The following is a 57,671-nucleotide window of genomic DNA, read 5'->3' as shown; positions in this document are numbered from 1 at the left end:
CGGCAATGGTCTCGTCCTCGTTGAGGAGCGGGCGGTACCAGATGCCGGGCTTGATGCCCATGGCCTTGATCTGGTCGGCCAGGGCGCCCATGTCGCCGAACTTCTGGTTGCCACTCCGCCAGGGGCCGCCGTTGTAGTCCTCAAGCCGGTGGTGGTCCTGCCAGCCGTCGTCCACGACCATGGTGGGGCGGTGGGCGTTGCCCTGGGTCAGGTCGGCCAGATACTCGGCATCGGCAAGAATCCGGGAACGGCTGGAGTCCCCGTAGGCGTAGTACCAGTTGTTGCTCCCGTAGACCGGTTCAGGGGGCATGAGGCCCTTGCGGCTGATCCGGGAGCAGAAGTCGCTGGCCACAGCAAAGACCGGACCGCCAGCCCGCTCCTGGAGCGGATATTGCAGGCAGATGATGGTGGCCGCTTCAAGCTCCCGACCGTCCAGCACCAGGCCACTGCCGCCGTTGCGCAGGTCAAGGAAGAGGGTGATGCCGGCCGTATCGACCTGCCAGAAGCAGAAGGCGTTGGCACCGGTGGCCACCCCGTACCCCTCGGCCTGCTCCTGACCTGCCGCCAGGAAGTACCAGGGCATGAACCGGTTGGCGCGCATGGTCTGGAAACCCATGCGGCCGTAGCCACGCTCCCAGGCGTCGCCCAGGTAGAGGTCGTCGGCGGGCATGGGCCTGGTCCAGCGCAGCGCCAGGGACCGGATGGGGGTGGAGCCGGCGGTCAGGCTGACCGTCAGAGTGGATTCGCCCTTGAGGCTGACCCTCGCATCGGGGGCTGTGCCGAAAGGCCTGCCTGCGGGCGCGGTCTCCCTGTCGGCATCGGTGGTCAGCGTGATCCAGTCCGGCTCTCCCAGGCTAAGGCTGGTTGGGTTCATGATTCAGTGCTCCTTCATCCCTGTGGTGTGGCAGATAGCGGCGGGTCAGACCCGGACCAGGTCGATCAGGCGGATGGTCTCGGGCTGGCAGCGGGGTATGCGGATGCCCACGCGCTCCAGATAGGTGCCGGTGACCTCGGCGGTGCCCAGCGGACCCGTCGGATCCAGAGGCTCCAGCGAAGCCCTGGGCTTGGCGGGTCCGGTCCAGGCCAGCCGATACCGGGCCTTGGGGTCCAGGCCGGGAATACGTAGATAAACACCACGATTATGCAGGGATTCGTCCAACTGGACGTGGGCCAGGATGGCACGGCTGCGGTCGGGGGCCACCACGCCATGGGCCAGGACCGAGGGGTCGGCCAGGTCCAGGCGAACCACACGGCCGGAGTGGAGGAAGTCCCGGTTGGCCTTGTACCAGGTAATCCACTCCTTGAGCCGCTCCAGGTCCTCCTCGCTGGCCTGGCGGATGTCCCACTCGATGCCCATGGACCCGAAGACGGCCGTCGCCGCCCGGAAATCCAGGCCGTAGGTTCTGCCGGTCTGCTGGGAGGAGGGCTGGGAGATATGGGCGCCGATGTACTCGGGGGCCACGGTCTGCTCGGTCCAGCGCTGAATCAGCTGCCTGCTCAGGGCATCGGTCATGTCGGAGTTCCAGAAGCGGCGGACCTTCTCGATCACGCCCAGGTCGATGCGGCCGCCGCCCGAGGCGCAGGACTCCCACTCCACCTTGGGGAAGCGAGCGCGGAGGGCGTCCAGCAGGCGATAGTAGGCCAGGGTCTGCTCGTGGATGGCCGGCGCGCCACCGTGGGCCTGGGAACCGGCCTCAAGCAGGTCGCGGTTGTGGTCCCACTTGACGTAGTCGATGCGGCAGGACTCCAGGACTCGGGTCATGGCCTCCAGCACGTGGTTGAAGGCCTGGGGATTGGTCAGGTCCAGGACCAGCTGGTTGCGCTGCAGCTCCGGGTTTCTGGAGGATGCCCTCATGACCCACTCAGGATGGTCGCGGAAGGCGTCCGAATCAGGATTGATCATCTCCGGCTCGAACCAGAGGCCGAACTGCATCCCCAATTTGTGGACATAATCAACTAAAGGTTTCAGGCCCTGTGGCCAGACCGCCGGGTCCACCCACCAGTCGCCCAGACCGGCCGTGTCGTCCCGGCGCAGGTGGAACCAACCGTCATCCAGAACGAGCCGCTCCACCCCGATGCGTGCGGCCCGGTCGGCCAGGTCGCGCAGGGTGTCGAAATCGTGGTTGAAGGTGATGGCCTCCCAGACGTTCAGGATGACCGGCTGCTCGCGCGGATGCTCGGGCAGGGTGCGCTCCCAGGCGTGCAGGCTGTTCATGATCGGATCCATGCCATGGTCGGAGGCCGTGGCCACGATCCAGGGCGTGCTGTACTCCTGGCCCTGGTCCAGGACCACCTCGCCGGGCAGCAGGAGCTCGCCAGCGCTGACGCCGGCCGGGGTGGCGCTGTTCCGATCCACCCGGAGCACGGTGTTCCCGCTCCAGGCCGGCTGAACACAGAGCACCCTGCCGTGATGGAAGTCGAAGCCGGGGGTGCCCACCATGACCACGGGCCCCTCGAAGCCGGTGCGGCCCCAGCGGAACTCGCGCACCCAGGCCCCGTCGGCCAGGTCATGGCGCTGGGGGCTGCGTTCACGCTCGTGCCTGCCGGCGAAGTCCAGAATTCGGGTCTGCTGGTCGTCCAAGGGCAGGCGGACCTCCAGACCCTCCAGCAGGAAGGGGTCGGCGCCCAGGTTGCGCAGGGTGTGGCGAATACGCAGGGAGCCGCCGGCCATGGCCTCCACCCTGGTCTCCAACCCAAGCTGGGCATCCTCGTCACGGGCCTTGATGGTCAGCGAGTCGGCGGTCTGCTCGGTCTGGCCTTCCACCAGGAAACGGGGCGACCAGGAACGCCCGGCCTGGATGCCTTCGGGGCCTTGGGCGATCCGATGCCCGGTCAGGCCCGGATGCAGGTAGGTGTTCTGTGCATGCTCCAGCAGCAGGGGCGAATGGGTCGAGGCCCAGGCGGGGGTCTGTTCCAAGCCATCCAGGTCGGGGCCTGCATAGAGCCCCCTGATGTCAGGAATATCGGCACCCGGCGTAATGGGCCCCAGGGCAATATAAGTGAATGGCTGATCAGAATGGACCGGCTGTGGAAAGAGCATGAAAAATCCTTTAGTAACTACGGAACAAATGTGCAAAAACAACGATGCTTGATGAACCAGTGAGCCGCCCGCTCCACTGCAGTCAGGCGGCTCCTGATCGATAGACTACTTGACTGCTCCGGCCACCATCCCTGCAATGAAGTACTTTTGCAGGAACATGTAGGCGACCACCATGGGGGCTGCCGCAATCAGGGATGCCGCTGCGGCGACGCCCAGATTGTTGGTATTGGCCGAGAAGAAGGAGGCCACACGAGGGGCGATGGTCTGGGCCGAGGGATCAGTCAGGATGTAGCTTGACAGGGCGTAGTCGTTCCATACTGTCGAGCCGGTCATGATGACCACGGTCGCCGTCACCGGCTTGAGCATGGGCAGGACCAGGCGCATGAAAACCTGGAGTCGGTTGGCTCCGTCCAGCTCGCCGGCCTCGTCGATCGCCGGGGGTATGGCCTTGATGAAGGCCGTGTAGAGGAAGACCGACAGAGGCAGGTTGGTGGCCGTCAGCACCGCGATGATGCCCCAGTAGTTGTTCACCCCGCCGATCTTCACCAGGAAGGAGTAGAGGGGGACCAGAATGCTCAGGGGCGGAATCATCATCATGGAGAGGATGAAGGCCGAGACCAGCTTGTTGAACCGGGTCAGGCGACGAGCCAGGGGGTAGGCCGCAGCCGCTCCCAGGACGCAGACCAGAGCCGTCGTCCCCACGGTCACCACCACGCTGTTGAGCACGGATTTGAGGATGCCGCCCTCATTGACGGCCTCGGTCCAGTTGGACCATGCCATGTCATGGGTGCGCATGCTCAGAGCCGAGCTCAGATCATCCGAGGGCTTGAGCGAGGTGGTGATCGCCAGGTAGAAGGGCAGGAGCTGGCAGAGGCAGACGATGACCAGGAAGAGGTAGATGGCCCAGCGCCCACGCTGGTATGACCGCTCGGCAGGGGTCATCGCATTCTTGTTCTTGCTAGCCATGTCAGGCCTCCCAATCCAGCTTGGCCAGTCCCTTGTTGACCAGCCAGGTCACGATGGCAATCAGGACGAAGAGGAAGACCCCGATGGCCGAGGCATACCCGGCCGCCTGGTTGTCGAAGTAGATCGTGCCGATATAGGTCGAGATGGAGTTGGTGGCATACCCGGGGCCGCCGCCTGTCAGCACCTTGACCATGTCGTAGAGCTTCAGTCCTCCGATCAGGTTCAGGACCACGCTGGTCGTGAAGGCGGGCGACAGGAGCGGCAGGGTGATGTTCCAGAACTTCTTCCAGCCGGATGCCCCATCGACCTCGGCGGCTTCGACCACCTCCTGGTCCATGGTCTGCAGACCGGCCAGGTAGATGATCATGGAGACGCCGACGAACTGGATGGAGTTCACCAGCACGATGATGCAGACCGAGAACCCGGCATTGTTGAACCAGGCCACCTTGTGCAGACCCAGTGCCGTCATGACGGCGTTCAGCGCTCCCTGCTGGTACTGGAAGACGAAGTAGTACATGATGCCCATGATGACCGGGGCCACCAGGGCGGGCAGGTAGATGATGGCCCTGATCAGGGTGCGCCCCTTGATCTTGGCGTTCAGCAACAGCGCCAGAGCCAAGCCCAGGATCTGCTGGAGCACCGTGCTGCCGATGCCGTAGATGAAGGTGTTGATGACCACCTGCTTGAAGTTGGTGTCAGTCAGCATCTGCTTGTAGTTGGCCAGCCCCACGAAGGACTTGGCGTCGTTGTACCCGTCCCAGTTGGTCAGAGAAAGCCCGATCCCCGACAGGAGCGGATAGATGATGAAGACCACCAGGAGGATGACGGCAGGAAGATAGAAGAGATTGATCGAGGCACCCCTGAAACGGCGACGACGCGGGGAGGGACCCCTGCCGTGGCCAACGGATGCATCCCTGCCATCCCCATGTAACGGTGATCCGGATTGGGTGTCCTGCGAAGGAATCGCCCCTGAGCGACTATCTGTCATGACTCGACTCCTCTTGGTCAGCTAATCAGGAAGACTTCTGGCCATACAGGCTGTTGAAGGAGGTCTTGACCTGATCCGCAGCGGCCTGTGCAGTCAGCTGACCGGTCAGCAGACCGTCGGTCGACTTGGCCAAGGTGTTGTACATGCCGTTGGGCAGGTACTTGCGGTCGAAGAAGGGGACCAGCTTGGTCTTCTTCTCGTTCACCCAGTAGTTGTAGGTCGGCTCGAACTGCCCCAGTGCGGACTTGACGCCGGTCAGGGCCGAATCGTTCATGCTCACGTCGACCAGCTTCTGCAGGTTTTCAGGCTCGGCCATGAAGTCGATGAACTTCAGCGCCGCGTCCTTGTTCTTGCTGGTCTTGGAGACGCCGAAGGTCAGGGTGTCCTCGCCGGTGGAGAAGTAGGGCTTGCCGACCTCGGCGGGAACTGGCATCATGCCCAGCTTGACGTTGGGGTTGTAGGACTGGATCAGCTGGGAGCTGCCGTTGGCGCGGAAGGAGAAGCCGACCTTGTCCTGGGCCATCAGCCTGGAGATGTCATCCTGGGAGGCGGAGGTGTAATCCACATTGAACCAGCCGTCCTTGGCCCACTTGGCCACCCTGGTGGTGTACTTCTCGTAGACCGCGGTGTCGAACTTGCCCTTGGAGAGATCCTTGAGCTGGCTTTCGTCGTACATGCCCGGAAGCATGTAGTCTGCAAGGTCCCCGTTGGGGCCCGCGTCCTTGTTGGAGGAGATGAGCGGAGTGTATCCGGCGGCCTTCAGCTTCGTGCAGGCCTGCTCAAAGGCGTCCCAGGTGTCGATGGACTTGGGATCGATGCCGACCGCATCCAGGACCGTCTGGTTGTACATGATGCCCGACACCTGGATGTCGGCGGGCAGGGCGTAGAACTTGCCGTCCTTGGTCTTGAAGACATCGTTGCCTATCGGCTTGAGCCGCTTGGCCCAGGGCCTATTCTGCAGCGGCTCCAGGAAGTTGCCGTACCGGTCGCGCGACCAGCCGTGGGTGTTCCAGATGTCCGGAGGGTTGTGGCCCGCCAGACGAACCTTGATGTCGTTCTCGTTGTTGTTGGTGCCCGGAACCATCTTGATGGTGATGTCCGGATTCTTGGCCTCGAACTTCTTGCCCAGGCCCTGAAGAGCCTTGAGCTGGGGGGTTCCCGTAGACTGCATGGTCATGAATTCCACGGTCTTCTTGCCCCCGGAGGAGGAAGAGCCGCAGGCAGCCAATGAGGTTATTGCCATAGCGCAGCAGATGCCGACCGCCGCCACCGTCTTGATCCTATTCATCAACCACTCCTTCGTAGGTTGCTTCGTTGCCGAACATGTTCCATGAGAACAGGAACTCATTCGTGTTTCTTAATATACACGAGTAGATTTATCTGTCAAATATCTGACGCCGATTGCCTGAACAGCTGCTTTTGAAGACAAGGGCTTTCGCAACGGCTGGAAATTTGGTGCCATTTCCCTTGCTTTTCCGGCTATAGCCCGGCATGTGCGGACAGGTCAATGGCGGTGTAGAACGGAGTTTGAAAACAATATCAATTCGAGTAGATTCTATATTCCGGGTAGCATGAATTGAGACTGGTGAATAGGCAGATGGGATCGAGCTCTGATGGCTGCAAACGATAAGAAACTCCGACAACGCAGAAGGGCCACACGCACGGATGTGGCCAAGCTGGCCAATGTCTCCACGGCGGTGGTCAGCTACGTCTTCAACAACGGGCCCAGGGCAGTGGCCCCGGACACATCCAAGCGGGTGCGCGAGGCGGCGAAGCTGCTGAACTACCACCCCAACCCCACGGCGCGTGCCCTGCGCACCGGGTATTCCAAGATGCTGGGCGTCATCGTGCCGGATTCGTCCAACCCCTTCAGCGCCGGTATCTACGACGAGCTGCAGACGGTGGCCATGCGGCGGGGGTACTCAGTCCTCTTCATGAACGTGCGCAGCGACCCCGAATTGGAGGAGCAGTCCATCAGGCAGCTGCTGGAGCGCAACGTCGATGCCATTTTCCTCTCATCCTCGCGCAGCTACACACAGCTGAGCATGGCTCATCTTGAGGAGAGCCGCTTCGTCTTCATGGACCAGCCCCACCGGGTGGCCAACGCCAAGAGCGTGTCGACCGATTTCTTCCACTCTGGCCTGACCGCCACCCAGCACCTGATCGAGCACCGGCACTGCAGCGTCGACATGCTCTTTGGCGGCTCCCCCGACGACCGGGGCGACGCGCGAATCCAGGGCTGGTATGCGGCCCACCAGAACGCCAACCTGCCCGCCGGCAGGATCCGCCAGGCCTTCTTCACACGCGAGGGCGGCTATCGCGCCACCTTGGACCTGATCGACAGCGGCAAGCCGCCCCAGGCCATTTTCGCCGGTTCCGACATGGAGGCCATGGGCGCTCTTCGGGCCCTGCATGAGCGCGGGCTGCGCATCCCCGAAGACGTGGCCATCGTCTCCTTCGACGGCACCATCGACTCCCTCTACACCTGGCCTCAGCTGACCACCATGCAGCAGGACACTGCGAAAATCGCCTCCTGCGCCATCAATGCGGCCTTGGAGCCGGACCAGGTTCCCGACGTGCAGATCATCAAGGCGGATCTGGTCGTCCGTCACTCCTGCGGCTGCTGAAGCGACAACTAATTAAGCCATGTGAACCCCGGATAATATCCATAGTTTTTCATCAATGCAATTCGGGGCTTACATCAGAGAAGGCGCTGGCATCATCGCCACAAGGGCATTGACGCCAGCGCCTTGTCAGACTCTGTTCAGGCTCAGACCCAGGGTCAGGCCCCGATCAGATCCAGCATTTCGGGAACGGACTTCTTGCCGAACTCCACGGTCTCCTGGCCGTCCTTGCGGATCACGATGCAAGGGACGCTCATGACCTGGTACTGGTCTTTGAGCTCGGGGAAGTGGGCCAGGTCGTAGGCCTCGGCGCGCACCTTGCCGTTCTGGGCCGCCACCCGCTGTGCGGACAGGACCGTGGTCGGGCACATGGTGCAGGTCAGGGAGACCAGCATCATCACATCCACCTGGTCCTTGATGGCATCGATCCGGTCCGAGGTGGGCTGATCCACCTGCTGCCCGGGGCCCGCCGCATTGTAGAGGGCCAGGACGAAGGAATTGAACTCGTGGCCGCTGGGCACGCCATGGAAGGCCAGCCCGGTCGGCTGGGAGACGCCCTGGTCGTCCACGCGGCAGATGCGCACGCTGGGGCGGGCATCGGGCAGGTCGCCAGCGGGATCGTAATCCTTGCCGTCCTCATCCGTGCGGGAGTCGACCCTGGAGGTCAGCTTGCCGTCGGAGAGCCCGACCAGCTCGTCCACGAAGGCCTCCAGCTCCTTGGAGACCTGGCTGCCGTCCAGGTCCAGGGCCAGCTCCAGCTTTCCGGTCATCTTGCCGAAGACCATGTCCAGCTGCTTGCGGATGTCCGGCCCGAAGAAGCCGGAGGTCTTGGCCGGGGCCTGGTCGTGCTCCTGGGCCACAGGCGCGGGCGAGGTCCCCGAGGCCAGTGCGGAGTTCTCGGCCTGCCGCTCGGAGCGGGCGTAGGGGGAATCGTCGGGCCGCGGCGGCACCAGGCCGGTCTTGTCCGACATATTGGAGGCGTAGCGCTCCAGCTCCACGGCGGCCACAGCCCCATCGGAGGTGGCGGTGATGACCTGGCGCAGGTTCTTGACCCGCAGATCCCCGGCGGCGTAGATGCCGGGCACCGAGGTCTCCAGGTAGCCGTGGGTCAGCACATAGCCGTGGTCGTCCAGATCCACCACGCCCTTGAGCATGCCGGTCTGGGGCACATAGCCGGCGAAGACGAAGACGCCGAAGGTGCCGCCGTCCTGGGGCTTCCAGGTGGTGGTCTGTCCGCTCTTGCGGTCCAGGATGGAGGCCTCGACCAGCCCGCCGGGGCCTGCGGAGACTCCCTTGAGCTCGGTAGAGTAGTGGATTTCGATCTTGTCGTTGTTCCGGGCCTCGTCAGCCACGGCGGCGTCGCAGGTGAAGTCCTCCTCGCGCACCAGCAGAGTCACCTTGGTGGCGTACTTGGTCAAGAAGACCGACTCCTCGGCTGCCGCGAACCCGCCGCCTACCACCAGGACCTCGCGCCCGGTGAAGAACTCGCCGTCACAGGTGGCGCAGTAGGCCACACCGCGGCCCGCGTACTCCTGTTCGCCCTGGAAGCCTATCTTGCGGGGGCTGGCGCCAGTGGCAATCAGGATGCCGAAGGTGCGCAGGTCGCCCCGGGAGGTGTGGACCACCTTGATGTCGCCCTGGGCCTCGATGCCCGTGGCCTCGGCGCTCATGAACTCGGCTCCGAAGTTCTGGGCCTGCTGGCGCATGGTCTCGGTCAGCTTGCGGCCGTCGGTGCTGGCCACGCCCGGGTAGTTGACCACGTCGGCCGTGATGGTGATCTGGCCGCCGAAGTCGTCCTTCTCCAGGATCAGGGTGCGGTACCGCGCCCGTGCCAGGTAGAGTCCTGCGCTCAGGCCTGCAGGGCCGCCGCCGATGACGACCACGTCATAAAGATTCTTGTCTTCCGTCATGAATGCCTCTTCCGAAGGAATGCACGGATGTGCTGGTGTTGGATGCTGGTCGTGAATACAGAAAAGGGAACCCGCCCTGGTCGCTTCCGATCGGCGAGTTCCCGATGTTGGCAGCTGCGGATCAGAGCTGACCGACCAGATCCAGGCTGGGCTCGATGGTGTCCTCGCCGGGCTCCCACTTGGCAGGGCAGACCTGATCGCCGTGCTCATAGACGAACTGGGAGGCCTGGACGCGGCGCAGCAGCTCGTCGGCGTTGCGGCCCACGTTGGAGGAGATGACCTCGTAGGCCACAACCTTGCCCTCAGGGGTCAGAATGAAGTCACCACGCTCGGCCTTGCCCTCGGCCTCGTTGTAGGTCTGCAGATCCTTGGCCAGGGTTGCGGTCGGATCGGCCAGCATGGGGTACTGGACCTTGGCGATCTTCTCGTTGGCCTCATGCCAGGCCTTGTGGACGAACTCGGTGTCGCAGGAGACGGAGTAGATCTCGCAGCCGATCTTCTTGAAGTCCTCATACTTGCCGGCCAGATCCTCCAGCTCGGTGGGGCAGACGAAGCTGAAGTCCGCAGGGTAGAAGAAGAGCAGGGACCAGTGGCCCAGCAGATCCTTCTTGGAGACCGGGAAGGTCTTGTTATCCTGGTAGGCCTGCGTGGTGAACTCAGTCAATTCGTGCTGAAGCTGTGACATGAAAAATCCTTTCGGGAGCGTTGGGAATGCCGGCTTGGAGCCGAACCTGCTTCCGTGTTTCATGCTAGTCAGGTAGCGCTGTATGGGGAAGACGGAGGTTCACCGCTGGGGTGTGACATAGGGCACATGGGGCGTCCATACCCTAGCATTGGAGGCATGGCATTATGGCTGAACATCCTGCTCATTCTCTTCTTCCTCCTGCTTGGTTCCGTCTTCTCGGGGACTGAACTGGCGCTGGTCTCCCTGCGCGGCTCGCAGCTGGAGCAGATGGAGCAGCAGGACGCGCGCGGCGCCCGGGTCGCCCGCATCGCCCGCGACCCCAACACCTTTCTTTCCGCCGTGCAGATCGGCGTGACGCTGACGGGCTTCCTGTCGGCCTCCTTCGGCGCATCATCCATCGCCCCCTACGTGGTGCCCGTCCTGACCGGGTGGGGCGTGCACGAGGGTCTGGCCGGCACCCTGACCACGGTGATTCTGACTCTGATCATCTCCTACTGCTCCATCGTCATCTCCGAGCTGGTGCCCAAGCGGATCGCCATGCAGCGCACCGAGGCCATCGCCCGGGCCGTCGTTCCGGCCATCGACGTCTTCACCACCCTGTGCAGGCCGCTGATCTGGCTGATCGGCAAGAACACCAACCTCATCGTGCGCATCCTGGGCTTCGATCCTCAGCAGACCGACACCGAGGTCAGCGATGACGAGCTGCGGATGCTGGTCTCCTCCAACACCAACCTGAGCAAGGACGAGCGGATGATCCTGGGCGACGTCTTCGATGCCTCCGAGACCAGCGTGGCCGAGGTCATGCGCCCCCGGGCCGACGTGGTCTTCATCGCCGGGGACATGCCGCTGCAGGAGGCGGTCGAATTCGTGCACGACGAGCCCTACTCGCGCTACCCGGTGACCGGCCGCGACTTCGACGACGTGCTGGGCTTCGTCCACGTGCGCGACCTGATGGACGTGCGCAACCCCCATGCCAAGACCGTGGCCGACGTGACCAGGCCCGGCATCGCCCTGCCCGGCACCTCCAAACTGCTGCCCAGCCTGGAGAAGCTGCGCAAGAAGGGCATCCACCTGGCTGTGGTCATCGACGAGTACGGGGGCACCGACGGCATCGTCACCCTGGAGGACATGACCGAGGAGCTGGTGGGCGACATCCGCGACGAGTACGACCTGCCCGAGGAGCAGAATCCGGCCCATCCCCAGGCGACTGCTTTCGTCAACGGGGTTGCCACGGTCGACGGCGGCATGACCATCGAGGACTTCGCCGACCTGACCGGGATTGAGCTGGAGGATGGGCCATACGAGACCCTGGCCGGCTACTTCCTGGCCCAGACCGGACGGATGGGGCAGGTGGGCGATGTGGTCCACTCCGACGACGGGTATGACATGGTGGTGACCAAGGTGGACGGGCGGCGCATCGAGACCATCGAGGTCAGACGGCGGCAGGAGGCCGAAGACCAGGCCGACGATGATGACGAAGCCAGCGAAGACGGGGTGGATGAAGACAGGAAAGATGAAGACAGGTCGAATTCAAAAGCGGGAGCAGACCGAGGATAACCTGACCGGGTCTAATCTGACCGAGACGACGCTACGACCAGAGCCCAGCTGGCAGTCAGCCGGGGACCGTCCCACGCCAGTCAAGAAAAAATGACTATCAGCGTAGCCGATGGTCCGTGAATGATTTCACTGGTTGATTCCCGCAAAATCCAAGCGTTTCCTTGCTTTTTCCTCTAGTCTGGAGATACAAGGTCGGGCTGACCCGACCGCAGGCATAATTTCATATTTAAGGAGCGATTATGGCATTGAACTTTACCGTACCGGGACTCGACGAAGCGACCAGTGAAAAGGTCATCGCCATCCTGCAGAGCCGTCTGAGCCAGGAACAGGAGACTGCCCTGATCCTCAAGCACGCCCATTGGAACATGAAGGGCAAGGAATTCATCGGCATTCATGAGATGATGGACCCCGAGGTTGATTCGGTGCTGAACATGGCCGACGAGACCGCCGAGCGCATCGCCACCCTGGGCGGCTCCCCCGCCGGGCGCCCTGACGACATCATGAAGAACCGCGACTGGGATGGCATCACCATGACCGGCCGCCAGGATGCCCTGGACTACCTGAAGGCCCTGGACACCTACTACACCACCTTCATCAAGCGCGACCGCGAGGCCATCAAGGAGCTGGACGACCTGGACATCGTCAGCTCCAACATTCTGCAGGACCACGTGCAGGAGCTCGAGCACTTCCAGTGGTTCATGCGCAGCCACCTGTTCTGAGTTGCTGAGTTACTCGGTTTCTGAGCTCTGAAAGCTCATCGCCGCCTCCGATAGGCGGTATGCCAGCGGCCCTGCATCGTAAAAGGTGCGGGGCCGCTGGCATAACTCTTTGGACAAGATAGAATTGAGATTTGGGAGACGGCCGGGCGCCGCCTTACGCCGGGAAGACTGGTCGGCCAAAGAAGACCGAACCCTATCCGCCCGACCAGGAGCATCATGCCGCCCACGCCTACATTCCCGACATCTCAAATCAATCCACGTCGTCAGGACCCCGAACCATCAGACCCCCGACTTTCGAATTCGCAGCAGAATTCCAAGCCATCAAATGCCCGACCATCAAATCCACAGCATGGGCAGGGCGGATCTGACAGAGGCCGGCACAATCGACTCCATCTTTCAAATTTTTTCGCAACCTTATCTTCATTGGCAGAAAACGATCGAATCACCGGGCTATTCATGATGGTCTGCGCCCTGGCCGGGCTGATCCTGGCCAATCTGCCAGAGACCGGGCCGGGGCTGAACGCTCTTGCCGCTTGGATTCCTCTGGACCTGCCCGGTGGACTGAACCTGTCCCTGAAGGATTGGATACAGGATGGGCTGTTGACCATATTCTTCCTGACCATGGGCCTTGACCTGCGCCAGGAGGCTGCCACGGGCACTCTGCGCGACCACAGGCAGGTCCTGCTGCCCATGCTGGCCGCCCTGGGCGGTGTGGCCGTTCCGATCCTGATCTACTGCCTGTTCAACCTGGGCTCCCCTGCCGGGTTGCGCGGCTGGGCTGTCCCAACGGCCACCGATGTAGCCTTCTCCCTAGCGGCTCTGCAACTGCTCCTGCCCAAGGCCGGGCCCGCCCTGCAGGCCTTTTTGATGACTCTGGCCATCTTCGACGACCTGATCGGCGTCCTTCTGATCGCCCTGGGCTACTCCAGCTTGGGACAACCGAGCTGGCTGCTTGTCTGCCTGGTCGGCCTAGTGGTCTGGGCCTTGCTGGTCCGAGCGGCGAGCCGTTCCGCTCGGCTCTGGCGACCGTTGATGCCGCTGTTCCTGCTGGGTGCCCTTGTCGGCGGCCTGCTGGCCTGGTACGGCCTCTTCAAGGCTGGAATCCACCCGGTGCTCGCGGGAGTAGCGATGGGCCTATTGACCCCTGTTACCAGGTCGAAGGCATCTGAAGCGGAAGCAACAGAAGCGGAAGAGCCTTCGGCCAGTACCGCGCCGAATTTAACTGAGCCAACCGAGCATAGGCCAACCGATACAAAACCATCCGGTACCGAGCCGACCGAGACCCATCCACCAGTGACCAGTCAAGCCAATACCAAACCAGCTGGGTTTGAACCAACTGAGATTGAGCCAAACCGCAACCCGACACTATCACCGGCTGAACGGCTGGACCACTTCCTGACCCCTTTGAGCGCCCTGGTGGTCCTACCCCTTTTCGCCTTCTTCTCGCTGTCCATCTCCCTGGATCAGCTGGGACCCGGACTGCTGACGGACCGGGTCTTTTGGGGCGCCACTCTGGGACTGGCCTTGGGCAAGCCCCTGGGGATCATGACCATGCTGATCCTGGCAGGTCGTCTGGGACTGCGGCGACCTGCCGGCTCCACGACCGGGAACTTGATCGGCCTCTGCCAGCTCTGCGGAATCGGCTTCACCATGTCCTTCCTGATCGCCAACCTGGCCTTCGCCGGATCCCCACACCTAGAATCAGCCTTGCTGGGTGTGCTGGCGGGGTCGGTCCTGTCCGTGCTCATCGTGGCCGTGGGCACTATCCCCGGTCGACTACGTTCCGCCAGGCACACATAGGCTTAGCTGCCAAGGCTCACCTCTGCCAGAACCGGTTCCTGTCAGAATCAACCTGCCAAACTCGGTTTTGACAGGAATCAGTTTTGACAGAATCGGCCCCCAACCAGACTCAGCTGCGACGGTAGAGCTTGGTGTAGGAGCCCTCGGCCCGGGGACGGACCACGATTTGGTCGATGTCCACAGTGTCGGGCTGCTCCAGGGCCCAGGTGACGCATCCGGCGATGTCGTCGGCGGTCAGCGGGTCGGGCACACCGGCGTAGACCGCATCGGCCCGGTCGCTGTCCCCGCCGAACCGCTTCAGCGAGAACTCGTCGGTGTGGACCAGGCCCGGGGCGATGTCGACCACGCGTACCGGCTGGCCGATCAGCTCCAGCCGCAGAATACGGGCCATGACCCGTTCAGCCGCCTTGGAGGCGCAGTATCCGCCGCCGCCCTCGTAGGGCTCGATGCCTGCCGTCGAGGAGATGACCAGGACCGTGCCCTCCGACTCTTTCAGAGCCGGGAGCAGCTTCTGGATGACCCGCAGGGTGCCGATGACGTTCAGCTCATACATGCCGCGCCAGTCGTCCAGGCTGGAGGTAGCCACCGGGTCCTTGCCGAAGGCCGCGCCGGCGCAGTTGACCAGAGCCTTGACCGGCCCGCCCTTGAGCACGGCATCGACGGCCGCCTGGGTGGAGGCCTCCTCAGTCACGTCGCAGACCTCATAGGTGAAGTTCTGACCCAGCTGGTCAGCCAGAGCCTTGAGCTTGTCCTCGCGCCGGGCCAGGCCGACCACCTTCCAGCCCTTGTCCACCAAGGCCCGCACACTGGCCTGGCCGATGCCGCTGGAGGCACCGGTCACCACGGCGCGCTTGGTTGTCTTCTTGGATTCCGTCATTTCAACTGCTCCTTCATGATCGATTGCCCCGGATCGGCTCCACACGCGCCTCCGGGCTACAGAGAGCCTGCCTAACTGCTGCAGTGCCATCCCTCTTCCTCAACGCTAGCGCACCAACATGGGCTGCGGCAGTCTCCTGTCAGTCTTCGATGACCAATGTGGCACATCAAACCAGGCTTGAGTAGAGCCAGAACGAATCAAAGGCAGATTAGTTGAGTCAGAACAGAGCAAAGTCAGATCGGGCTGAATCAGACCGTATAGTCGGTTCAGGATAGATAGGACGTATCAAAAACCGATTCAACTTCGCACCAGATGGCCTAGCGAGGGTTTGGTCACGAAATCTTCAGCACGGATGATGCCGCAGGTTCGTAATTTACAAGCTCCCCGTCCACAAGTTCAGGACTCATGAGGATTTTACGGCTCCGGAAGTCACGGATTTAGAACTCATAACTTCAGACGTCTAAGCTTTGCGGGTCACAAAGCCAGATAGCGGTTGAGTCGACGACGGCGCTCGGTCCAGTCGGGCATATAGCGATCCATTCGCGCGCGGAAGCCGGGGCCGTGGCCATGCTCGTAGAGGTGGGTCAGCTCGTGAACCAGCACATACTCCAGCAGGTCAGGATCCAGCCAGGCCAGGTCGGTGTTGAGCCGGATGCTGGCAGTGGCGGGGGTGCAGGAACCCCAGCGGGTTTCCATCTTTCGCAGACTGATGCGCTCAGGCCGGCGACCTACCACAGGGACCCACCGATCCAGCAGAGTCGGCAGCCTCTCCTGGAGAATTCTCTTGGCTTCGGCCTCGGACCGGTCCGGCGACAGCTGACCATCGGCTCCGGGCTGGGCGTAGACATCGCGCGAGCGGGCCAGACGTTCTCTAGTGGTTGCGATCCAGCGGCGCTTGCCGTCGATAAAGGCACGAATCCGGTCGTCGCTCAGGGCCAGAGGCGCCGTCACTTCCAGATGGCCGTCAGGCGGCTTGACCCGCAGATAGACGTTGGCGATCCGCTTCCTGATGACCAGAACAGTCTCGCCACCGACCTCGAACTGCTCCGATCGGACTGGTTCCGCACGCCGTTTCCGCCTCATGACCCCCATTCTTCCGCCAAGACGCGACGCGACGCCGCCGAGATTGACTTGAGAGGACACTATGGTAAGCTATCCATTTGTGTGATTCTTCGGTCACACGGCATGGGCCTGTAGCTCAGCTGGTTAGAGCGCATCCCTGATAAGGATGAGGTCGGAGGTTCAAGTCCTCCCAGGCCCACGCATTCTTGCGCGGTTGAAGTTCTTTTCACATTCACGGGGCTATGGCGCAGCTGGTAGCGCATCTGCTTTGCAAGCAGAGGGTCGCCGGTTCGAATCCGGCTAGCTCCACAGGCAGTGTTTTCGGGTTTCCGTGAGGAGACCTTTTTTCATATGGTTTTCCTTGTGTTTCCAACGGTTTACGGGTACTCCGACAGGTACCGGTATATTGTCAGGATGGTCCAGGACCGCCCGGGATAACCCAGAGTTAGGTTACGATTTAGGTTACGCGCCCGGGCTGAGAGGTTCGGGCTTCATGCCTAGGAGAAAAGCCATGCGTTCGGGGTTCGGCACGATAACGCTCAGGAAGAACGCCCGCGGTGAGGCGGTGTCCCTGAAAGCCAGGTACGTCAATCCGCTTGACCCGTCCAAGCGTGTGTACAAGGGGTTCCCGTTGGGGGCCAAGGCGATGGCGCAGGCCTGGCTGGATGCGGAGGAGAAGTATCGGGACGAGTGCTTCCGGGACCGTGTCAGATGGCTGTCCCCCGCCGAGCGTGAGCGGCAGAGGCAGGTCGCGGTGATTCGGTTCCGTGATTACGCCGGCGGTTTCGTCGAGGGGTACCGCACACCCGATGGCCGTCGCCCGGTTGCCGCCTCGATGCGCAAGAAGCGCGAGGCCCTGTCCCACCTGGACGGGTTCTTCGGGGACATGATGGTCGGTGATATCACCGCGCCGGTCGTGGAGTCGTGGCTGGACGGCGGGTATGTGGATGGCGTGCATGCCTTGCGTCGCGCCTATCAGATGCTCAAGGCCATCATGCGTAAGGCATTTGCGGAGGGGCTGGTCGAACAGGACCCCTGCATCAGGCCCAATCCGCGTCTGCCCAGAAGCCATCAGTCGGAGATTCCCGCCGCCACCCGTGAGGAACTGGAGGCCATCTACCGGGCCATGCCGGATTATTCGCGTATCAGCGTGTACCTGGGGGCGGTGATGGGGTTGCGCATCTCGGAGGTGTGCGCTTTGCAGCGCGGGGACATTGACTTCCGGCATGGCATCATGCGCATACGTCGTGCCCTGACCCGTGGCGAGGGGGATGTGGGAGCCCTGGGGTTCAAGGAGACCAAGACCGATACCAGTCGGGCCGACCTGCCCATCCCTCGGGGGTTCGTGCCCATGCTCAAGGCACATCTGGAGCGGTTCTGCGACCCGGGCTCTGATGCCTTGGTCATCCATGCGGCACGGCGGCCCATCATGTCTCCCAACACGCTGCGTGGCCAGTTCGACAAGGCCAGGATGGCGGCGGACCGTCCCGACCTGCATTTCCATACGTTGAGGGCCACTTCCATCACCACCTCGGCCAGGGTCGGCGGCACCCCCAAGGATGTGCAGGAGCTTGCCAGGCATGCCGACCCGGAAATCAGCCTGGATTTGTACGAGCGCGCCACCGATACGGGCAAGCGCCAAGTGATGGACCGGGTGTTCGATGCGCTGGTTGCACCGGTCAGGACCCGGGACCTGGTGGGCAAGGAACTGGAGGAGGCACGCGCCGATCTTGAACGTGACCGTGAGCGGGTCGCCCGTTTGGAGGCAGAACTCGGGGGCATATCCGCTCGCTGACACCCTTACCGTGAGTGGTGGATGACGACGAAGCCGTCCGCCACACAAAATCTTCACACTTCTGGGACGTGGTTTCAGACCTGGGAAGCCCCTCTTCGTATGCGGTCTGCATGCCCCGTCGCGAGGAGCGTCGTCGGTGTTTACGAAGCGTGCCTATATCCTCAGAGGACGGGTTTCCGTCGTGCTGGAAGACCCTGAAAAGCCCGGGATACCGCCGATATGGGCGTTCGGAGCAGTGGTTGATTAAGACGGAGCGGCGGCTCATCCTGGAAATATGAAATCTTCAGATACGCACAAGAAGAACTCGGTCATGAGGTGTCGTGCAGGTGCCCGGAGTCCTGACCCGGGCTGCCCGGACTTCTCCGATTTGCCCGAATTGCTGACCAAGGATGAGGCCGCGGGATTCCTGCGGGTGTCAGTGTCCAGCGTGAACCGGCTGATAGCCTCCCGGCAGGAAGCACCCTCCTAAGATCCCAACCCCCATATACCAGGGTGAGGTTTCAGCCCCTGTTATGCGGCCTGAAGCGGCGCATGGAAACCAGCAAGGCACTGACCAGAAGCAGGGTCATAGCCATGAGTCCCAAGATAGGTTCAAGCCATACACCGGTAGCAGGCAGCCCCTTGGTCTCCTCGGCCTTATAGGTCACAGTCACATCAGTATCTGCATCATTCCCCGACACATGCTCAACCGCCGGAACCCTGGCCTGCTGGGGAATGTACCCATCCAACCGGGGAACATCCACGGCCGGGAAGGTCTCCCCCTCCAAGGGCATCCAGTCGCCATAGGTTACTTCCTGAGTCACATTGTCCTTCCTTACCTCTCTTCTGAAGGTCAGGGAGAACTGACGGTCATCCAGAAGTTTGGAGCCATCACGACTAAGGAAATGAATTGTTCGCCTTACCTGCTTGGATTCATTGGTGGTTGTGATACCGTGCTGAAGATGCACCTCGAAGACCTGAATCACCCCATCCTTTCCGAAAATATCGCCTGTAATTGGATACTCATCCGCTGCAAGCACGTATCCTGCCTTCTGATAGGAATCGATACTGGAGACCGTCCTGTAATCAGAGGTGGAGCCATAACTTCCAAACAGGTGCTCCGTGGACAGGATTGTACCAAGAGTGTCATCTCGATAGACAACCTTCGCCTCCTCCTTATTGGGGGCATAAGTGATTGTTATCTCCTGATCCGGCGTATCCCCCGTCACGCCACTTACCTCCTCAAGACGATCCTGGCTAGGTGTGTAGCCAATAATCTTGGGAGAGATCACAGGCGGGAAGGAGGAAGATCCACCAAGTGGCTTCCAGTCACCATAAGTGATCTGGTTCGTGACCTTGTCGGTTGCAAGGGTTCGTATGAAGGAAAGGTTGGTAATAGAGCTGTCAGCCGCCTTTTTGCCATCAATATAGATGTAGTTGATTTTCTGCTGTACATCCCTTGTCTCATCTTTGCTCAAACTCAAATGTTTCAGATGTACCTCAAAGTGTTGGACGATCCCAGGCCGGTCATAAAGAACCCCCTCTGACGGATAATTGTCTGAAACCAGCTCGTAGCCTGCATCCCGATATGCGTCAATCGTAGCCTTGGTACGGTAGGAGTCCCTGGAATCAAATAGGCCAGTCAATTCCTGGGTACTTAAAATCCGCTCCTCATCAGTATCATCCAGGTAGGTAACCAGGGCCGACTCCTGGTTTCTTGTCCATTGTGCATAGAGGGTTACCCCACCGTCAGATGCATAGGTAAGGTTGGAGACAGACTCTCCGTCTGCATATGCCTGACCTGAACCATCCTCTTTGGTATTCCAACCTGAAAAGGTAAAACCTGGGCGCGCAAAGGCATTGCCTGACAAATTCTGAGCAGCATCATAAACAAAGTCCTGCTTTTTCATGACACCTTGACCCTTATTGGGGTTAAAGGTCACCGCATAGGTATTGGCCTTCCACTGGGCGTAAAGGGTTACCTTGCCCTTATGCACCTTGGTCAGGTTTGATACGGACTCCCCATCTCTGTAAGCCCTGCCAGTACCATCCTTGCTGGTGTTCCAGCCAGTGAAGGTATACCCCTTCCGGGAGAGGTTATTTCCTGACAGGGTGCTGGGAGAATCATAGACCGCCGACTCATCCTTCATGGTTCCTGATACCCCTGAGGCATTCCCGTCGAACTGAATTGTATAGGTGTTAGGTTTTGAATCACTCACATAAAACCGATATCCACCAAGAGGCATCCTGATTCCGCTGCCCTCGTTTACCTTTCTGACACCATCAATCAGGGTTACGGCATGATGCCCGGCAGGGAGAACCTTAGAAGCCTGGTCAAAGAGATCATCACTGGTAATAGGTTCATCAATATGCTTCTCAAGGTAGGTACCCTCTGGATCGATTTCAGCTCGTTGAGCCTTAGCGGCTGCTGCGTCAGGATAGAAATAAATCCGTGCCGTCTCCTCCCGTATCTTGGTATTATTGAGTAGGTCCTGATACCACCGTTCGTTCAACTTATTTGAGTACAGATTATCTGAAATTAAACAATACCAACCTACACCTGGATTACTCCCGTGGTATACGCCAATCAACTGCCCCTCATTATTCACCAGAGGTGCACCCGATAGTCCTCCTCCACCACCACTGAACCAGGTACGGAGGGCGTCTTTCTTAATATCCCTGACGGTATTTTTTCTCGTGACCTGTTGATGATCCCCTGCCCACTTAGGGTATCCAATAGAGGTAAGGTTCGTCCCTTTGGCGGGATGGTAATTATCAATGACAGTCAGTGGCCTTCTAACATCTCCGAGGTGAAGGTAGGTCCCATCTGCCCGCCGGATGGGATCTACCTTCACCAAGGCCAAATCTCCATATGCATTCCAACGGGGATGGTAATGGGAGGCATCCCTATCAATGTACCAGTTACCCACTACTCTGCCATGCTCATCATAGACTTTTACAAAGCTCGGATTCCAGCAATGCGCAGCAGTCATCACATAATCCTTCCCCACAACAGCTCCAGAACATCTGGACTTACCCGCCAACCTCATAGCCGATGAATTAGGAAAGGTGTACCTGGCATCATAGTCACTGACGAAACGATCTCCATCATTGACGTCAAACTCATAAGCGTGGGCTTCCCCTGTGAAATAAAGAAGACCCAATGACGCAAGTATGAGAAACAAGATGCCAATGATGATACTACTGACTCTTTTACGCATAAGACCCCACCTAAAAATCAACCGCACCACAGACAACCCTCAATGGGTGTCTCCCCTGGGACGCGATTGCACCAATACCCTTATCTCAAATAGCATAGCATTTATATGTATCCCTGAGACCCATCCTTTTAGGCAACATTCCTCGGATCCTGGATTACATCACCCAACCCTTCCCTTTCGGAGGCAGTTTCAGGGAATAAGCACCTCCTAACTTGAGAAGGAAAGAACTCACCAGCTGCCCCAGATGATACAACCAATCCCAACTTCTGCCAGTGGACAGGCAAATAGGTAGAGGACAGACCCCTCACCCCGCTCAGGCTCTTTCTCTCCTTAACAGGAGATTCCATTAAGGAGAAAAACAGACTCCACCGTGGGAAGATGAGAGAACCACTACCAGGTATCTTGCCCAAATAATTACTTAACAGGACTACAACCTCCTATCCTCTGATAGATCCTTCATTCCGACGCTTCAGAGCAAGCCATGTAAGGAGTAAAGCGCCAGCTGCAAGGAAGAATCCAATCTGTCCACTACCGCCAGCACGAGGGAGTGAGGGCACAGGCGGTGCCCAGGACAATTTAATTGTGGCCTTTCCTGACTCTGACACAGGATCCCCCTTAGGTGGATTTCCTGTGACTGTAGCTGTGTTATCTACCGAACCAGCTCGGAAATGATCTTCAGTAAGCTTCAATTCACCTTTTGCCTTCACCTCTTGGCCTGGTGCCAGTTGGCCTTCTTCTTTTGAATCCGGCCATTGCAGAGTCAGGGTGCTCAAACCTGGCAGGGAATCAGAGATGCTCACATCCGTCAGGGTCACATTGCCGGTATTCCTTGCCACAATCTCATACTGGAGGATGTCGTCAGGCCTCAGATCCGAGGCAGTCTTACCACCGGCGGGAATGACTGTTTTGGTCACCTGGAGGCCTGGTTCAAGCTTAAAATTGAGTCTTGTGTCAGCCTCCTTCTGAACCTTAACCCAGACGCCATCCCCATGAACCAAAACCTGGTTCGATACACTCCCGGAGTCAAAATCAGCCTGGGTGACGAGATATGAACAGGTCATTGTGGCTTGCTGGCCAGGTTCCAGGATTCCGGAAGCACCAGGCCAACTCACCTCACCCTGGATGACATTATCCTTCAGATCCTGAACAGACAGGTTGGTCAAGGTAGTTTCGCCTGAATTAGTAATAGTAACGTCATAGGTCAGGGTCTTATTGGCCCGATCAATCTCATTACCATTTTTGGCAGTCTTCGTGATACTGACCTGATCAATTTTTTTAACAATTCCAAAGTCACATCCACTCACTACCTGGCCAGCAACTATATGGATTAGACCAGAAGTAAGGGTTTTCTTAGCACCCTGGGGAGCGAAGAGGGGAGCCCAACCCTCAGCCTTTGTTAAACCACTGAGATCAAGCAGAAGAACATAGTCTCCTGTGTCCAGTTCCTTAAAGCTATACTCTCCTGAAGAGTCAGCAACCTTGGTCGTCTGCAGAGCATCTCCAGTGGGTTTGCCCTCACTGTCTGCCTTGAAGACAGAGACCTTGGCACCTGTGGGCACAGTTTCGGAGCTGTCAGCAGTGTCGTTCTTATTGCTGTCTTCTACCACACGGCCTGAAATGGCAGCAGCAATTACCTTAACCTGAGCCAGATCAGACTTTCTCCATTCATCAGGTTTGCTTAAATCTCCACCTGGAACCTCAAAGGCCTGGTTGACAATTGTATCCCCCTCCTTAGTTTCAGGGGCCGTCAAGGTGACCGTAAGGCTTGCTTCCTCATTAATACTGACATCACCAGTGGTGCGGACCGCAGTGACCTGATTCAGCTGACTCTGCGACAGGTTCGTATATGGGACCCAGGTGACTGAGTTCCAGTTAGGACTTGCCGACCGAACCTCGGACGAGGTTGTCACCTCAAATTCTAACTTTGCCGAGCTGGAGGGAAGAAGGTTGAGCGACTTGAGGCTCAGGGAACCATGCACCTGCGTACTTCCATCACCATCATAGGGCAGGACATCAAGCAGGGTCATGCCCACTTCTTCGGGAATATTGGTGAAATTGAAACTATCAATGCGATACTGTATATCGGAACCCTGCTCAACATTCTCATCAACTGCATACTTGGTGAATCCCTTTGTAGAAGCCTGAGCAACAGTAATTGTAGACTCACTGGTGGCAGTCCAAGGCTGAGCTATATAGTTTCCACCCCTGACATGCAATTGCGCTTCCAGGGTCAGGGGCCAAGTCTCATCGCTGGCAGGAACGGAGTCTGGGCGCAAAGTGGAGGTAATTCCTCGAATTTCAAATTGTGGCAGGGTAGCGTTCCTGTTAAGGGGAGTCTTCACCTGAAAAATATACTCAGCTGTAGCCGCGCCACAAACACGGGTGGGATCTGAAGAAGATACACTACGAACCGTGTACTTCGATTCTGCCGAGCTGTAATCCACTGCATGAATTATTGAGGGGATACAAACCCTTATATAAGGCGTGACCTGTTTAGTAACAGGCTCCGTAGGATACCAGGGTTCTGATAAAGACATGTTCTTGACCACATACTTTACTGGTTGTCCAGAAAGCCCCTGGTCAGTATTGGTATCAGTATTGATGCCGGTGGTTGTAATCTTCCCCTGGACATCACGACAGTACAGATTGTAGAAGGAGGTTCCTTCACGGACTCCAGCACCCCAGCTGTGTGAAGCAACATTGATCATGACGGGACGGGTAGGAACCGTCGCCTTCTCACTGCCTGAATAGGAGTCCTGAATCTGCCTCACCCTCACCATACCTGAAACGAGAGTTTCAGCATTTGAACTGGGATAATAATTTTCAGAATAGATTCGCACCCCCTTAACATCAGCCCAATCTCCTGAATAGGAGTTCCAATCTACCCACTTGGGGGCATCTGCACCACCAATACCCCCCCTATTATTTATGTCGGTAGTGGTCACATAAGAACGGTAACCAACTGCAGTAAAATCTGTCTTCGAAGAATATCCTCCACTGACCAGACGGGGGGTGTAGGTTTGGTCAACCTGCATGATTGACGAATCCCAGGTGAAGGTGAAATCCGCTGCAAAATTCTTATTAATTCGGTTCCCATTTGAATACCTGTAGGCAGGCCTGACATTGGCATTCAGGTAAATGAGGGCATGCTTCCCAACAGTCAGCTTATCGCCATTGGACTTATGGTAGTTGTGCCCTGAGCAACCAGAACCTGAAGAGAGGCAGGTATCCCAATTTCCAACCTTCCAGGAGGTAGAGTGGCCACCGCCACCGCCACCGCCGGGCTCCTTGGAAGTCGCCGCAAAATCAGCTGTTGTATTTCCATTAGAGGGATCGTTATTAGTGGCGGTCTGACCCGACAGTTTGATATCTGCACCATCGGCCTGATTGGTGATAGACCAATGGGCACCACTTTCTATGTTCTCATCAGGGAGCACTGAAGCAGGGATCCAGACCTGATATGAGATTCTGGCGCTATCCCTATTTTTACTGACTGTCGGCATCTTGAAAGTTGCTTGCGCTGAACCCTTGTCATCCGTCTTTTTAGGGGCTGTGTCAAGAATTGCTCCAAGGGGTGTCGAACTAATGATCTGATAGAGGAGTGGCGTACTGACTGGAGTCCCATCGGGTTGCTGAATGGTTATCGTATCCTGCAAGGTCAAGGGTGCATCAAACCGTTCCTCAGGATTTACACCCAGCTGAGACTCATCCAGATAGGACAGTACCAACTTATATGACAGTGGTACAGCAGGCACCTCCCCATTCCCATCACCAAAATCCTTTTTTGTAAGTTTCGTCAGATCATAAATCTGCGCTGGTGAAGAAATGTCCGCGTCCTTGTCCAAATTGTATTTCAGTAGCCCTGCAACTGTCAGCTCATTCTGCTCTCCTACCAAAACACCATCAGACCCAGCAATCACAGTTGGGGCTATTTTGGTTCCAATTGGAGTGGTGGGATCCACCTTATAGCGCAAATTATGAAAAACAATAGTTGTAGACGGCAGAGTTCCATCTAAAAAATTAACTACAACCGTCAAGGTTCTCTTATCAGGACTGACCGTGGGACTAGACGTATAGTTGCCTGTTCCAGTATGATTGATCAGACCGGCCAAGGCGAAGCTGGTCTCATCCCAGGTAACCCCTTCTGGTAGTGAAGAGGAAAGGGTCACCTGTCCTGATCCATTCACATTCACTGTCCAATCTAAGCCGACCGAATTCCCTCGTGAAACCACGCCATCAGTTGTGGAAGAGTCTTCAGGAATGGATTGGTTAGATCCATCATCTATGACTGTTGTTGATATCGAATTCAGTGTTGTTTGATCAGCCGAAGCACCCGTCGGCTTTACCAGAAAGGCCACAACTACCAATGCGACAGCCAGGCTAAGCGCCACAACTAAGTAGACCAACCCCTTCTTCCGAAGCATATGCGAAAAGTTTCTCTTTTCCATGTCTCTTCCCCTTAAGTAGACAGAGGTAATTTATCCCCAATACTATCAGTATAGTAGGGAGGTTGAAGAACAATAATCAAATTATATGAAAAAGGGCGTGTATCGAAGGGTGCCACACCTTTTTCTATGATGACTCCAAATCGAAATTGATAAATTCTGCTCATAAGAAAATGGGGCTTGCGATATCAGGGGAATCAGATGAGGGTTTTGCAACAGAATGAAGCTGGGGGTAACAGACATATAAGCAAAAGACCAGTCAGGCCTTCCCATCCCTTTCAACCTGACCCAAGGAAAGACAACTGAACAGCACTCGGCAGACCTGACCGACATGAGTGGCAGGTAACAATCTAATTACATCTGCCAGTATCACCAGATCATCTGCTGGTTGAGTTCCCGCCGGAGTTTCCTCCACTGGGGCAGGTAAGAGTCCATCCGAGACTGGAAGCCTGAACCATGCCCCCTCTCCCAGAGATGGGTCAGTTCATGGATCAGCACATACTCCAGAAAGCGTTCATCCATTAACCCCAGCTGCAAATTTAATCGGATACGACCTGTCTCAGGCGTGCATGAACCCCAACGTGAGGTCATAATCCTCAGGGTGATATGACTGGGGCTACGCCTGACAATAGACTGGCATTTCTCAAGGAGATCAGGAAGCTGGGCTTGAATATGGGCCTGAGCCTGAGCCTGCCGTTCCGGGGTCCACTCAAAACCTATGGGTCTACCGTGTCCGCGATTATTGAGGGAAGTTTTAAGCCTCTGCTCCTGGGCATGAATCCAACCTTGCCTCTGCTCAACAAAGGACCGTATGGTCCGGTCACTGATACGAAGTGGTGCTGAAACCTCGACATAGAAGGGCTCAGAACTTAAGGCTCGGATATCTGCCATCCCACCCTTCACAACCTTGACCCTCAGATACATGTTGCGGATGGGCTTACGGGTAACCATAACCACGATGCCATTAAGATCCATCCCGTAAGAGGCACCCCTTCCTGCCCCAGTTTGAACAACCTTGAGGTCCTCCTTCGAAGAATTGAGAGCGGGATGCATCATTTGAATCTACTTACTTTCATGGTTGTTAATACGTAATCAGCCTGACCTGTCATCCTAGTACATATGACATGCATCTGTTCACATTGACAATTCTAGAGGAACTGCTATCCTATATAGCTGTGCTATTTTGCACGTGGAACGGGCCTGTAGCTCAGCTGGTTAGAGCGCATCCCTGATAAGGATGAGGTCGGAGGTTCAAGTCCTCCCAGGCCCACGCATTCTTGCGCGGTTGAAGTTCTTTTCACATTCACGGGGCTATGGCGCAGCTGGTAGCGCATCTGCTTTGCAAGCAGAGGGTCGCCGGTTCGAATCCGGCTAGCTCCACAGGTAGGGTTTCCGGGTTTCCGCTAGGAGACCTTTTTTCATATGGTTTTCCTTGATAAAAGGGGAACTATCCGACGGCGGCCTGGTAGTGAATGATGATGCCACTGCGCGAGAGCTGCACTGGCAGATGAAGTCCCTGCAATGGGGCGCCTCCTCACTGCCATCCATCCGCTGTTGTTCTCGCAGTCCCCGGGCCGCCTCTACAGGTGGTGAAGACCAGTTGTCGGTGATGCAGATCGATGAGGGTACCGGGGCTAGGCGGTATATCAGTGGCCTGTATCATTGCGGTTCCAGGCGGTGTGCGAGGTGTTCGCAGTCGATGGCGGCCGAGAGGGTGGGCCAGCTGTCGAGGGGGCTGGACTGGTTCATGCATGATGGACTCGGGGACGGCATCGGCCATCAGGTTCTGTTCGCCACGTTCACAATCGGGCATTCCTTTGCTGACAAGCCGGATAAGCGGATGAACGCGTTGGGTCATGCCCGGAGCGCTCTGACAGCCGGTGGGTCCTGGAATGGGGTCCCGGAGCCAGGGCGACCGGAGGAGATTCGGAGTTTGCGGCATGATCAGCACCGTCGAGGTCACCTGGAACTGCGATAGCGGCTACCATCCCACCTGCATTGTCTGCTGCTACTTCAGCACCCCCCAGGGTATTCCGTCTGTATGGGCGATGGAAGAAGAGTCTGAAAGCCGACAATTTCGACTGCTCGCTTCAGGGGTTCTCAATGCTGCCGTTGACCAGTACCATCGCGATGTCCGACAGAATATCCAGGTATGCCAACAAGGCAGATGCCAGGCATGCGGCAGCGGAGATGCTCAACGACCAGGGCAAGCTTGGACGCGGTGAGTCGATAGGGTTCTTCGAACTGCTGGCGTTCCTGTGCCTTGATGAGAGGCTGGCCAGGTTCTAGTTCCCGCTTAGGAAAGGGGAAGATGCCTCATGGGATGCTTCGGGGCTTCATGTGGTCAACAAGGCAACCAGCGAAATTACCTGGAGCAGCGCCATGGGGGGCGACCAGCAGTATTGGCGTGTGTTGCATTCCATCGAGAAGGTCATGAAAGGCCGTCGGGTGCTGAACTACAGTCATCGTTGCAGGAGGGAAGACTCGGTTCTGGATAGCCTGTGGAACAGGTTCCTCGACCATGCGCATGCCGCTGGGTTCAGCGATGAAGACATCACCCGGGATGATATGGGGAAAGGCAAGCTCGTCCAAGTTATCAGTGCCAAGACATGGCAATCGGAATTCGTCAATGATCCATCCAGGATAATCAGCCTCTTGAAACCATGATTTACACAGACCAGGCGTCAGATTAGTAGCGTCATTATTCAATTGTAGAGACTAGAACCCAACCAGCAGCTATAGCCGCTTGGCAACCAATCATTTAATATGGGGAGGGAGGAACAGAAGTAGCTCATATCAAAACCTATCACCAAACTCTAATTCAGTTATAGAGTGAGTTCTAATCCCGATAAACAGGAGAAGAACCCGGATATTCTTCTAAAAAATATCAGAACTCTTGCTCACCAATGAATTGGTTGCCTTTCCAATGACCTGTAGCATTAGAACCATCTGTAGTTCCAACCGAAGTAGGGTGGCCGCCACCGCCAGTAGAAGGTGCAGGGGCAGAGCCACCACCGGAAGGAGCGCGGTAACCACTTCCACCAGAGGGAGAACTATAACCACCCCCGGAAGGTGCTCGATAGCCAGAACCGCCACTGTATGAAGAACCACCGCTTGTAGCAGCGCTCGCAGCTTGGGCTTGTGCAGCAGCAGCGGCATCAGCAGCATCCTGAGCGGCTTTAGCATTAACAGCATTGTTTACAGCCTGAGTTTTAGTATCAAGGGCGGTCTTGGCATCAGCGAAGGTCTTAAGAACCGATTTCCTGTCCTCAAGGGTCTTCTTGGCCGAGTCAAGGGTCTTGGTTAGTTCATCACGGGAGTGGTTCCCATCGGGCACCTTGCCGTTGGAATCAGCGAGGGTTTTGTCTGCATTACCGATAGCGTCGGAGAGCAGCTTGTGGGCCTTAGAAGTGTTCACGGCGAGCACCTTGGCCTTGATGGTTCTGACTTCTGTCTTCATCCTCGTGATCTGTGCGGCCAGGTTTTCGGTCGCCTTCTTCAGCTCCCCGGTGGATGCATCCCCCGTTAGGGCGGTTTTAGCACTGGCCTTCCTGCTCGATGCGGGTTTGGTGGTTCTCACGTCCCTGGACATGGCCAGGACCGTCTTGGCATCGCTGACCTCTTCCTCTTTGATGGCAGAGGCGGACTGCACTTCGTCGGAGTCCAGGTATGAGCGATATCGGCCCTCCTGGCTTGCATAGTCCCTGACCGCCGCCCGGTATGAGGTAAACTTGATCGTGTTCCCGGACCGTGTGGTTATGCCACCACAGTCCCCCGCCGCAGATGACGGCTACCGCCAGCACCAGGACTGCCACAATGACTGCAGGCCTGCGTCTCGAGGCATCCCCGTTTCCGTTTTCCTTCACAGTCGCCCTTCTCTCTCCACCGACGGCCATCCCCTGTTAACGGGGCACGTCCTTGCCGTTTCAAACATAGTGTGCCATGTACTGGATGCCGCGGCATTTTTATTATGTCATGCACACGTGCCCACGCAGACATGACATTCCTTTTGCTTGCTTTTTACCTTATCTGAAACTGAAACATATCAATGGCAGAAACTTCGAGTTGAAGTTGCTCATATTGAGTCATTAAGACCCAGGTTTGTTCAATAATAGGTTACGAAATAGGTTACGATTTGATCTTCATTGATGAGAACCGTTGCAATTACAAGTAAAATTGTGAATATACGGAGCCCGGCTAGCTCTACAGGTAGTGTTTCCGGGATTCTTCAAGATTCCTTTTAGATCATCTTTTGGCAAATATTGACTATCTAACTGTACCTAGGATATGGCTGAAAACGATGCCATGGGTGTGGACACTCTAAGGAATGAAGCTCATAGAGCGAAATGCATCTTCTCTGTCATCTTTACAACACTAAATATATGCCAACCTTCACCTAACAAGGATCAATTCCCCGGATAGTACCTGGGCTGAGGCCTCTCACGCTTCACCAACTGGAAGCTTGAACGTGGAGAACCAAGCCCCGGCACCCCGCCAGTCCCAGACTGCACAACATCTTCGCCGTCGACTAAGCGCTCGCTATCATCTGGCTAGCTACCTTGAGCTATGGGACCCGGGCTGAACATCGCGCCTACAACTCTATCGTGCGCGTAGATCCGGCCAGTCAGTTGGAATGATCTCGTCCAGCGTGCAGTCAAGCACCTCAGCGATCGCTATCAGGCTCTTCAACGTCGGATTCGAGGCCTTTGGGCTTGGGGAACTATGCCCCCATTCCAAGCGCTGGTACTGTAATCGCGACAGGCCGGCACCATAGGCCACCTGCTCCTGACTCAGGCCGCGCGCATTTCGTATCCTCTGCAGGCTCTGACCAAGCTCTCTGACGTAATCGGCCCAGTCTCGGGCTGTCTTGATATGCGTTCCCACGGTTTCCAGCAAAACGAATTGCTACATTCATGTAGCTACATAGATGTAGCATAATTTCAGCTTTGGCGATTTTAGGGAAGGTCTGACAGCAGTCCGGGCCGAGGACAGAAAATGCCACGCACCGTAGTTGGGATCACGCCGAGGAGGGCCTATGGGAACAACACCACGCTCGTGGCACGGCTGGCTTCAGAAAAGGATGAACCCTCCACAACCATCGGCGCCGTATGCCAGATCACGCACTCCATGAAGCCAACTACGGCACCTAACAGACCCAAAAACAATCGCCATCAATTCCATCCACCCAGAAGAAAGAGAAAGAATACCCATGGCCAGCATCGACGAATGGAAGGACTACTTCCAGATGGTCAACGGACGCGATCCCAGTTCCGACGACCTCCAGCACGCCATAGAAAATGGCGACGTCCAACTCAACGACCCCAACAACGGCAACTCCCAAAACACTGTCCAGGCACCGGCGGGAGTCCCTACTCAAGCCGCACAGTACCCACAGCCGCCGGCAGGCCAGCAACAGGCGACAATGCAGCCTCAAGGCATGCCGATCCAGCAGCCAGCGTATGCGTATCAACCACAGACCGGCATGATGATGCCTTCAGCCCCGGTGAGCGCAGCCAAGAAACCACACACAGTTAGAAACATCATCATCACCATCATTACGGTCGTAGCCATTATTCTCGGGGCGCTGTTTGCTTATGGCAATCACATCGAAACCACATCGCTGGCCTCATGTCAAGCAAACCAGCAAACGGCTCAGAATAATCTCAAGATCCTCAAGAAGGATTTGCAAACTATCGATGAGGATACTGATGATTACAACTTAGCGAATACGGGATACGAAACCTTGACCCAAAGCATGTTGAACGATTATCAGTCTGCTGAAAATATTGCTAACACGAAAAACCCAATCGCTCCATGTACCTCAGACAAATACCGAGAGCTCGACAAAGCCAGCCAATCGAACAAGGAATTTGCCAATACTGCAAAGGAAGCGATTCAGATGTTGCACAAGGAGTTTCCAGCCGCATTCCCCTCAAGCAACAACTGAGACCACAATCCGTCACACCCAAAGGAGAACAGGCAATGATGACACCACAGCAGTGGCATCAAGGTTTCATCGCCGCCAACGGCAGGGAACCTACCATGGAGGAATACCAGTCGGCACTAAGAAACGGCGAATTCCAAAAGAGCACGGCCCCAGACCATATGCAAACTCCGGCTGATACCCAGCAACCGATCGCGCCCCCGCAGTCGGCGTCTGCAATAGGACAGGAAACGCGACCCAGCCAGTTCACAGCACCGCAACCAGCCCAACCGCAACAATTTCCACCATCACCATCCACTCCCTACATGGCAGCTCCACAGCAGAATACCGCCTATCAGCAGCCCTACCAATACCCGCAGCAGCCTCTAACGCCTCCCGGAGGGCCTGCAACGCAGCCGACCCAGAAGGCAAGCTTCAACGTCACGGCAGCGATCAATCGGCTTGCTGGAGGTGAAGGAGCAGTAGATATCAACCTCAAGGACACTTTCTCCAACGTGTTCAAGAAGCACTCACGAAAGGAAGCCGAAAGAATTTTCATCGGTGGTACCACCTTCACCACTCCCCGGGAAGGCGACATCGCAGCCACCTGGCCCAGACCCTGGCTGTTTTCGCGCATCCTCGTATTTTTCATTGCCACCTATGTGCTCCTCTACTTCCTACAATCCGTAAACGAAATAGTCCCTTCTTACGTTGGCTTGATTTTCATTGGGGCCTTGGCGGTACCGTTCTCCACGCTTATTTTCTTCTTCGAATGCAACGCGCCACGAAACATCAGTTTCTGGTCCGTGCTCCAGATGCTATTCATCGGCGGCGTACTCTCACTCATTGCGACCATGTTCCTGGATCGGTTTACGGCAGCCGTCAGTGTGGGCTGGTTTTTACCGCTGATGACTGGCATTGTAGAAGAACTGGCAAAACTGGCAGCATTAGCAGTATTCGTCAAGATTCTCAAACCCCGGTACATTCTCAACGGGTTGCTCATCGGTGGTGCGATCGGAGCCGGATTTGCCGTCTTTGAAACTGCCGGATACGGATTCGATCAATTAACTAACGTGAAAGCAATTGTACAAAATTCAAATTGCACCCCACAAATGACTCTTGATGAGATCATTCAAACATGCGGATTCCCCGCCATGAACAGTATTTTGATTCTGCGTGGGTGGATGTCGATCGGCGGCCACGTCGCCTGGGCAGCCATCACCGGCGCAGCACTGCTCATCGCTATGAACGGGGACAAGCTACAAACCAGGCACTTTCTGGACAGGAGATTCCTCTCCCTTTTCTGGATCCCTATCGTTCTGCACACCGCCTGGGACCTGGGCCTCATTCCCCAGCTCCGATACAATGCTGTTATCAACTCCAACCTGTACCGTTTAATTCTTATCGTGCTCGCTTGGACAGTACTCTTCGTAATCATCAACTCAGGTCTGCAACAAATCAGCCGATTGCAAACCATACCGGGCAACACTGCTCAACCCCAGCAGTAAACCATTCAACAGTCACCACATGTAACTGGCCCATAAGCGTGCAAGGGATATGAAAATAATTGAATCGCTGGGAACGGCTCACGAGAATAACCTCGAATTGCACGTTAAGCACTAATCATCGCGACAGTCCTTGTCGTTCCAATGACTATCGTCAACACCGGACCGACCGCTAAGGTTCTGGGACGGGTACGTGAGATTCGGAAAGCGCCACAACAGGCATTGCCCGGTTGTGGCGCCGATTAGCTATAGCAGAGAAACGGCTCTACGCTTCCTTCTCCTTATCCAGCTCGGCGAGCATGGTCTTCTGCTCATCCGGTGTCAGCTTGCGGATGCCGATTCCTGTGTATCCCCAGATGGTGGCGAAGATCACGCCGGTCCAGCAGAGGGTTGCCCAAGGCATATAAGAGAGCGTCGGCACGCCCAATGTGGCCGCCATATAGGCGCCAGCGGCTGTCCAGGGCAGGATCGGCTCGAATATGGTGCCGGAATCCTCTATGCTTCGCCCAAGATTGCAGGGATGCAGACCTCGGCGAATGTATGCAGGCCTCAGCAGCTCGCCAGGCAGCAGGAGGGAGACCTGGCCGTTGCAGGTAGTGGATATGGTCAGGATGCCGGTCAGCAGGGTGACGACAATCAATGAGCCGGTGCTCTTGCTGATCTTGAGCAGGGATTCCACGATCTTGTTCAAAGCTCCGGAGGCCGAAAGCACCCCTGCGAAAGAGAGGGCACAGAACGCAATCAGGAGGGTGCTCATCATGCTTTCCATGCCGCCTCGGTTCAGCAGACTGGTGATGTCCTTGGCTGCTGGGCCCAAGTTGAAGCCCTTGGGAAGCATAGAGGTGTCGAACCCGTTGACGATGGCGTTGAATGCATTGGTGACGGAGAAGTGCTGGATGACGACGGCATTGAACATAGCCACCGCCGACGAGAGCAGCATGACCGGTATGGTCGGCTTCTTCCACGCCGACCCGATCAGGATGATCAGGAGGGGTATAAGCAGCATGACAACGTTCCAGGTGAAGGCCTGCGAAAGCGTGTTGTTCATCTCGGCGACCTTGTCAAAGCCGCGGCCACCTGTGGACTGGACCCCACGGCCCGCCACGAACATGACTATCGCTGCCACCAACAAGGAGGGGAAGGTGGTCCACAACAGGTGCTTCATATGCGTGAACACATTCACATGGGTGATGGCCGCAGCCAGATTGGTGTCTCCGGACAGAGGGGAAAGCTTGTCTCCGAAATAGGCGCCACTGACCACTGCACCAGCGACGATGGCGGGATTGATGCCATCCATGCCCAGCGCCACTCCCATGAAGGCCACGCCAATGGTACCCGCGGAGCCCCAGGAGGTTCCCGTGCAGACCGAAGTGATGGCCGTGACCAGCAGAGCGGTCAGATAGAGGTACTTGGGCGATACGATCTTGAGGCCGAAGTAGACCATCATGGGAATGGTCCCGCCGATCATCCAGGACCCGATAAGCATGCCCACCACTATCAGAATCAGCATGGCAGGCATGATCCCGGCGATCTTCTCGGCTATGGTGTTGAGCATCTCATCGTATCCGTGGCCGAGCATGTAGGCGATGATCGCTGCCACCACGGCAGCCAGGATAAGCATCGGCTCAGCAGGAAGCTCCAGCCAAATGGCTCCAACCCCCATGAACACCGCCATGGCGATAATCGGTGTCAGCGCCAAGAGCAGGGAGGGGGAACGCTGCTCCCTTTGTTTCTTTTCCTTCGTCATTGCAGGGTCGCCTTTCCCCTTGAAGTGCCAAGCGCCCGATTCATACGCGACAGTGCCTCGGTCAGAATCGGCGTAGTTGTTGCCAGGTTGATGCGCACAAAGCCGCTGCCGCCCAGTCCGAAGTCAGTCCCCGGATCCAGCATCAGGCCCTGCTCAGCCAGCCGCTTTTCGATTTCCTCATCCTCGAGTCCCAGCCCTCTCATATCTATCCAGGCCAGGTAGGTGCCTTCAGGCTCAATCAGCTTCACACCATCCATTCCGGCAATGCAGTCTCGCAAAAGGTCGGTGTGCTTCTCGAGCTCGGTCAAAAGCTCGTCCAGCCAGTCTGCGCAATGGTCATATCCCGCCTGAGTAGCAACTTGTGCAAAATAGCGGGGATTATGACAGCCGGCATCATCGATGGCCTTCTCCACCTTGTGCCGCAGATCAGTATCAGGAACGACGATGTTGGCCGTTTCCAGCCCAGCGATGTTGAAGGTTTTCCCTGGGGAGGTAAAGGAGATACCTCCGGCCGCTTCGGGCGTCGAGGTCAGATAAGGCTGGAATCGATATCCTGTATGGATCAGATCGGCATGGAACTCATCTGAGATGACCAGGACATCATGCTTGTCGGCAGCCTTGGCCACCTTGGCCAGTTCGTCACGGGTCCATACACGACCGGTGGGGTTATGCGGATTGGTGATTACCATCGCACTGGCCTGGTCAAGCAGGTCTTCAAGCGCATCGAAGTCGAACCGGTATTTTCCCTGGCCGTCGATCTTCAGCACCCACGGAAGAACCTTGCATCCTGCGGCCTTGATCGCCGTTGGAGTGGGCGAATATGCAGGATAGGGGACGATTACCGAGCAGGCGGGCGGCAGAGCCTCCCTGAGTATAGCCGGCAAGGATTCCACCATTCTTCCTACCGGCACCAGACTGGCCGGACTGATCTGCCAGCCGTGGCGCCTTTTGAACCAGTCACACACTGACCGTCTATATGAGGGGTCCAGGTAGGTGTAGCAGAAATCGCCCACCTGAGCACGCTCGACCACAGCCTGGACCAACGGGTCCGGGGCTTTGAAATCCATATCTGCCACCGATAGGGATATGGCATCGTCACCGCAGATACGATGTGCGTCATCCCAGCGGATACTGTGTATTCTCCCCAGATCCTGGGTTGAAACGGGATGTAGAAGACCCATGATTACGTCTGTTTCCTTCTTTACAACTATGCCGGATACCTTGCCTTCATTAGCAATGCGATCCTCTGAGGCCACCATGGCCTCGGTACTACTCCCCCGCTTATTGCTTTTTCTTATCTTTAACGGAGGTCGTCTCGTCTATTTCTTTGAGATAGTTGTAGACGGTGAACCGTGAAATCTGCAAGCGGTCGGCCAAGGTCTCGGCCGCGTCTCGCAGGAAGAAAAAGCCCTGTTCTTTGGCTTGTCGTATCACCTCCTTCTTATGGCTTTTCGTCATCAGCTCGACCGGTACGCCCTGGCTGGCAACAGCACGGTCGAGCACGATATTTGCCAAATCGTCAAGGTTGTGGACAAAGGCTTCACCCGTGGAGTTCGCTTCGGCCGATCCTGTTCCCTGACCTATCTGCCCTGTCTCGGATCCAGCCTTCTCGGCACCACGCTGTTGGTTCTGATCCAAGTCTTCATCAAGTTCAGCTTCCGACTTCGATTCAGAGCTTGCATTTACACTGCCGTAGAGCATTTGCTGGCATATTTTCAGAAGCCCCGACCAGATCTCGACACTGCTGTTGATGCACAAGGCAGCGACCGGATTCCCTCGGCTATCCTTGACGGCGATAGTGGCACAACGAATCCGACGCCCGTCAGGCAGAACAGAGCTGTAGTTGACCATGGTGCGCACTCGACCCTCAGCCATCTGCTTGAGCAGGACATCGGTCGCCGGATCGCCGACCTTGCGACCGGTCAAACCACCTGCAATAGCTACGATGGTGTTAGGCACCTGTGAAAGGTCATGCACCACAACCTCACAATCCGCCATAAGCGATGCCAGCGGTTCCACCAGCTGGGCCAAGGATTGGATTATCAGGGCACGTTCTGCGCTGTCCTGCGCCTTGAGGTCGCGTGCCGACTGTGCATCGTTGCTCATACATCATCTCTTTCGTGAAGTATCCAAAGATAGTATAACCATTTAATAAACATTTTGTTGAGCGTTTCTATTATTTGTTTATTTAGTTCTGTCGCTCTTCCGAATTCACGATCTTCGTAAGAGACGTTCATCTATTCAAATCGTTGAAAATCCAGCTGTTTAACTACGAAACACATAATGTTGAACGCAAGGCGGCAGACATCCATAATTCGCAGATAAGGAACCAAAGTAGACAGCTAGACCGTTGATAGGAGCTTCAAGATATCGAAAAGGCAACGCCCTGCCGGGAATCCACTAATCACAGGTTCGGCCAAGTAAGTTGCCTAAGGCTATGTCCTTGGCTGCTGGCGCCCATGCCAATCTGACCGGAAAAGCTGGCTCCCACCTATTAATCAACAAAGCAAATCAGTAAAGCGACAACTGTGCTGATGGACTGAATTACCTCAACTCTGCCGAAAGGAACCTTCCTTTTTCCAACTGTTCTAAGACAGCTAGAGTCCATGAACCATGCTTGTGGGGGAAGCTTACGGAGATATCACCACCCCGGGTGAGAGTAGACACCTGTTTTGCTGAGCCACTTTTCTCCGAACTGACTCCAACTACGCTCCCCATTTGCGGAGTCGGCAGAAAGAATTCGCGCCCAGAATCTTTCATTGAAATGTGCCAGGTTTGAATTGTGTCGACAGCATCATAGCTGCGAGCAGCAATTCGACCCGGCACTATCAATTACATCTCATTCTTTATACGGATGTTCAGCCAGAGACTAGTCTTCCGTCCTGCAGTGTCAGCAGACGGTCAACCCGGGCAAGGACCGAGGGCCTGTGGGAGACGATCAGGCAGGTGCGGTCGCCTTTCCGCTCGATCAGCCTGGTCAGAACCCGACCCTCCAAGAGAGCATCCATATTACTGGTGGGCTCATCCAAAAGCATGAATGGCGCCGAGCTCAAAAAGGCACGAGCCAAGGCCACCCGCTGCCGCTGCCCTTCGGACAGGTCCGAGCCATTATCGGCAAGCAGATGATCCAAGCCGTCGGGCAGCTGGTCGATCAGATCGTCCAGGCAGGCATCATGGGCTGCCTGCTCAATACCCTCCCTGTTGGCATCAGGCCGGGCCAGGGCGATATTGTCAGCCAAGGTGAGACTGAATATATAGGTGTCCTGGCTCACCAGAGTCTGCTGAGCACGCAGATCGGCGGTGCGGATGGTCTCGATAGGCAGGCCAGAGACGGTCAGGTCCCCGCCACTGCGCTCTTGGAACCTCATCAGCAGGTCGATCAGAGTGGACTTGCCGACCCCGTTGGCGCCTTGAATGCCAATCAGTTCGCCAGGCTTGATGGAAAGATCCAGACCCTCCAAAACCGAAGTCCGGCCGCCATGTTCACCTGAGTCATCCTTACCCGAGTCAGTCTTGCCCGAGTAGGAGAAGGAGACCGCCCTAGCCTCCTCTCCTGTGAATTCTGTCAACGAATTCCCATGATCGGACTCCACCTCGCGCACAGGCGGCTCCTTGTCCAGAAGCGAGAAAACCCGCCGGGCAGCCGCCAGCGTAGGCTGCAGGCCAGCGCCTAGCCGGGCCACAGGTATCAAGGGGGCAAAGGAGGAGAGGAAGCCGACCAGTCCGATCATTCCCCGGGCAGGATCCACCAACCCTGCCGAACCTAGATGGCAGGCCATCAGTGTGAAGACTCCAGCGCAGATCAGAGTGACCACGTTGGTGACCATATCGTTGGCAATGGTCCGCCCAGAGGTGCGCCCCCTGGCATCCAGCATCTGGTCCGTAGCGGCTCCCACCCGGCGGCGGGTATTCCCCAGAGCTCCCAACCCCGCTAGTTCGGTGCGGCCCTGAAGGGTCTCCAGAAGCAGAGAGTGTAAATCGGCTTGGGCCGTCCGCTCCTGCATGGCCACCTTGAAGGTAGGCCTAGCGCTCAGAATGGGGATGAGCAGACCGACGATCAGGTAGGAGATCAGGGCGGCCAGGCCCATCCAGGGCGAGAGCCAGGTGAGCAGGGCCAGGTTGACCAGGGAGGTCACCAAGGCGATAGCGATGGGCGAAAGGGTGTGTGCGTAGAAAATCTCCAGCAGCTCGATGTCGTTGGTGATCACCGTCACCATGTCTCCGCGCGCCTGGTCACGCAGGCCGGCCGGGGCCAGGGACCGCATCTTGTCGAAGACCGTCGTGCGGATGTCGCGGAGCATACTGAAGGCCATCTCATGGTTGTAGTACTGCTCTCCATAGGCCATAACCCCTCTGCTGAGAGCAGTCAGAACCGCCACCAGGGCCCAGACGACCCACTGGCCATTCAGCGGCGGCCAGTCCGCGACCAGGCCGATCAGAGCCGCAGCGGCTGCCATCATGCTCCAGACAGCAAAGAGATGGCCCAGGCTGCCGCAGAGGATGGCCTTGCCCTCCGTACCAGCCAGAGGCTTCATCAGCCGGGCCATGCGGCGCATCATCGCCAGGTTGCTCGTCGTCTGCTGCTGCATGTCTTCACTCCCCGTCCTCATACTGAGCCTGCTCCTTCCACTGGGCCGCGAATCCGCCCCCGGCATCCACCAGCTCACGGAAACCGCCACACTCCGCCAGACGGCCCCCCTGCAAGAAGAGAATGGAATCGGCATTGCGGACCCCGGCCAAGCGGTGGGTGATGGTCAGGACCAGGGACTCCTTGCCCAGCGCATCCATCAGAGCAGCCAGTGTAGCGTCATGCTCGCGGTCCACGGCGCTGGTGGCCTCATCGAAGATATAGACGGGGGAACGCCGCAGGAGCCCGCGGGCAATGGACAGGCGCTGCCGCTGCCCTCCGGATAGGTTGCCTCCCTCGGGGTCGATAGGAGCGTCCAGTCCGCCCTTGCTTTGGACAAGACCGGTCAGGCCGACCTGGTCCAGCGCATCCTGCAGCTCCCAATCCGAGTAGCCCAGTCCGGCCGGGTCCAGATTCGACCTGATGGTCCCGGTGAAGAGGTGATCGGTTCCCCGAACCACAGTCTGCAGGCCGACCAGATCCTCGCGCGACAGGTCGCTGATTTGGCGCCCACCAATGGTCAGCTCTCCGGCATACCCCTGAAGGCGCCCGGACAGCAGGCCCGCCAAGGTGCTCTTGCCGGAGCCCGAAGCGCCGACCAGGCCCACATGTCCCTTGGCAGGCAGGACGAAGTTCAGATCGGTCAGGGCCTGGAAGCCGTCAGGATAGGTGTAGGTCAAATCGCGAGCGCTGATGCCTAGCGAATCATCGCCAGACATATCCGCCTGATCCGCCTGCTTCGAAGCGGATTCCAAGTCAGACTCCCGAACTGCTTCCTCAGAAGTTTCGAGACTCGCTTCCGGAGCCGTCTCCGAACCCGTACTCTTGCGTGACTCAGGAGTCGTCCCTGGAGCCGCCGACTTCTCGTCGCCCCCCTGCCGCGCTTGGAGAATATCGTCGATGGCCTTGCCCTGCTTGATGGCGACCATGCCGGAATGCATCATGTAGACCAGCTGGCGCTCAGGTGCAAAGAGCCGGACCCCAGCCAGGGCGACAACCAGGCAGGACAGCACTCGAGAGGGCCCGTCCTGCCCAATCAGGACCGTGGCTGCCACCGCCAGAATGAGGCTGGTGTAGATGACCACGTCGGCCTTGATCAACGAGCGCAGCTGCCCGCCAAGGACCCCCATGGTTATCCGGCGGAATCCTTCGGACTCCTCGGCCAGATCGTCAGCCTGCCGCTGGTCTGCCCCGAAGATCTTCAAGGTGTTGAGCCCCCTCAGGGCATGCTCGAAGTGGACGCCGACCTTGTCATACTTGCGCAGCTGGCCCAGCTGCACCTTGATGTTCTCGCCCATAGTGGGCTTGGAGGCCAGGGGCAGAGCCACCATGCCGATCACGACGATTGCCGCAGCCAATGGACTGACGGGCAGAAGGACGACCAGAGTCACGACCAGCATCAAGGCGGTCTGGACCAAGGCCGGAATGTAGGCCGTAAAATATGAGACGACCGACTTGACCCCCTCGGTCGAAAGCCTGGCCAGGGTCTGCGCCGGAACGCCCAGGTCGTCCTTCTGCGCATTGGGGTCGAACACAGACAGGTACAGGGCCCGGGAGAGCGCCTTGCCCATCCCATCAGCCAGCCGGGCGCTGACGGACTTGGCGACCGCCTGGGTCAGGAGCCGAACCAGAATCAGCACGCCTATCAGCGCCGCCAAGGGTCCGGGCCGACCAGGCACCCAGGCAAGGGCATGAGGGACAGGCAGGCCAAGGGAACGGCCCACGGCCGTGATGGCCACCGGCAGGAGGAGGACCTCCGCCAACGCGCCGATCGTCTGCAGGAGGGCCAGCAGGAGGCTGGCGCCCATCCTGGCTCCCGGTAGATGAAGTAGTCGCTTGCTGATCATGCCTGTCCTCCGTGCCGCCTTTCTGATACGCTCCTCTCAGTGGACACTAACAAAATCCTCGCGCGCCAGGCAATACCCTGATTGTGAAGCACCGGCAAGAGACATAAAAAAATATCATTTACTTTCCCTCCCGGCCCTCCTAAACTTGACGGCACAACCTGAAATCGGCGGATATGGCCTAGGGCCGAGCGACCGCCACCCAGATGGGAGCGATCCTTTATGAAAGCACTGAAGACAAAAGACCTGGTCAACGTCGGCATTTTCACGGCCCTCTACTTCGTCAGCATGGCGGTGGGCAACTTCATCACCGTCTTCCTGGCTGGCCTGGTCATGCCCGGCCTGTCCTCCCTCTTCATCCCCGCTGTGGTGGGGCTGGTCTCCGGCCCGGTCTACATGCTGATGATCCGCCGGGTGCCCAGGTTCGGGGCCATCACCATCGTCGGCGTCATCATGGGCCTCTTCCTGCTGGTTTTCGGCCACTTCGCCCTCTCCTTCATCCCCTACGCCTTCTGCGGCCTGCTGGCTGACCTGGTTCAGTCCTCGCTCGGGGAGAGCCGTCCCAACCTGGCCCGCTACCTGAGCTATGTCATCCTCACCTTCGGCTGCACCGGCCCAGTTCTGCCCCTCTGGTTCATGAAGGACGCCTATGTGGCCAGCCTGGTCCGCCGCGGCAAGAGCCAGGAGTACATCGACGGGGTCTTCGCGCCCATCACCGGAGCCACCTTCCTGGTCTGCATCCTGGCCACCCTGGTAGGCGCCCTGCTTGGGGCATGGATAGGCGCCAAGATCGTCGACCGGCATTTCAACCGGATACCCGCCAAGCAATGAGGCCCATCTCCATCTACACCAGATTCCTGCTGGTCATCTTCGCCAACGCCCTGATTTTCGTCACCCTGCCCACTCCGCTGGTTCTGGCCATCAACATCTACTTCTGCAGCTTCCAGGTCATCGTGGGCAGGATCAGGAAGGGCCAGGCCTGGCTTCTGGTCTGCCTGGTCTTCGCCCTGGGCGCCTCCCTGGCCATGGTCTTTCCCGAGAACCTGCCGGGGCATTACCTGCTCTTCCTCTTCGTCGGCGTGGGCAGGGTCCTGCCCCTGGTACTGGTGGCGGCCTTCATGATGGGCACCACCAAGGTCTCGGAGCTGGTCTACCTGCTGCGCAAGATCCACGCCCCCCAGTGGCTGGTCATCCCCGTCAGCGTGCTCTTCCGCTTCTTCCCGACCGTCAGGCACGACTACGCCCAGATCAGACGGGCCATGAAATTCAGGGGGATCGCGGTCACCACGGGCGACATGGTCCGGCATCCGATGCGAACCATGGAGTACATCTACGTTCCCCTGCTCAACAACGCCACCAACGTGGCCTCCGACCTGACCTCGGCCGCCCTGACCAGGGGGATCGGCGACCCCGGTCCCAAGACCTCCATCCAACGGATTGCCTTCACCGGACTGGATGCGCTCATGTGCACCCTGGGCCTGGTCCTTATGGGATGTGGAGCCTATGTTGCAATGTTCCAGGCTTAGCTTCACCTACGAGGGCGCCAGCAAACCATCCCTCCAAGAGGTCTCCTGCCGGATGGGCCAGGGAAGGCTGACCGTGGTCACCGGACCGAGCGGATGCGGCAAGACCACCCTGTCCAGGGTCATCAACGGCCTGATTCCCGAACTCTACGAGGGCAAGCTGGAGGGAGAGTGCCTGATAGGGGGCGAACCCACCACGGCCCGGCCCATCTACCGGCTTTCGGAGCAGGTGGGATCGGTCTTCCAGAACCCCAAGACCCAGTTCTTCACCACCGACGTCCGCAGCGAGCTGGCCTTTCCCCTGGAGAACACTGGTGTCCAGCCAGAGGCCATCCGGGAGCGCATAGACCAGGTGGCCGATCTCTTCGGCATCGCCCCGCTTATGGACCGGGACATTTTCTCCCTGTCTGGAGGCGAGAAGCAGATGATCGCCATCGCCTCCTCCTGCATGATGGATCCGCAGATCCTGGTCCTGGACGAGCCCTCAGGCAATCTGGACGTCGAAGCGGTGGCCAGCCTGGCGCAGATCCTGGGCCGCTTGAAGGACCGGGGCCTGACCATGGTCCTGATCGAGCACCGCCTCTACTACCTGGACGGCCTGGCCGACGACTTCCTGGTCATGAAGGACGGCAGACTGGCGGAGCACCTGTCCCCGGCCGCCATGAGGGGACTGGATGGTCCGAGTCGCCAGGCCATGGGGCTGCGGGCCCTGGACCTGGATGCGACCGAGAATGCGAGCACACCTGCCAGGGTCATCGATGACAGGACCCCCGACCTGCTCCGGGTCAGGAACCTGACCTATGCCTACCATCACGACCAACCTCCTGCCTTGGATGTGGACGACCTGACCCTGTCCAGCGATGACATCACCGGCATCATCGGTCGCAACGGCGCCGGCAAGAGCACCTTCGCCTCGGTCCTGACCGGACTGCTCAAGCCTGGCGACAGGTCGGAAATCAGCCTGAATGGGACCAAGCAGACCGCCAGGGAGCGCGTCGAGGACTCCTACATGGTCTTTCAGGATGTCAACTACCAGCTCTTCAGCGAGACCGTGGAGGGCGAGATGCTCCTTGGAGCCAAACGGACCGACCTCTTCGAAGAGGTGGCACGAAAGCTGGACCTGGAGCGGCTCCTGGGCCGACACCCCAACACCCTCTCCGGCGGGGAAAAGCAGCGGGTGGCCATCGCGGCCGCCATTCTGTCGGGCAAGCGCCTGGTGGTTCTGGACGAGCCCACCAGCGGCCTGGACCTGCTCCATATGAATCAGGTGACCGGGATGATCCGCTACATGCGCTCCCTGGGGGTCATGGTGGTCGTCATCTCGCACGACCAGGAGTTCCTGGCCCAGACCTGCCAGCGGTTCATCACCTTCCGCCAGGGCAGACCGGTCAGGGACAGCCGGAAACTGGGCAACCTCCTGCAAGCCCTCTGAACCTCCGAGCCCTTGCAGGGTCGGTGAACATGACGCCTCCCGGCAGGCGGTTCTCCTGTGCTCCGGACCCCGCGAACGTATACAGTAGTGGGGAAAAGAGCATCAGGGGGCGTCCCTCGCGTCGGACGGCCCCGCCGCACAGCCAGGGTTACGAGAGGGCATGATGGGCTATATCGACGTCATCGGAGAGACGAAACGGTATGTGACCGGCGAGACGACCATCGTGGCCAACAATGAGGTCACCTTCTCCATCGAGAAGGGCGAGCTGGTGGTCATCCTCGGCGCCTCGGGGGCTGGCAAATCGACCGTGCTGAACATTCTGGGCGGCATGGACACCTGCAACGAGGGCCAGGTGATCGTGGACGGGAAGGACATCGCCGGCTACGACGCCCGGCAGCTGACCACATACCGTCGCTACGACGTGGGCTTCGTCTTCCAGTTCTACAATCTGGTGGCCAACCTGACCGCCAGGGAGAACGTGGAGCTGGCCTCGGAGATCGTGGACGATGCCGCCGACCCTGTCCAGACCCTGGTCGACGTGGGCCTGGGCGACCGGATCGACAACTTCCCCGCCCAGCTTTCCGGCGGCGAGCAGCAGCGTGTGGCCATCGCGCGGGCCGTGGCCAAGAACCCCAAGATCCTGCTCTGTGACGAACCCACCGGAGCCCTGGACTACCGGACCGGCAAGCAGGTGCTGCGCATCCTCCAGGACCAGTGCCGCAAGAAGGGCGCCACCGTGGTCATCGTCACCCACAACGCGGCCATCGCCCCCATCGCCGACAGGGTCATCCGCATGCATGACGCCCGGGTCCAGGCCGTGCAGACCAATGACAGCCCCGAAGACATTGAAAACGTGGAGTGGTGAGGATGCAGCCTGTCAGGAGGGTGCTCTGGCACGACATCCGGGTCTCCCTGCGCAAGTCCCTGGGACGGTTCATCTCCATCGTATGCCTGGTGGCGCTGGGCTCCTTCGCCCTGGTCGGGCTGAGCGTGACCGGGCCGGACATGCGGCAGGCCGGCAACGCCTACCTGTCCGACCACCATCTGGCCGACCTGATGGTCATCAGCAGCTACGGGCTGGACCAGGAGGATCAGGATGCCATCGACACCGCCCCCGGCAACTCAGGAATCGAATACGGATATCTGAAGGATGTGGTGCTCAAGGGCACCGACAAGAGCCTGCGCATCTACTCCGCCCCCGACAGGATCTCCACCTATGAGCTGGTCGACGGATCCATGCCGACCAGACCCGACCAGATAGCGGTCGACACGGCCCTGGCCGGGAGCCACCCCATCGGCAGCAGCATCCAGGTGGTTGAGAAGGCCGACCAGCTGGGCAGGAAGGTCTTGAGGCACCACAAGCTGCGCGTGGTGGGCACGGTCAGGTCGACCGAGATCCTGAGCAAGGTCAACATGGGCCCCTCCACAGCCGGATCCGGATCCCTGGACTCCTACGCAGTGACCACGCCCGGGGCCTTCGACTCGGACGAGTACATGATCGCCCGCCTGACCTTCAAGGACCTGGACCGGATCAGGGACCACTATTCCGACCAGTACATCCAGGCCCTGCAGACCCACAAGGACGATCTAAACAAGATCCTGTCAGGCCGCCCCACAGCGAGGCTGAACGCCATCAAGGCCCCCCTGAAGCAGAAGCTGGACCAGGGGCAGGACCAGGTGGATCAGTCAAGACAGGAGCTCGAAGGGAACCGGCAGCAGCTGGACCAGGCCAGGAAGGATCTGGACCAGGGTGCCCAGGGCATCCAGTCCGCCAAGAACCAACTGGCCGCCAAGACGGTGCAGGCCCAGGCGGCCATCGACCAGGGACAGCAGGAGGTGGATCTGAGCTCGGCTGAGCTGGCCCGAAAGCAGAAGCAGTACCAGTCCTCCGCCAACCAGGTGGCCCAGGGCAGGCAGCAGGCCGATCAGGGACAGCAGGCCATCGACCAGGGACAGGCCAAGCTTGATGGTTCCCGCCAGCAGCTGGAGGGCGGCAAGGCCCAGGCCGACCAAGCTGTAGTCCAGGCCCAGGCAGCGCAGAAGCAATGCAGGCAGGGCATCGCACAGGTCACCGGCCTCATTCAGACCATCGACGCCCAGCTGGCCGCCCCCGGGCTGACCCCCCAGCAGCAGGAGGAGCTCAACCGCCGAAAGACCGGGCTCCAGGCCCAACTGGCCGAGCTCAACCGGCAGTCGCCGCAGATCGATGCCCTGGCAGCCAAGGCCAAGGCGGGCCGCGATGCCTTCATGACCAACCAATACACCCCCGGCATGGCCCAGGTGGCAGCCAACCAGCAGACCCTGGACGCAAAGCGCCGGGAGCTGACCCAGGCAAGAGCCAAGGTGGAGGAAGGCGAGCGCCAACTGGCCCAGGGCAAGGCCCAACTTGATCAGGGCTCAGCACAGCTGGCCCAGGGCAGAGCCAAGCTAGCCCAGGCCCGGCAGCAGCTGGCTGGCAGCCGCGCCTCGGCCCAGGGGCAGATCGACCAGGCCCAGGCCACCCTGGATCAGAAAACCGCTGAATACCGGACCAAACTGGACAAGTTCAAGAGGGAGAGCCCGGACGCCCAGAAGAGGATCGACGACTCCCAGAAGAAGCTGAACAAGGCGGCCGACCAGCTGAGCCGGCTGGAAAAGCCGGTCTACGCCCTGGACTCTCGTCGTGAGGCGCCCGGTTCGGAGGGCTACAAGGTCTACGCCTCCGTCTCATTCATCGTGGACTCGCTGGCCAAGGTCTTCCCCTACTTCATGTATCTGGTGGCAGCCCTGGTCACCTTCACGACCATGACGCGCTTTGTGGACGAGGAGCGGATCAACGCCGGAACGCTCAAGGCCCTGGGCTACAGGGACCGGGATGTCATGGCCAAGTTCCTGGTCTACGGCGGAGCGGCTTCGGCCCTGGGCGCCCTCCTGGGCATCATCGCCGGCCACACCCTCCTGCCCTGGATCGTCTACCAGGCCTATGTCCACGCCTTCGACATGCCGCCCATCCGCTACGGCTTCCACCTGCCCATCACCCTTCTGGCCTGCCTGCTGGCCTTCCTGAGCGCCGTGGTCCCCGCCTTCCTGAGCGCTTGGCGGGAGCTGCGCGAGAAGCCGTCGGCCCTCCTCCTGCCCAAGCCGCCCAGCGCCGGATCGAAGATCTTCCTGGAGCGCATACCCCTGATCTGGAACCGGCTCAGCTTCACCCACAAGGTCACCGCCCGGAACATCTTCCGCTACAAGCAACGTATGCTGATGACCATCTTCGGTGTCTGCGGATCGGTGGCCCTCCTGATGGCCGGTTTCGGCGTGCAGGGGTCCATCTCCGCCATCAACGAGCACCAGTTCGGCCAGGTGATCCGCTACGACCTGATTGCCGCCGAGAACAGCCAGGCCACATCCGACCAGCGGCAATCCATCAAAAAACGGCTGGAAAAGCCCGATGTGAGCCGCTCCCTGAACGTGCGCTACGAGGAGATGAGCAAGACAGCCGGCCACAACGCCGACAAGCAGTCCATCACCATGATCGCGCCGGCCAGCGCCGAACACCTGGACGACTTCATCCGCATGGACACCCGGTCCGGGCACAAGCCCCTGAGTCTCGAGGGCGACGGCGTGATTCTCTCCGAACGGATCGCCCAGCTGACAGGGACGAAAGTCGGCGACAGGATCACCCTGCAGGATTCAGGCGGCAGGGACAGGACCATGCGGGTGGACGGCATCTGCGAGATGTACCTGGGGCACTTCGTCTTCATGAGCCCATCGGCCTACAGGACCGTCTTCCACCAAGACTTCTCGCCCAACGCCCATCTGGTCACCTTCAAGGACTCCAGCGCGGCGAACACCAGAAGGCAGGCCGCCTCCTTCATGCGGATCGACGGGATCCAGGGGGTGGTGCAGAACACGACCCTGATGAGCCAGATCGACACCGTGGTCAGGTCCCTGAACATGATCATGCAGGTGCTGATCATCGTGGCCACCCTGCTGGCCCTGGTCATCCTCTACAACCTGACCAACCTGAACGTGGAGGAGCGGATCCGCGAGCTGAGCACCATCAAGGTGCTGGGCTTCTACGACCGCGAGGTGACCATGTACATCTACCGGGAAACCATCCTCCTTTCGGCCATCGGCGTCCTGGCCGGGTACGGGTTCGGGGCCTGGCTGCACCACTACATCATCACCACCGTCCCGCCGGACAACGTCCTCTTTGACCCCTCCATCAGCTGGGTGGCCTTCGTCGTGCCCCTGGTCATGATTACGGTCATCACCGCCGGGCTGGGCTGGATGGTCAACAACAAGCTCAAGCATGTGGACATGCTGGAGGCCCTCAAGTCGGTGGACTAGGCCATATCGGCATTTACCCATGCTGATGGCGTAAGCTGGCACTCCAAGAGTCCATAAGTCCATGCCATTGAGAACCCAGAAAGCGGAGGACGACGGTGCTGCAGATCGAACACATCTCCAAACAGTACAAAACGGGGGACTTCGTCCAGCAGGCCTTGAACGATGTCAGCGTCAACCTGCGCGACAACGAGTTCGTGGCCATCCTGGGCCCCTCCGGCTCCGGCAAGACCACCCTGCTCAACATCATCGGCGGGCTGGACCGCTACGACCAGGGCGACCTGATCATCAACGGCACCTCCACAAAGAAATACAAGGACCGGGACTGGGACTCCTACCGCAACCACACCGTGGGCTTCGTCTTCCAGAGCTACAACCTGATCCCCCACCAGAGCATCCTGTCCAACGTGGAGCTGGCTCTGACCATCTCGGGCGTGCATCGGCAGGAGCGGCGCGAACGGGCCAGGCAGGCCCTGGAGCAGGTGGGGCTGGGCCAGCACGTGAACAAGCGGCCCAACCAGCTCTCGGGCGGGCAGATGCAGCGGGTGGCCATCGCCAGGGCCCTGGTCAACAACCCTCGCATCCTCCTGGCCGACGAGCCCACCGGAGCCCTGGACTCCGAGACCTCCATCCAGATCATGGAGCTGCTCAAGGAGGTGGCCCAGGACCGGCTGGTGGTCATGGTCACCCACAACCCCGAGCTGGCCCACCAGTACGCCACCAGGATCGTGGAGCTGCACGACGGTTCGGTCATCAGCGACTCCGACCCCCTGCCCGACGACCAGGTGCCCATCCGCCGGGCCCGCCACCGCACCTTCGGCAAGGCCTCCATGGGGCTGCTGACCTCCCTGTCGCTGAGCTTCAACAATCTTCGGACCAAGAAGGCCCGGACAGCCCTGACATCCTTCGCTGGGTCCATCGGCATCATCGGCATCGCCCTGATCCTGTCGGTGTCCACCGGGGTCAACCGTTACATCGACAGAATACAGCGGGAGACCATGACCTCCTACCCCATCACCATTCAGGAACAGTCCTTCGACCTGAACAAGATAGTGGACTCCGCCCAGGAAACCCAGAAGGAGGCCAAGGCCCACAAGGATCTCAAGGCCATTCAGCCGGACGACTCCAGCGTCAAGGGGGCCTCCAGCCTGACCAGCAGCATCACCCAGAACAACCTGACAGACTTCAAAAAATACTTGGACAATCCCAAGAGTGAAATCCACCAGTACGTGGGATCCGTCGGTATCCAATACTCCTATGCCACCAAGTTCTCGGTCTTCGGACACGATCCGGACGGCAAGCTGGTCTCTGCGGACAAGGTGACCATGAACGGGCAGGACGACGCCAGCTCCACCGCCAGCCAGATGGCCACGGCCAACACCGACAGCGACATGGGCGACATCCAGTCCATGCAGATGTCCTACCTGACCGGCAAGACCGAGAAGAACAAGGCCCCGGAGATCTTCGGCGAGATCATGCCGGGGGCCGATGCCAAGACCACCATCAGCAAGGTGGTGACCGACAACTACCAGGTGGTGAACGGCACCTGGCCCAAGGCCAAGGATCAGGTGGTCCTGGTGCTGGACAAGAACAATCAGATGCCTGTCACCAGCCTCTACAAGCTGGGCATCCTCCCCTCCAGCCAGTACACCGACATGATGAACAAGCTCAACAGCGGCCAGGAGGTCAAGGTAGACACCAAGCCCATCGAATACGCCAAGGCCATGGACCAGAAACTCTCCCTGGTGCCCGCTGCTGACCAGTATGCCAAGGGGACCGACGGCCACTATCACTACATCGGCGACAACACCGACCAGATGACCAAGGCCGCCGACCAGGGCCTGCAGCTGCACATCGTCGGCATCGTCCGCCCCAACCAGGGGGCCAAGGCCACGCCACTCAAGGTCGGCGTCGGGTATACCCGCCAGCTGACCGACTACCTGATTGACCAGGCCAAGACCAGCCCCATCGTCACCGACCAGCAGGCTGACCAGGGCCATAGCGTCCTCAACGGGATGGCCTTCGCCCCTGCCGACGATGCCGCCAAGGCCAACGACGCCAAGGCCTACATCGCATCCCTGGGCGTCAGCCAGAAGGCCAGCATGGCCCAGGAGATCATGAAGGGCTCGGCAGCCATGGCCGGCCAGGATGCCCAAGGTCTGGGTCAGGGCCGGGCCGGAGCCGCTGCGAGAGCCCAAGGTTCTGCGGGGATCCCCACGGGGGCCTCTGCCGAACAGCAGACGGCCCAGGCCTTCGACCAGTACATCGCCACCGCCCCGCAGGACGCCCTGGTCGCCATCTACAACCAGTATGTCTCCACCGGCACCTACGCCGACAACCTGAGCGACTTCGGCCTGATCTCCCGGGACGCCCCCTCCCGCATCAGCATCTACACGGACAGCTTCGAGAACAAGAATTCCGTGGGCGACTCCATCAAGCACTACAACGACAAGGCCGCGGAGAAGAACAGGATCGTCTATACCGACTACGTGGGCCTGATGATGAATTCAGTCACCACCATCATCAACGTCATCACCTACGTGCTGATAGCCTTCGTCGGGGTCTCGCTGGTGGTCTCCTCCATCATGATCGGCATCATCACCTACATATCGGTTCTGGAGCGGACCAAGGAGATCGGCATCCTGCGCGCCATGGGCGCCTCCAAGCGAAACGTCTCCAACGTCTTCAACGCCGAGACCGGCCTCATCGGACTTCTGGCAGGTCTGCTGGGAGTGGGCATCACCCTGCTGCTGATCATTCCGGCCAACAGCATCATGCACCACTTCATGGGGACCACCGAGGTGAACGCGGCCCTGCCTGCATCGGGCGGCGTGGCCCTGGTTATCCTGAGCGTGGTCCTGACCCTGATCGGCGGCCTGATCCCCTCACGGAAGGCGGCCAAGCAGGATCCCGCCACCGCCCTGCGCACCGAGTGAGGCTGAGCGACACTGGGTGACACTGGCAAAGAAGTGAATTCCCGCACAGTCGGGCCTTGGGGGCGGTCCCTCTTTACTCGGGAATGCCATAATGAACCCCGTGAATGAGCAATCCAATCAGATGACAGATCAACAGAAACGGCAGCCCCTCTTCCCCGGGCGGGCCTTCATCAGCACCGTCCTGGACGTGGTCGAGAGCAAGAAGACCATGAGCGGCGCCCTGACCGGCAAGTACATGCAGCGAGCCACCATGGCCGGCCTCTTTGTGGGTATCTTCTTCACGGCCTACTTCGTCATCATGGGCCAGGCCGGCCAGAACCCCGCAGACCACGGCCTGATCCTGTCAGGCCGGGTCCTGGCGGCGACCACCTTCGGCTGGGCCTTGGTCCTGATCTACTACACCAACTCCGAACTGCTGACCTCCAACATGATGGTGGTCACCATAGGCGCCTATCACAAGCGCCTGGGCTGGCTGGCCTCCCTGCGGATCCTGGTCCTCTGCCTTCTGGGCAATCTGGCCGGAGCCCTGATCGTGGCCGTCATCCTGCGCTTCTCAACCATCGTCAGCGGCCCCACCCTGGACCAGATGCTGGCGGCCGCGGCGACCAAGACCGGCTACGTCTCCGGCGGTCCCATGGGCTTCGCTGACCTGTTCGTGCGCGGCATCCTGTGTAACTTCTGCATCAACATCGCCATGCTCATGGTCTACAACGGCAAGCTTTCCAACGACTTCACCAAGTGCATCATCATGGTCGTGGCCGTCTTCGTCTTCGCCTTCTGCGGATTCGAGCACTCGATAGCGGATTCGGCCCTCTTCCTCATCCTGGGCGTCTTCGGGCGGGTCAACGCCTGGAAGGCGATCTTGGTGGTCCTAGTAGCCATGCTGGGCAACTACATAGGCGGCGGCATTCTGATCGGCCTGAACTTCGCCACCATGAACGACGAGCGCCGGTTCAAGGCCTGATGCACACCTCTATATATAGTGGGTGAACCATTGTTACCTGGGGCAGTACCATGATCCGGACCATCGGCTGGTCCAAGTCCAGGATTGGTTGGACCGTCAATTGTTGCCATAACCGATCTTCATCGGCCTTGCCCTGACCGTGGCGGAGCCGTGGACTCCCGAATCATCAGTCGTGACGATATCTGCTCATCCCCCATTGCGCGGCTCTGCTGCAGCTGATCAAGGTCCAGCTCCTCCTCTTCACTCGCCTTGCGGGTCCCGTTATCTCCCTCGTCACCCCTGTCTCCCTTGGCAGCCGTCTGGTCATCACTGTCAGGCCAATGAGCCAAGCGTTCAACAGCCTTGGCTCCTATCCCCTGGAAGTTCTGCCGCCAGGTCGTAATGCTTGGGACGGTCACTTCACCGATGGGGTTGCCATCGAAACCGGCAACACTGACATCATCCGGAACCTTCTTGCCCTCGAGAAGAATGCCTCGTATGACACCTGCGGCCACCTCATCGTTGCCAGCGAAAATGGCTGTGATCTCCGGAAAGGAGCACAGGTAGCGTCCAATCTGCTCCGCCTTCCGGAAATCCCAGGTGCAGGACAAGGGTTCCTCGATAGGAGCCCCTGCCTCTTCCAGAGCACGCCGCCAACCCAAGCATCGCGTAAATTTTTTGTCATCTTCGGGAATGGACACATGGAAAACGGTTTTATGCCCCAGTCTCAGTAGGTACTTGGTGATCTGGTATCCGCCTTCATAGGCGCCTATCCGCAGGCTCCCCGAAGCCAGGTCAGCTTCATCCACGATTACGGTGGGTAGCGATCGCGCAATATATCCGGCGAAAGAGTGCAAGAGACTGGAACGCTCCACGTCCAGGATGATGCATCCGACCGGTCTGTTCTGGATGAGCTGATCTACGGTCTCCTTGACCTTCTCATGACCATTGCCAACCAAGGTCACTGTGACCAGATAATGCCGTCGGCGTGCAGCCAGTTCGATCCCCTGCAACAGCTGCATGGATCCGTATAGGGATATATCCGTAGCGATAACCGCGATGGACTGAAATTCATTGGACACCAGGGCTCTGGCAATGGTATTGGGTCGGTAATTCAAATCCTCGACAGCCTCAGCTATGACCTTGCGTTTGCCCTCGCTCAGGTTACGGCCACCATTGAGGTATCGGGAAACCGTGGAAACGGAAACACCGGCCTTTCTTGCCACATCCTTGATGGATGGAGCCCGTTTTCTCCCCGCAGCCATATGCAACCATCCTTCCACACGCAGACGCCCGGCAAGCCCATTACAGGCTGCCGGGCGGCCGACGCAAAACCATCAATCACCCTATCCGATTGTGTCACAATAGGAAGGTGTGGTCTTTCATACACCGAGCTACTTCACTTCACCGCCCCGCCGGTTATCCCTGAGATGATCTTCTTCTGCGCCACAGCGAAGATAATCAGCAAGGGCAGGCTCATCAGAATAATGTAAGCAAAGATGTAATGCCAATTATTCAGATAGAGTCCAGCATTAGCCACGTTGTAGAGGTTCAGCGGGAGGGTGTCCATCTTGCCCGAGAGGATAAAGAGGGCATAGAAGACATCATTCCATATATACAGAATGAGCAGGATGGTCGCCGAAGCCATTGTGGGCCCTAGGAGGGGCAGAACGATGGTAAAGAAGACCCTCATAGGCTTGGCTCCGTCGATTCGAGCAGCTTCCTCTAAGGAGATCGGGATGGTGCGAATGAACCCGGTGACGAAGAAGATGACCGTCGAAAGGTAGATCCCCACATAGACGCAAATCATGCCGATGGCGGTTCCCGCCAAACCAATCATCTTCAAAAGCAGCATGACCGTAACCACGGCCGGCGGCAGAATCAGTCCAGATATGCATAGGGCATATACCAGAGCCATGGCCTTGGTGGCTCGTCGAGCCAAAATCCATGAAGCCATGGAGCCGAAGATCAAGGCCACCACCACAGAGGGAAGCGTCACCAGGAGAGAACCGAAGAATGCCGGAATCATCTTGCCCTGAGCGAGGACGATGCCGAAGTTTTCAAAGAGATGCCACTTGGTTGGCAACGCCAAAGACAGTCTTAGGGCCTCAGCCTGATCCTTACCCGCCGTTATGACCAGCAGGTAGAAAGGCACCCCTAGGCAAACCACAACTAGGAAGACCAGGAGAACAGTGTGAAGCACCCTCTTGCCCAGAGCTCCCTTGTGTCCGGCAGCATGCACGCCAGAATTGGTGGTGACGGGTTCAAAACTCGCATTACTCATAGTATCTTGGCCTCTCTTCTGCGAAGGTACCAAATCAAAGGAATGGCGATAATCATCACGACGACAAAGAGCAGGAGGCTCATCATCGTCGACTGTGAATACAGACCCTGGCCAAAGGTTCTCCAGACGAAGAGGTTGAGGATCTCAGTGGAGCCGCCAGGGCCACCTGCTGTTGTAGCCTGCACGGTGTCGAACCCATTCATTGAGCCAAGGAGGGAGGTGGCCACATTGAAAGTCACGGCCGGAGCTAAGAGCGGGAATTTGATCTTCCAGAAAATCTGCCAGGAATTGGCTCCATCGATTTCTGCTGCCTCAAGGACATCTTCATTGATGGTTTTGAGCCCGGACAGGTAAATGAGCATGGCCAGGCCGGCCCATTTCCAACCCTGGATTGCGGACACTATGACAATTGACCAGGTGGTGCTTCCCAGCCAGGCTGTGCTAATAGTCCTCCCGGCAACAAAGCTCAGTATCTGGTCCAAGGCGCCATTGGCCTGAAGGACGGCCTGCCAGACATATCCCACAGCGAGGGCCGACATGAGCACAGGAATGAAGAAGAGCACCCGGGCGATGCGGTTTTCAGTCGTGTCTTTTTCAAGAAAAACAGCCAGAATCAGACCAAACGTATTCTGGAAAAAGGCGACGCAGAGAGCGAAAACCATTGTGGTTCGCAAATCCCGGAGTAGTATCCCGTTTTTAAAGAGGCTCATGAAGTTGTCGAAACCATTGAAGGAAATGGTCGTCTTAAAGGCAGACCAGTCAGTAAAGGCATAGATGAAATTCAGAACCGTAGGAACGAAGAAGAAAACCAGCAGAACAGCACCTGCTGGAACCAGGAACCGAAGCGGGTAATTCTTTTTCATAACCGCGGTTTGGCTATGGGAACCAAGGGATCGGTTCCTACCCAAGCGTTTCCGGCCTTTTGCAGCAGGACCCGCAGTGAGCGCATCAGACATAAGAGGTCCTTTCTTCCGATGTGATTATTAAATTCATGCGTATGAAATCCAGAAAGAACGGCCGGAGGAATTACCCATCCCCCGGCCGCTGCTTTCCTTAGAAGCCCTTCACTCCCTGGGCCTTGGCTACCTGTGCGAACTGATCCTGTGTGGTCTGGGCGACCTGTTCCGGCGTCATGGTTCCATTGACCATGCTGGCCAGGTTGACATAGAGATCAGGATTTGCCAGAGCTAGGAGCTGCATGGAACCGACGCTGTGCTGAATGGACTGTGCCGCGTCCAGGGTGGCCTGAGGCACAGTGTTCGGCGAATCGACGTTCTTCAGAACCGAAATGATGTTCTGCTGCTTGATGAAAGCCTTGTAGCCATCAGTCATCCAGAAATTGAGGAACTGTCTGGATGCTGCCTCGCGCTTGCTGTCCCCGCTTTTGAAGGCCACAACTGCGTTGGAGCCATCAGGAATAACAGTGGTATAGTTGCCATCCTTCGACACGGGGAAGTACCCGATCTTCTTATCCAGAGCGCTCTTGTCGTGGTTGGCCAAAGCTGCTACGGCGAAGAATTGACTGGCATTACCGAAGATCATCCCGGTCTTCCCGTCCCACAGGGCCTTCTCCTGGGCGGTGTCCTTGGCTGAGCCGGCATCTGCATTGTAGAGCCCCTTCTTGAAGAGGTCCTGGTAGTTGGTTATCGCTTCCATGATGTCCTTGCCGGTGAATTTATCCTTGCCCTGGTTCACACGGTCCCATAGACCCCCTTTTGCAGCTTCGGCCAATTGGACCTGGACAGCCCACTGCGTACCCCATTGGGAACCGCCCATTTCGAAGAGTGGCGAATCCACGCCGGGGATATTGGCATCCTTGATTTTCTGGGCAGCCGCCACCAATTCGTTCCAGTTCTTGGGTACCGCCTCAAGCCCTGCAGCCTTGAAGACATCCTTGTTGTAATAGACGCCCATAGTCGCAGGGGCGCTCACCATAATCGCATATCTGTTGTTCTTGTAGAGTCCAGCCTCGTCGTCTATCCCCTTCTTGTAATTCTTCTCAAAGGGGGCATTGTCGAGTTTCTGCAGCTTGCCTTGGGAAACCAGACCGGTCAACATGGATCTGGTCGGCTGCCAAAAAGCCAGGTCAGGAGTATCGCCAGTCGTGATCTTGGTCTGTGAGTTGTTTTCATAGACTTCCGGAATGGTAACTACATCAACCTTGGCACCCGTAGCTTTCCGGAAATCCTTGACCACCTGAACCGGAATATTGTTAGCTTGGGGCGAGCTCCAGAACTTCAAGGTCACACCGTCCAGCCTGGCACTCGCCTCCGGCCAGTAGCCGGACGCCTTGGTGTCAGTATCATCACTGCTAGCAGTCGGATTGCCGCATCCGGCTAAAGTGCCCACGCACAAACCCGCAGCAATCACCAGACCAGCCAAAGCTCGAACGGTCTTTCGTGATGAATCGATCTTCCACTGGATCAACTTCATTGTTTATCCCTTTCCGCCCCTGCCACCCGCAGATGGCAGGATGGCAGGGACTTTCACATCACTCACGTCTTTTCAGACTGACGACCAATCACTCCCTGATTAAGAGGGTCCTGGCCGTATACCCTTCTTCGGGCATATGAACTTCTAGACTCCCCCTTCCTTTGTGCCAGACATAACGCCAAGAATCCGACTCACCATCAAGGTCCGTAAAACGCGGATAGAGAACTTGCACCCTGCAATCTCTGTTTGTGAACATAGGCAGAGGCAGATCGAGATGACCATCCGACGTGCACCTGGCCCAAACGGTGATCAGGATGCCGTCTCTAACCCCATCTGCTCCGTAATCACGTGCACTTCTGATGCCAAGGGCAAGCTTGTCGTCATACCAACCAGGCAGTCCCAATGGCCAGAACGGTACACCCGTAGCTACCCGGCCGCCAATGATGCGACGATAGACATCGATCGCATCTCGGACCATCTTCA

41 protein-coding genes and 4 tRNA genes (2 of these 45 only partly in view) are annotated in these 57,671 nt (G+C 58.3%); 21 read left to right on the top strand and 24 right to left on the bottom strand.

Annotated elements, in window-relative coordinates; genetic code table 11:
- The 5 genes from ACUIAG_RS07315 to ACUIAG_RS07295 form a co-directional block, all read right to left on the bottom strand.
- Positions 1–874 carry the 5' portion of a glycoside hydrolase family 36 protein gene (locus ACUIAG_RS07315; protein WP_445339514.1) on the bottom strand. Its footprint begins 764 nt before the window's first position, so only the first 874 of its 1,638 coding nucleotides appear in the window; it begins with the start codon at positions 872–874; its stop codon lies beyond the left edge, outside the window.
- A gap of 45 nt (positions 875–919) precedes the next feature.
- On the bottom strand, positions 920–3,040 hold the full coding sequence (locus ACUIAG_RS07310) for an alpha-galactosidase (protein ID WP_445339513.1): 2,121 nt from the start codon (positions 3,038–3,040) through the stop codon (positions 920–922).
- 105 nt (positions 3,041–3,145) lie between these two features.
- Positions 3,146–4,006 (bottom strand): carbohydrate ABC transporter permease, encoded by an 861-nt coding sequence (locus ACUIAG_RS07305; protein WP_445339512.1) that lies wholly within the window; start codon positions 4,004–4,006, stop codon positions 3,146–3,148.
- Position 4,007: 1 nt separating this feature from the next.
- Positions 4,008–4,994: a carbohydrate ABC transporter permease gene (locus tag ACUIAG_RS07300; protein WP_313842313.1), complete on the bottom strand. Its 987-nt coding sequence runs from the start codon at positions 4,992–4,994 to the stop codon at positions 4,008–4,010.
- A gap of 25 nt (positions 4,995–5,019) precedes the next feature.
- A complete protein-coding gene (locus tag ACUIAG_RS07295; RefSeq protein WP_198189877.1) occupies positions 5,020–6,282 on the bottom strand; it encodes an ABC transporter substrate-binding protein in 1,263 nt (420 codons plus the stop codon).
- A 325-nt stretch (positions 6,283–6,607) separates the two neighbouring features.
- Here ACUIAG_RS07295 and ACUIAG_RS07290 point away from each other — a divergent pair, with 325 nt between their 5' ends.
- Complete coding sequence (locus tag ACUIAG_RS07290) at positions 6,608–7,621, top strand: LacI family DNA-binding transcriptional regulator (protein WP_445339511.1); 1,014 nt, start codon at positions 6,608–6,610, stop codon at positions 7,619–7,621.
- 155 nt (positions 7,622–7,776) lie between these two features.
- On the opposite strand, the gene ACUIAG_RS07285 is transcribed toward ACUIAG_RS07290, so the two are convergent.
- Positions 7,777–9,528 (bottom strand): FAD-dependent oxidoreductase, encoded by a 1,752-nt coding sequence (locus ACUIAG_RS07285; RefSeq protein ID WP_313842310.1) that lies wholly within the window; start codon positions 9,526–9,528, stop codon positions 7,777–7,779.
- A 121-nt stretch (positions 9,529–9,649) separates the two neighbouring features.
- Complete coding sequence (locus tag ACUIAG_RS07280; RefSeq protein ID WP_110416653.1) at positions 9,650–10,213, bottom strand: peroxiredoxin; 564 nt, start codon at positions 10,211–10,213, stop codon at positions 9,650–9,652.
- A gap of 156 nt (positions 10,214–10,369) precedes the next feature.
- Between ACUIAG_RS07280 and ACUIAG_RS07275 the strand changes: the two genes are divergently transcribed.
- From ACUIAG_RS07275 to nhaA, 3 genes are all read left to right on the top strand, one after another.
- On the top strand, positions 10,370–11,770 hold the full coding sequence (locus ACUIAG_RS07275) for a hemolysin family protein (protein WP_445339510.1): 1,401 nt from the start codon (positions 10,370–10,372) through the stop codon (positions 11,768–11,770).
- Positions 11,771–12,009: 239 nt separating this feature from the next.
- Positions 12,010–12,489 carry a Dps family protein gene (locus ACUIAG_RS07270; protein WP_015021094.1) on the top strand — a complete coding sequence of 160 codons (480 nt, stop codon included), beginning with the start codon at positions 12,010–12,012 and terminating at the stop codon, positions 12,487–12,489.
- A 423-nt stretch (positions 12,490–12,912) separates the two neighbouring features.
- Entirely contained in the window at positions 12,913–14,289 is a 1,377-nt protein-coding gene (gene nhaA / locus ACUIAG_RS07265) for a Na+/H+ antiporter NhaA (RefSeq protein ID WP_445339509.1), read from the top strand.
- A 109-nt stretch (positions 14,290–14,398) separates the two neighbouring features.
- Here nhaA and ACUIAG_RS07260 read toward each other — a convergent pair whose 3' ends face one another.
- Both ACUIAG_RS07260 and ACUIAG_RS07255 read right to left on the bottom strand, forming a co-directional pair.
- Entirely contained in the window at positions 14,399–15,166 is a 768-nt protein-coding gene (locus ACUIAG_RS07260) for an SDR family oxidoreductase (protein WP_445339508.1), read from the bottom strand.
- A 474-nt stretch (positions 15,167–15,640) separates the two neighbouring features.
- Positions 15,641–16,249, bottom strand: a complete 609-nt coding sequence (locus ACUIAG_RS07255) for a M48 family metallopeptidase (protein WP_445339507.1) — start codon at positions 16,247–16,249, stop codon at positions 15,641–15,643.
- Between the two features lie 104 nt (positions 16,250–16,353).
- On the opposite strand from ACUIAG_RS07255, the gene ACUIAG_RS07250 reads away from it, so the two are divergent.
- The 4 genes from ACUIAG_RS07250 (at position 16,354) to ACUIAG_RS07235 (ending at position 18,492) form a co-directional block, all read left to right on the top strand.
- Positions 16,354–16,427 (top strand) — tRNA-Ile (locus ACUIAG_RS07250).
- Between the two features lie 37 nt (positions 16,428–16,464).
- Positions 16,465–16,537 (top strand) — tRNA-Ala (locus ACUIAG_RS07245).
- Between the two features lie 184 nt (positions 16,538–16,721).
- Positions 16,722–18,023 (top strand): tyrosine-type recombinase/integrase, encoded by a 1,302-nt coding sequence (locus ACUIAG_RS07240; RefSeq protein ID WP_445339506.1) that lies wholly within the window; start codon positions 16,722–16,724, stop codon positions 18,021–18,023.
- A 310-nt stretch (positions 18,024–18,333) separates the two neighbouring features.
- Entirely contained in the window at positions 18,334–18,492 is a 159-nt protein-coding gene (locus ACUIAG_RS07235) for a hypothetical protein (protein ID WP_445339505.1), read from the top strand.
- 31 nt (positions 18,493–18,523) lie between these two features.
- Here ACUIAG_RS07235 and ACUIAG_RS07230 read toward each other — a convergent pair whose 3' ends face one another.
- From ACUIAG_RS07230 to ACUIAG_RS07220, 3 genes are all read right to left on the bottom strand, one after another.
- The gene (locus ACUIAG_RS07230) at positions 18,524–21,223 is read right to left on the bottom strand and encodes a mucin-binding protein (protein ID WP_445339504.1); all 2,700 of its coding nucleotides are present in this window, start codon (positions 21,221–21,223) and stop codon (positions 18,524–18,526) included.
- 437 nt (positions 21,224–21,660) lie between these two features.
- Complete coding sequence (locus ACUIAG_RS07225) at positions 21,661–25,671, bottom strand: DUF7507 domain-containing protein (RefSeq protein ID WP_445339503.1); 4,011 nt, start codon at positions 25,669–25,671, stop codon at positions 21,661–21,663.
- A 366-nt stretch (positions 25,672–26,037) separates the two neighbouring features.
- Positions 26,038–26,559: a YgjP-like metallopeptidase domain-containing protein gene (locus ACUIAG_RS07220; RefSeq protein ID WP_445340385.1), complete on the bottom strand. Its 522-nt coding sequence runs from the start codon at positions 26,557–26,559 to the stop codon at positions 26,038–26,040.
- 305 nt (positions 26,560–26,864) lie between these two features.
- Here ACUIAG_RS07220 and ACUIAG_RS07215 point away from each other — a divergent pair.
- From ACUIAG_RS07215 to ACUIAG_RS07200, 4 genes are all read left to right on the top strand, one after another.
- A tRNA-Ile gene (locus tag ACUIAG_RS07215) sits at positions 26,865–26,938 on the top strand.
- 37 nt (positions 26,939–26,975) lie between these two features.
- Positions 26,976–27,048 (top strand) — tRNA-Ala (locus ACUIAG_RS07210).
- Between the two features lie 750 nt (positions 27,049–27,798).
- Entirely contained in the window at positions 27,799–27,957 is a 159-nt protein-coding gene (locus ACUIAG_RS07205) for a hypothetical protein (RefSeq protein ID WP_445339502.1), read from the top strand.
- Between the two features lie 51 nt (positions 27,958–28,008).
- Positions 28,009–28,335, top strand: a complete 327-nt coding sequence (locus tag ACUIAG_RS07200) for a hypothetical protein (protein ID WP_445339501.1) — start codon at positions 28,009–28,011, stop codon at positions 28,333–28,335.
- A gap of 220 nt (positions 28,336–28,555) precedes the next feature.
- Here ACUIAG_RS07200 and ACUIAG_RS07195 read toward each other — a convergent pair whose 3' ends face one another.
- Positions 28,556–29,260, bottom strand: coding sequence for a hypothetical protein (locus tag ACUIAG_RS07195; protein ID WP_445339499.1), 705 nt, complete (start codon positions 29,258–29,260; stop codon positions 28,556–28,558).
- 1,007 nt (positions 29,261–30,267) lie between these two features.
- Positions 30,268–30,552, bottom strand: a complete 285-nt coding sequence (locus ACUIAG_RS07190; RefSeq protein WP_029679073.1) for a helix-turn-helix transcriptional regulator — start codon at positions 30,550–30,552, stop codon at positions 30,268–30,270.
- Between the two features lie 325 nt (positions 30,553–30,877).
- On the opposite strand from ACUIAG_RS07190, the gene ACUIAG_RS07185 reads away from it, so the two are divergent.
- Both ACUIAG_RS07185 and ACUIAG_RS07180 read left to right on the top strand, forming a co-directional pair.
- On the top strand, positions 30,878–31,615 hold the full coding sequence (locus ACUIAG_RS07185) for a hypothetical protein (RefSeq protein ID WP_445339498.1): 738 nt from the start codon (positions 30,878–30,880) through the stop codon (positions 31,613–31,615).
- A gap of 35 nt (positions 31,616–31,650) precedes the next feature.
- A complete protein-coding gene (locus ACUIAG_RS07180; protein ID WP_445339497.1) occupies positions 31,651–33,099 on the top strand; it encodes a PrsW family intramembrane metalloprotease in 1,449 nt (482 codons plus the stop codon).
- Positions 33,100–33,361: 262 nt separating this feature from the next.
- Here ACUIAG_RS07180 and nhaC read toward each other — a convergent pair whose 3' ends face one another.
- The 5 genes from nhaC to ACUIAG_RS07155 form a co-directional block, all read right to left on the bottom strand.
- A complete protein-coding gene (gene nhaC, locus ACUIAG_RS07175; RefSeq protein WP_313839860.1) occupies positions 33,362–34,843 on the bottom strand; it encodes a Na+/H+ antiporter NhaC in 1,482 nt (493 codons plus the stop codon).
- Entirely contained in the window at positions 34,840–36,024 is a 1,185-nt protein-coding gene (locus ACUIAG_RS07170; protein ID WP_445339496.1) for a MalY/PatB family protein, read from the bottom strand. The genes nhaC and ACUIAG_RS07170 overlap by 4 nt, the downstream gene beginning before the upstream one ends.
- Before the next feature lie 100 nt (positions 36,025–36,124).
- The gene (locus ACUIAG_RS07165) at positions 36,125–36,949 is read right to left on the bottom strand and encodes a helix-turn-helix transcriptional regulator (RefSeq protein ID WP_445339495.1); all 825 of its coding nucleotides are present in this window, start codon (positions 36,947–36,949) and stop codon (positions 36,125–36,127) included.
- Between the two features lie 752 nt (positions 36,950–37,701).
- A complete protein-coding gene (locus tag ACUIAG_RS07160) occupies positions 37,702–39,453 on the bottom strand; it encodes an amino acid ABC transporter ATP-binding/permease protein (protein ID WP_445339494.1) in 1,752 nt (583 codons plus the stop codon).
- Positions 39,437–41,278 (bottom strand): ATP-binding cassette domain-containing protein, encoded by a 1,842-nt coding sequence (locus tag ACUIAG_RS07155; protein WP_445339493.1) that lies wholly within the window; start codon positions 41,276–41,278, stop codon positions 39,437–39,439. The genes ACUIAG_RS07160 and ACUIAG_RS07155 overlap by 17 nt, the downstream gene beginning before the upstream one ends.
- 258 nt (positions 41,279–41,536) lie before the next feature.
- Between ACUIAG_RS07155 and ACUIAG_RS07150 the strand changes: the two genes are divergently transcribed.
- The 7 genes from ACUIAG_RS07150 (at position 41,537) to ACUIAG_RS07120 (ending at position 52,492) form a co-directional block, all read left to right on the top strand.
- A complete protein-coding gene (locus tag ACUIAG_RS07150; RefSeq protein WP_045923763.1) occupies positions 41,537–42,145 on the top strand; it encodes an MptD family putative ECF transporter S component in 609 nt (202 codons plus the stop codon).
- Positions 42,142–42,840: an energy-coupling factor transporter transmembrane component T gene (locus ACUIAG_RS07145; RefSeq protein WP_445339492.1), complete on the top strand. Its 699-nt coding sequence runs from the start codon at positions 42,142–42,144 to the stop codon at positions 42,838–42,840. Before ACUIAG_RS07150 ends, ACUIAG_RS07145 begins: the two co-directional genes overlap by 4 nt.
- A complete protein-coding gene (locus ACUIAG_RS07140) occupies positions 42,818–44,269 on the top strand; it encodes an ABC transporter ATP-binding protein (protein ID WP_445339491.1) in 1,452 nt (483 codons plus the stop codon). Before ACUIAG_RS07145 ends, ACUIAG_RS07140 begins: the two co-directional genes overlap by 23 nt.
- 163 nt (positions 44,270–44,432) lie before the next feature.
- Positions 44,433–45,134, top strand: coding sequence for an ABC transporter ATP-binding protein (locus ACUIAG_RS07135; RefSeq protein ID WP_045923831.1), 702 nt, complete (start codon positions 44,433–44,435; stop codon positions 45,132–45,134).
- 2 nt (positions 45,135–45,136) lie between these two features.
- Complete coding sequence (locus ACUIAG_RS07130; RefSeq protein ID WP_445339490.1) at positions 45,137–48,595, top strand: FtsX-like permease family protein; 3,459 nt, start codon at positions 45,137–45,139, stop codon at positions 48,593–48,595.
- A 95-nt stretch (positions 48,596–48,690) separates the two neighbouring features.
- Positions 48,691–51,528: an ABC transporter ATP-binding protein/permease gene (locus ACUIAG_RS07125; protein ID WP_445339489.1), complete on the top strand. Its 2,838-nt coding sequence runs from the start codon at positions 48,691–48,693 to the stop codon at positions 51,526–51,528.
- Positions 51,529–51,649: 121 nt separating this feature from the next.
- Positions 51,650–52,492, top strand: a complete 843-nt coding sequence (locus ACUIAG_RS07120; protein WP_445339488.1) for a formate/nitrite transporter family protein — start codon at positions 51,650–51,652, stop codon at positions 52,490–52,492.
- Between the two features lie 119 nt (positions 52,493–52,611).
- Here the strand turns inward: ACUIAG_RS07120 and ACUIAG_RS07115 are convergent, their stop codons facing one another.
- From ACUIAG_RS07115 to ACUIAG_RS07095, 5 genes are all read right to left on the bottom strand, one after another.
- Positions 52,612–53,736, bottom strand: a complete 1,125-nt coding sequence (locus tag ACUIAG_RS07115) for a LacI family DNA-binding transcriptional regulator (protein WP_445339487.1) — start codon at positions 53,734–53,736, stop codon at positions 52,612–52,614.
- Between the two features lie 134 nt (positions 53,737–53,870).
- On the bottom strand, positions 53,871–54,755 hold the full coding sequence (locus ACUIAG_RS07110; protein WP_445339486.1) for a carbohydrate ABC transporter permease: 885 nt from the start codon (positions 54,753–54,755) through the stop codon (positions 53,871–53,873).
- Positions 54,752–55,618 (bottom strand): carbohydrate ABC transporter permease, encoded by an 867-nt coding sequence (locus tag ACUIAG_RS07105; protein WP_396176806.1) that lies wholly within the window; start codon positions 55,616–55,618, stop codon positions 54,752–54,754. Before ACUIAG_RS07105 ends, ACUIAG_RS07110 begins: the two co-directional genes overlap by 4 nt.
- A gap of 190 nt (positions 55,619–55,808) precedes the next feature.
- Positions 55,809–57,188, bottom strand: a complete 1,380-nt coding sequence (locus ACUIAG_RS07100; RefSeq protein ID WP_313839839.1) for an ABC transporter substrate-binding protein — start codon at positions 57,186–57,188, stop codon at positions 55,809–55,811.
- A gap of 88 nt (positions 57,189–57,276) precedes the next feature.
- Positions 57,277–57,671, bottom strand: partial view of a glycoside hydrolase family 36 protein gene (locus ACUIAG_RS07095; protein WP_445339485.1) — the 3' portion only. It continues 1,810 nt past the right edge of the window; 395 of the gene's 2,205 nt are visible here — the last part of the coding sequence; its start codon lies off the right edge, out of view — the gene reads right to left on this strand; it ends in the stop codon at positions 57,277–57,279.

This window comes from Bifidobacterium sp. ESL0825 (genome assembly GCF_052606465.1).
The sequence above is the reverse complement of the archived record's forward strand: the minus strand, read 5'-3'. Positions and strand labels throughout refer to the sequence as shown.

What these genes read in the sequence shown, in the direction of transcription:
- ACUIAG_RS07240 (WP_445339506.1), top strand. Translation starts at nt 16,722, where the DNA reads ATGCCTAGGAGAAAAGCCATGCGTTCGGGGTTCGGCACGATAACGCTC.
- ACUIAG_RS07185 (WP_445339498.1), top strand. Translation starts at nt 30,878, where the DNA reads ATGGCCAGCATCGACGAATGGAAGGACTACTTCCAGATGGTCAACGGA.
- ACUIAG_RS07170 (WP_445339496.1), bottom strand. Translation starts at nt 36,024, where the DNA reads ATGGGTCTTCTACATCCCGTTTCAACCCAGGATCTGGGGAGAATACAC.
- ACUIAG_RS07235 (WP_445339505.1), top strand. Translation starts at nt 18,334, where the DNA reads ATGAGGTGTCGTGCAGGTGCCCGGAGTCCTGACCCGGGCTGCCCGGAC.
- ACUIAG_RS07105 (WP_396176806.1), bottom strand. Translation starts at nt 55,618, where the DNA reads ATGAAAAAGAATTACCCGCTTCGGTTCCTGGTTCCAGCAGGTGCTGTT.
- ACUIAG_RS07115 (WP_445339487.1), bottom strand. Translation starts at nt 53,736, where the DNA reads ATGGCTGCGGGGAGAAAACGGGCTCCATCCATCAAGGATGTGGCAAGA.
- ACUIAG_RS07305 (WP_445339512.1), bottom strand. Translation starts at nt 4,006, where the DNA reads ATGGCTAGCAAGAACAAGAATGCGATGACCCCTGCCGAGCGGTCATAC.
- ACUIAG_RS07195 (WP_445339499.1), bottom strand. Translation starts at nt 29,260, where the DNA reads ATGTCCAGGGACGTGAGAACCACCAAACCCGCATCGAGCAGGAAGGCC.
- ACUIAG_RS07135 (WP_045923831.1), top strand. Translation starts at nt 44,433, where the DNA reads ATGGGCTATATCGACGTCATCGGAGAGACGAAACGGTATGTGACCGGC.
- ACUIAG_RS07230 (WP_445339504.1), bottom strand. Translation starts at nt 21,223, where the DNA reads ATGCGTAAAAGAGTCAGTAGTATCATCATTGGCATCTTGTTTCTCATA.
- ACUIAG_RS07140 (WP_445339491.1), top strand. Translation starts at nt 42,818, where the DNA reads ATGTTGCAATGTTCCAGGCTTAGCTTCACCTACGAGGGCGCCAGCAAA.
- ACUIAG_RS07285 (WP_313842310.1), bottom strand. Translation starts at nt 9,528, where the DNA reads ATGACGGAAGACAAGAATCTTTATGACGTGGTCGTCATCGGCGGCGGC.
- ACUIAG_RS07130 (WP_445339490.1), top strand. Translation starts at nt 45,137, where the DNA reads ATGCAGCCTGTCAGGAGGGTGCTCTGGCACGACATCCGGGTCTCCCTG.
- ACUIAG_RS07295 (WP_198189877.1), bottom strand. Translation starts at nt 6,282, where the DNA reads ATGAATAGGATCAAGACGGTGGCGGCGGTCGGCATCTGCTGCGCTATG.
- ACUIAG_RS07290 (WP_445339511.1), top strand. Translation starts at nt 6,608, where the DNA reads ATGGCTGCAAACGATAAGAAACTCCGACAACGCAGAAGGGCCACACGC.
- ACUIAG_RS07310 (WP_445339513.1), bottom strand. Translation starts at nt 3,040, where the DNA reads ATGCTCTTTCCACAGCCGGTCCATTCTGATCAGCCATTCACTTATATT.
- ACUIAG_RS07270 (WP_015021094.1), top strand. Translation starts at nt 12,010, where the DNA reads ATGGCATTGAACTTTACCGTACCGGGACTCGACGAAGCGACCAGTGAA.
- ACUIAG_RS07180 (WP_445339497.1), top strand. Translation starts at nt 31,651, where the DNA reads ATGATGACACCACAGCAGTGGCATCAAGGTTTCATCGCCGCCAACGGC.
- ACUIAG_RS07255 (WP_445339507.1), bottom strand. Translation starts at nt 16,249, where the DNA reads ATGAGGCGGAAACGGCGTGCGGAACCAGTCCGATCGGAGCAGTTCGAG.
- ACUIAG_RS07225 (WP_445339503.1), bottom strand. Translation starts at nt 25,671, where the DNA reads ATGGAAAAGAGAAACTTTTCGCATATGCTTCGGAAGAAGGGGTTGGTC.
- ACUIAG_RS07205 (WP_445339502.1), top strand. Translation starts at nt 27,799, where the DNA reads ATGTCCGACAGAATATCCAGGTATGCCAACAAGGCAGATGCCAGGCAT.
- ACUIAG_RS07220 (WP_445340385.1), bottom strand. Translation starts at nt 26,559, where the DNA reads ATGGCAGATATCCGAGCCTTAAGTTCTGAGCCCTTCTATGTCGAGGTT.
- ACUIAG_RS07275 (WP_445339510.1), top strand. Translation starts at nt 10,370, where the DNA reads ATGGCATTATGGCTGAACATCCTGCTCATTCTCTTCTTCCTCCTGCTT.
- ACUIAG_RS07165 (WP_445339495.1), bottom strand. Translation starts at nt 36,949, where the DNA reads ATGAGCAACGATGCACAGTCGGCACGCGACCTCAAGGCGCAGGACAGC.
- ACUIAG_RS07300 (WP_313842313.1), bottom strand. Translation starts at nt 4,994, where the DNA reads ATGACAGATAGTCGCTCAGGGGCGATTCCTTCGCAGGACACCCAATCC.
- ACUIAG_RS07280 (WP_110416653.1), bottom strand. Translation starts at nt 10,213, where the DNA reads ATGTCACAGCTTCAGCACGAATTGACTGAGTTCACCACGCAGGCCTAC.
- ACUIAG_RS07260 (WP_445339508.1), bottom strand. Translation starts at nt 15,166, where the DNA reads ATGACGGAATCCAAGAAGACAACCAAGCGCGCCGTGGTGACCGGTGCC.
- ACUIAG_RS07155 (WP_445339493.1), bottom strand. Translation starts at nt 41,278, where the DNA reads ATGGGCGCCAGCCTCCTGCTGGCCCTCCTGCAGACGATCGGCGCGTTG.
- ACUIAG_RS07160 (WP_445339494.1), bottom strand. Translation starts at nt 39,453, where the DNA reads ATGAGGACGGGGAGTGAAGACATGCAGCAGCAGACGACGAGCAACCTG.
- nhaC (WP_313839860.1), bottom strand. Translation starts at nt 34,843, where the DNA reads ATGACGAAGGAAAAGAAACAAAGGGAGCAGCGTTCCCCCTCCCTGCTC.
- ACUIAG_RS07100 (WP_313839839.1), bottom strand. Translation starts at nt 57,188, where the DNA reads ATGAAGTTGATCCAGTGGAAGATCGATTCATCACGAAAGACCGTTCGA.
- ACUIAG_RS07110 (WP_445339486.1), bottom strand. Translation starts at nt 54,755, where the DNA reads ATGAGTAATGCGAGTTTTGAACCCGTCACCACCAATTCTGGCGTGCAT.
- ACUIAG_RS07145 (WP_445339492.1), top strand. Translation starts at nt 42,142, where the DNA reads ATGAGGCCCATCTCCATCTACACCAGATTCCTGCTGGTCATCTTCGCC.
- ACUIAG_RS07120 (WP_445339488.1), top strand. Translation starts at nt 51,650, where the DNA reads ATGACAGATCAACAGAAACGGCAGCCCCTCTTCCCCGGGCGGGCCTTC.
- ACUIAG_RS07150 (WP_045923763.1), top strand. Translation starts at nt 41,537, where the DNA reads ATGAAAGCACTGAAGACAAAAGACCTGGTCAACGTCGGCATTTTCACG.